Here is a 55,207-nt window from a genome sequence, read left to right as displayed (position 1 = left end):
ATGTCCTCGTGCCCCAGGGTGATGGGGTCGAAGGTTCCGGGGAAGACGGCAAGGCGGTGGTCGGGCACGGTGCGCTCCTGGTTGGGCCAGCGGCCATTATGCGGCCTTGGGGACGAAAACTGGGGTTGGCGCAGGCGCAGCAAGCGCCGGAAGCTCTTGTTTCAATAGCTTTCAGGTGCGCTCTGCAGCAAATGGGCATGCGCCGCGCCGGCCTTGAGGTAGCGCTGGCAGACCAGGCCCGCCGGCTGCAGCGCGGCCGCATCCCAGCGCCGGCCGGCTTCCAGGTAGATCCAGCCGCCGGGGGCAAGCGCCCGCGCCGCGCTCTTCAGGGCCGCGGGCAGCAGCGCCTGCGTGTCGAAGGGCGGGTCCAGCAGCACCAGGTCCAGGCTGGCGGGTGCGCAGCGCGCGAGCTCGCTCAGGCCGTCGCCGCGGCGCACCTGCACGGCCGCCGCCCGCAGGCGCTCGGCCAGCTGGCCGATCTGGCGCGCCAGCAGCGCGTCCTGCTCCACCAGCAGCACCTGCGCCGCCCCGCGTGACGCCGCCTCCAGCCCCAGCGCGCCGCTGCCGGCAAACACGTCCATGCAGCGCCAGCCGCCCAGGTCCTGGCCCAGCCAGTTGAACAGGGTCTCGCGCACCCGGTCGGGCGTGGGGCGCAGGCCGGGGCGGTCCAGCACCGGCAGGCGGGTGCGCTTGTACAGCCCGCCGATGATGCGCACCTCGCCCGGTGCGCGCGCGGTGCGTGCCTTCATGGCCGGTCGGCCGCTGCCGCCGTGGGCGCGTCCGCAGCAGCGGGCGCCGCGCCCAGCACCACGGTGACCATGCGAGCGGGCTGCAGCACGCGGGCCATGGCGGCCTTGACCTGTTCGGCGCTGAGCGCCTGCACGCGCTCGGTCCAGCCTTCGAGGTAGTCCAGCGGCAGGCCGTTGCGCGCGATGTTGACGACGTTGCCCAGCAGCTTGCGGTTGCTGTCGATGCGCAGCGCAAAGCCGCCCACGAGGTTGTCCTTGGCGGCCTGCAGCTCGGCTTCGGTCGGGCCGTCGCGCACGAAGTCGGCGATCACCTGCTGGGTCACCTGCAGCGCCTGTGCGGCCTGCTCGGGGCGCGTCTGCAGGCCGGCGACGAAGGCGCCCACGTTCAGTCCGGGCGAAAAATCGCTGTACACGCTGTAGGACAGGCCGCGCTTTTCGCGCACCTCCTCCATCAGCCGCGAGGCGAAGCCGCCGCCGCCCAGGATGTGGTTGCCCACCAGCAGCGCGAGGAAATCCGGGTCCCTGCGCGCGATGCCGGGCTGGCCGATCAGCACGTGCGTCTGGGCCGAGTTGAAGGGGATGTCGATACGCTGCGGCGCGGCCAGCGGCGCCACGCTGGCCACCGCCGGCAGCGGCGCGCAGGCCTGCGCATCCCCGGCGGGCAGGCGGGCGAGCAGCGCGTCGACCAGGCCCTGCGCCTGCGCCCGGTCCACCGCGCCGACGATGGCCACGCGCGCGCGGCAGCGCTGCAGGTAGCGCGCGTGGTAGGCCTGCAGGTCGGCGACGCCGATCGCCTGCAGCGTGGCGGCCGTGGTCTCGTAACCGTAGGGATTGCCGCGGTAGAGGGCCCGCGAAAAGGCCTTGCCCGCGACGGTGCCCGGGCGCGTGTCGCCCTCGGCGATGGCAGCGCTCCAGCGCGCACGCTCGCGCTGCCAGACCGCCGCGGGGTAGCTGGGCTCGCCGATCTGGCGCGCGGCCAGTTCTGCGGCGCGCCCGAGCAGTTCGGGGCGGGTCAGCGAGCGCAGCGAAAAGCTCAGCGCATCGCGCCCGGCGTCCGCGCCCAGGCTCGCGCCCAGGTCGGCCCAGGCCTCGCCGAGCTGGTTCTCGTCCAGCGCCGGCCGGCCCTCGGCCGCGCGCACGCCCTTGGCGCTCATCAAGGCCGCGGCGCTGGCCAGGCCGGCCTGGGCGGCGGGGTCGCGGCGGCTGCCGGCGTCGAACTCGAGCTGCACGTCCACCATGGCAATGGCCGGGCTTTGCACCAGCCAGACCTGCGCGCCGTCGGGCCGCGTCCAGTGTTCTATCGGCAGGAGGGCAAACGCACTTTGTGTATAAAAAAGGCCTGTAACGCCCACCAGCATTGCGCAAGAAGCTATCTTTTTGATGGTTTTGATCATGGTTTGCCCTCCTCAGCGCATCACGCCGTCGTCGGCCCCGGCGGCGGGCGCCCTGGCCTTGGCGCCCTCGGGCAGGGCCTGGGGCAGCAGCGTGCCCACGGTCAGCTGGTCGTCGCCAAAGTAGCGCCGGGCCACGGCCTGCACGTCGGCCGGCGCCACGTCCTGCAGCAGCGCCAGCAGCCGGTCGTCGGCGTCCAGCGGCAGGCCTTGCACCCAGTTGCTGCCCAGGTCCATCGCCTGGCCCATGAGCGAGTCGCGCGCGTAGATGGTGGAGGCCGCCCACTGCGCCTTCACGCGCGCCAGCTCTTGCGCGCTCACGCCCTCGCGGGCCACGCGGGCGACGCTGGCGCGCAGCGCCTGCTCCACGTCCTCGGGGCTCTGGCCGCTGGCCGGCACGCCGGTGAGCATGAAAGTGGCCGGCCCGCGCCCGAAGATCGAGGCATGGGCCGCGGCGCTGTCGGCCACGCGCTGCGGGCCCTGGGTCAGCTCGCGGTCCAGCCGCGCACCGTCATAGCCGCTGAGCACCGCCGAGAGCACCAGCAGCGACAGCGCGTCCTTGTCCTCGGGCTGCAGCTGCGCCAGCCGCTGCATGCCGGGAATGCGAAACGCCAACGCCACATAGGCCTGCTCGGCCGGCGCCTTCAGGCTGACGCGGCGCAGGCCGCGCTGCTCGGGCTCGGTCTGCGGCTTGCGCTCGGGCAGGGCGGCCGAGGGCAGCTTGCCGTAGATCTCCTCGGCCCAGGCCAGCACCTGCTGCGGCTGTACGTCGCCCGCCACCACCAGCGCGGCATTGCCCGGCACGTACCACTGGCGGTAGAAGGCGCGCGCGTCCTCGGGCTGCATGCTGTGCAGGTCGCTCATCCAGCCGACCACCGGGTGGTGGTAGGGCGAGGCCATGAAGGTGGCGGCGTTGAGCTGCTCCATCAGCGCGGCGCGCGGCTGGTCGTCGGTGCGCATGCGCCGCTCTTCCTTGACCACTTCCAGCTCCTTGCGAAATTCCTCGTCGGGCCACTGGTTGTGCGCGAAGCGGTCGGCCTCCAGCTGCATCACGTCCTTGAGCCGCCCGGCCGGTATCTGCTGGAAGTAGCCGGTGTAGTCACGCGTGGTGAAGGCGTTCTCGCGCCCGCCCAGCCTGGCCACCCGGCGGGAAAACTCCCCCGGCCCCAGGCTGGCCGAGCCCTTGAACATCATGTGCTCGAGCATGTGCGCGAGGCCCGTGCGGCCGTTGACCTCGTCCATGCTGCCCACGCGCACCCAGAGCATCTGGACGGCGGTGGGCGCCCGGTGGTCGGGCTGCACCACCAGCTGCATGCCGTTGGACAGCGCGAACTGCTGCGCCCCCGAGGCGGTGGTCGCCACGGGCTCGCTGGCGGCGGCGGCGGGAATGGCGCCAGTGCCGGAAGTCTGTGCCAGCGCGCCTGCGCACGCGAGCACCCCGCAAAAAAGAAGGGCGTGTTTCATAGAATGGCTGCGATTCTAGAAACCCCGCAATGTTCAGCTTCTTCAAGAAAAAAACCCCGCCCCCTGCGGCCCCCGCCGCGCCGGCACCACCCGAGGCTCCGCCCGCCGGTGGCCAGCCCTCCCCGCCCCCGGCCGCAGCGCCCGCGCCGGTGCCGGCACCCGAGCCAGCCGCTCCCGCCGTCCCCGCCGCGGCACAGCCCCCCGCCGACACGCCGGCCGACGCGCCCGCTCCGTCTCCCGTCACCGCCGAGCCAGCGCGCCGGAGCTGGATGGCACGCCTGTCGGCCGGCCTGCGCAAGACCGGCAGCGGCATCACCACCGTGTTCGTCGGCACGCGCATCGACGAAGCCTTGTACGAGGAACTCGAAGACGCGCTGCTCATGGCCGACACCGGCGTGAAAGCCACCACGCAGCTGCTGCAGACGCTCAGGCGCAAGGTCAAGGAACACAAGGCGGCCGACCCGGCCGCCGTCAAGGCGCTGCTGGCCGACGCGCTGACCGAGCTGCTGCAGCCGCTGGAAAAACCGCTGGTCATCGGCGCGCACCAGCCCACGGTGATCATGGTCGCGGGCGTCAACGGCGCGGGCAAGACCACCTCCATCGGCAAGCTCACCCGGCACCTGGCGGACCACGGCCAGAGCGTGCTGCTGGCCGCGGCCGACACCTTCCGCGCCGCGGCGCGCGAGCAGCTGGGCGTCTGGGCCACGCGCAACACCGTGGACATCATCAGCCAGCAGGGGGGCGACCCGGCCGCCGTGAGCTTCGACGCGGTGAGCGCGGGCCGCGCGCGTGGCAAGGACGTGGTGCTGGTGGACACCGCCGGGCGCCTGCCCACGCAGCTGCACCTGATGCAGGAGCTGACCAAGATCCGCCGCGTGATCACCAAGGCCTACGCCAGCGCCCCGCACGAGGTGCTGCTGGTCATCGACGGCAACACCGGCCAGAACGCCCTCGCCCAGGTCAAGGCCTTCGACGAAGCGCTGCAGCTCACCGGCCTGATCGTCACCAAACTCGACGGCACCGCCAAGGGCGGCGTGCTGGCCGCCATCGCGCAGGAGCGCCCGGTGCCGGTCTATTTCATCGGCGTGGGCGAACAGGTGCAGGACCTGCAGACCTTCAAGGCACGGGAATTCGCCGAGGCGCTGCTGGGCTGAAGCGGCGCTCTGCAAGACCCCTCACAGGTCCTTGAGCAGGCGGCGCAGCACCTTGCCCGCACCGGTCGCCGGCAGCGCATCGATGAAGCGCACGTGGCGCGGCGCCTTGTAGGTCGCCATGTTCTCGCGCGACCAGGCGATCAGCGCCTCGGCCGTCAGGCTCTGGCCTGGCTTGGTGACAATGAAGGCCTTGACCACCTCGCCCTTGGCGGCATCGGGCTCGGCAACCACTGCGGCCTGGGCCACGGCGGGGTGCTTGATGAGCAGGGTCTCCACCTCCTCGGGGAATACGCTGTAGCCCGAGACCTTGATCATCTCCTTCATGCGCCCGGTAAAGCTCAGGTAGCCCTCGGCGTCGAGCCGGCCCATGTCGCCGGTGTGCACCCAGCCGTCTCTGAGCGTGGCGGCCGTGGCCTCGGGCTTGTTCCAATAGCCCTGGAAGTTGCCGGGCGAGCGCACGGTGATCTCGCCGAGCTCGCCCCTCGGCAGCTCTGCGCCGGTCGCGGTGTCCAGAATGCGGATCGCAACGCCCGGCATGGGCTTGCCCTGCGTACCCCAGCGGATCGCGCGCACGGGCATGCCGGTGTCCATGGTGTGGGTCTCGGACAGGCCATAGGCCGCCTCATAGCTCAGGCAGGACCCGCGCGTGAAGTCCTGCCACTGGCGCGCCAGCGGCTCGGTGAACATGATGCCAAAGCTGGTCACCGGGTTGCGCTGCAGGCTGGTGAGGTCATGGTGCTCGGCGCCTGGCAGCTGCATGCAGGCAACGTTCATCGGCGCTATTGAATACCAGTGCGTGACGCGGTACGTGGCGATCGCCTGCAGCAGCGCCTGCGGGTCAAAGCGAAACAGCAGCACCTGCGTGGCGCCGGCGTAGATGGGCACGTTCACACCCATCAGCATGCCGGCGATGTGGTAGAGCGGCGCGACCGAAAGCACCATGCTCTGCTGCGTGAAGTCGTTGGCCTGCGCGGTCACCTCGGTCTTGAACAGCGCGTTGGCAAAGCTCAGCATCGCACCCTTGGGCAGCCCGGTGGTGCCGCTGGTATAGGTCATCAGCGCCACGTCGTCCATGCCGCGCGCCACCGGGGCCGGGCAGGCGCCCGATTGCACTGCCGCTTCAAAGTCCTCGCAGTCCGCCTGTCGTATCCGGGGTGCCGCGCGCGCCGCCTGGAGCTCGGCCGGCAGCGGCAAGTTCGGCACCTCGGGCAGCCAGTCGGCGTAATGCACGGCAAACACGTGCGCGAGCGTGCTGCCGGCTTGGCCGCGCACCTGCTCGACGATGGGCAACAGATCGCTTGCGGCAACGATCACGCGTGCCTGCAGGTCGCCTACCTGGTAGCCCAGCTCATGCGCCTTGTTCAAGGGACCGCTCGGGCAGACGATGGCGCCCATCTTCTGGATGCCGTAATGCGCGACGAAGTATTGCGGACAGTTATTCAGAAACAGCACCACCGGTTCGCCCGCGCCCACGCCCAGCGCTTGCAGGCGCGCGGCGAAGGCGTCGCTCATCGCGTCGAGCTCGGCCCAGGTGATGGCACGGCCATACCACAGCAGCGCAGCCGCGTCGGGCCGCTCGCGCGCATGGCGGCACAGGTGTTCATGCAGCGGCGCGGGGGTCGTCATCGGTTTGCCTCCGAGTCAGGGTGGCACCGAGGATAAGCGCAGGCCGCAGCTGCGCCCAGCGCCGCCCAGAACGCAGGCGACAGGCTGCGGCCGCACGCGCCGCCGCGCCTGTCAGCGCTACTCGCGCCGCTTTGGCTGGCTGCTCGGCAGCACGTGCTCGGACATGATTTCGGCGGGCGGTGCCGTATCGCCACCGTCGGCGCCCTCGCCGTCCCAGGTGCCGCCGGTGCAGCGCGTATCGCCGCGCGGGTGCAGCACCGTACCGTCATCGAAGTCCAGCGGGCCATCCTGCGGAATGTCGTCCAGCGGGTGCGCGGTCACTTCGTCCATGCCGGCAGAGACGTCCTTCTCGGCGCTCATGGTGGCATTGGCTTCGGCGCTGGTCTCGGCGCGCGAGGTGGCTTCGCTCGGCGTGTCGGCGGCCGAAGAAGCGGGGGTGCTCGGGGTTTTCATGGCTGATTTCCTCATGAGGTCGTGCTATGCACACCGGGAGCAAGCCACGTGCCGGGCTGGCCTGGCATTGGGCGCAACGCCACGTACACAAACCGCAATGAAGGTCTGCGGCAACCCTGAGGAAAGGTGCGCATCCCCGGCGATGGGGCCCGCGCAGAATCAGCGAACAATGGTGGGTCGTGCGCGACTCGAACGCGCGACCAACGGATTAAAAGTCCGCTGCTCTACCGACTGAGCTAACGACCCGGGCGAGGAAAACCGTCGATTATAGAAAGTTTTTGCGCCGCTCCGGCCGGGCCAGGGTGCGCAGTACCCAGCCTGCGGCGGTCATGCCGAAGGTAGCGGTGACGGCCACGCTGGAGCCGTAGCCGTGGCAGTTCAGGCTGCCGTCGGTCTGCTCCAGGGCGCAGGAGGGGTCGGGCGCGGCCACGGCTTCGCGGCTGAAGACGCAGGGGATGCCGATCGGCCTGTCGCCGCGCGCACCGCCGTGGTGGCGACGCAGGGCGTAGCGCAGCTTGGCCAGCAGCGGGTCGTGGCTCACCTGGGCGAGGTCGGCCACTTCCACGCGCTCGGCCTGCTGCTTGCCGCCGGCGGCGCCCACGCTGATGAAGACGCCGCTGCCTTGCAGCGCCCAGGCGGCCAGCGCGATCTTGGCGGCGAGCTGGTCGCAGGCGTCGATGACGGCGCTGGCCGGTTCGGGCAACAGCCGCGGCCAGTTCTGCGGGCCGGCAAAGTCGTCCACGCAGTGCACCGTGCAGCCGGGGTGGATGAGGGCGATGCGTTCGGCCATGGCGCGCACCTTGGCCTGACCCAGCGTGGTGTCCAGCGCATGGGCCTGGCGGTTGATGTTGGATTCGGCCACGTGGTCCAGATCGATCAGGGTCAGCCGGCCGACGCCGCTGCGCGCCAGCGCCTCGGCGGCCCAGGAACCGACGCCGCCGATGCCGACGACAGCCACGTGGCTCGCGCGAATGCGCTCGGCCCCGGCCACGCCGTACAGCCGGTCCAGCGCGCCGAAGCGGCGCTGCACGTGCGCCCCTTGCAGGGCTGCGGCGCTCACTTCAGGCGGGCCAGGCGTTCCTTGGCGGCGCTGGCCGCCTCGGACTGGGGATAGACGCGGATCAGGTCTTCCAGGGTCTTGCGCGCGGCCTTGGTGTCCTTGAGTTCGACCTGGCAGTTGGCAATCGACAGCGCCGCCTCGGGTGCACGGGCGTGTTCGGGCGCGGCGGACAGCAGCGCCTTGAAGTTGTCGATCGCGCTCTGGTAGTCGCGCGTGGCGTACTGCGCATTGCCCAGCCAGAAGCGCGCCGAAGGCAGGTAGCCGGACTTGGGATACCTGCCCATGAAGCCCTGGAAGGCGCTGGCGGCGTCGGCGAACTTGCCGGTGCGAAAGACGGCCAGGGCCGCTTCGTAGTCGGCTTTCTCGGCCGGTTCGGCCTTGAATTCGCGCCCGTCCACCTGCACGGTCTCGGGCTCGAACTTGCGCAGGCGCTCATCGACGCTCGTGGCCACGTCCTTCTGGCGCTGCTGCAGCTCGCTCAGGTCGCGGCGCAGCTTTTCGTTCTGGCCGCGCAGCTCGGCCGTTTCACCGCGCAGCGCCTCGATCTGGGACTGCAGGTCGAGCACGCTGCGGCGCAGCTGCGCCGCGTCACCGCCCGAGTTCTGCTGCATCTGGTCGATGCGCTGGCGCATCTCCAGGATCGCGCGGCGGGCCTCGTCGTCCTCGAACAACGCGGCATGGCTCACGCTGGAGCCCAGCGCCAGCAAGGCGCATGCGACGGCCAGCCACCAGCGTGAAGTCTTCGCTTGCATGCGCCGCGCCCTTTCAGTGGTAGCTCAGTTCGACGCGGCGGTTCTGCGCGTAGGCGTCTTCGGAATTGCCCGGCACGGCCGGCTTTTCCTTGCCGAAGCTCACCGCTTCCATCTGCGCCTCGGGCACGCCCAGCAGGCCCAGGGCGCGGCGCACCGCCTCGGCGCGCTTCTGGCCCAGCGCCAGGTTGTACTCGCGCCCGCCGCGCTCGTCGGTATTGCCTTCGAGGGTCACGCGGCGCGCGTTGCTGCTCTTGAGGTAGTTGGCATGCGCGTCGAGCACCGACTGGTATTCGGGCTTGACGGAGTAGCTGTCGAAGTCGAAGTAGATCACGCGGGCCACGCCGACCGGGCCTTGCATCGTGCCCTCGCTGGCGTTCAGGTCCACCGGCGCGACCGCGCTCTGGCTGCCGCCGTTGTTGCTGGTGGAGGCGGCGCCCTGGTCGGTGACCGGCACGTCGTTGAGCTTGACGCCGGAACTGCAGCCGACCACCAGGGCGGTGGCGATCAGGGCCAGGGACATGCGACTGAACTGGAGGTGTTTCACTTTGAACTTTCGTGGATGAAATGAAAAGGACAGGAAAAGAAAAGACTCACTTCTGGAAGGGGCCCCAGGCGGGCTCGCGGATGTCGCCGCCCTGCCCGGCCAGGCGCGCCTTGATCTTGCCGTCCAGGGTGGTGGTCATGAGCATTTCCTTGCCCTGGTTGCGCGTGGCGTAGACGATGAGCTTGCCGTTGGGCGCGAAGCTCGGGCGCTCGTCGCTCGTGGTGTCGGTGATGGCCGCGCTGGCGTGCGACTTCAGGTCCATCACCTGCAGCTTGAAGGCGCCGCCGGTGCGCGTGATGTAGGCGAGCATCTGCCCGTCGGGGCTGACCGAGGGAGAGATGTTGTAGTTGCCCTGGAAGGTGACGCGCTCGGCCGCGCCGCCGCCGGCGGGCACGCGGTAGATCTGCGGTGAACCGCCGCGGTCGCTCACGAAGTAGATGCGGCCGTCGCTGGCGTAGGTGGGTTCGGTGTCTATGCCCGCGCTTTGCATCAGGCGCGTGGGCTCGCCGCCGCTGGCGCTGATGGTGTAGAGCTGCGAGCCGCCGTCGCGGCTGAGCGTGACGGCCAGCGTGCGCCCGTCGGGCGACCAGGCGGGCGCGCTGTTGGAGCCGCGGAAGTTGGCGATCAGGCGCCGCCTGCCGGTGGCGATGTCGTGCACGTAAACCACGGGTTTGCGCGACTCGAAGGACACGTAGGCCAGCTGCGTGCCCGAGGGCGACCAGGCGGGCGAGATGATGGGCTCGGGGCTGGAGAGCGCGGACTGGGCGCTCTCGCCGTCGGCGTCGGCCACCCACAGGCTGTAGCGGCTGCCGACCTTGGTGATGTAGGCGATGCGCGTGGAGAAGACGCCGCGCTCGCCGGTGAGCTTTTCGTAGATGTAGTCGGAGATGCGGTGCGCCGCCAGGCGCAGGTCGGCGCGGGTGACGGCATAGCTCTGGCCGCTCAGGTCTTCGCCGCGCACCACGTCCCAGAGGCGAAAGCGGGTGTCGAAGCGCCCGTCGGCCAGCGCCGTGATGCTGCCCACGCTGAGCGCGTCGGCCTTGCGTTCGCGCCACAGCGACAGGTCGGGGCGCGAGGCCTCGTCGAGCGCCGCGCCCGAGGCGTCGACGCCGACGAAGCGGCCGCTGCGCTCCAGGTCGGCCAGCACGATGCGCGAGATCTTCTGCGGCGCCGCCTCCTCGCCGCGCAGCGGGGCGATCGCGATGGGCAGCTGCGTGAGGCCGACGCCGGTGATTTCGACGCGAAACTGCGCCAGCGCGGGCAGGCTCCCCAGCGCAAGGCCGGCGGCGATCAGGTCGCGCCGCGACGGCCGCGGCGACAGGGGGTGGTCAAGCATCATGCCTAAGTTCGACTCGAAAAAAGCCTGGAGACAAAGCCCCGGATGTTACACATGGCGCAGCAAACCATGTGACAAACTGTGCCGCCCCTGAACCACCCCAACGTAGAATTTGCCCGCAATGCAAAGCGACAATTCTACGGCCGGCACCCCGGCCGCACCGGTGCCGACGCTGCGCGCACGCCTGCGGCGGCTGCAGCCCTACTTCGGCGACCAGCGCCTGGAATGGACGGTGGCGCTGCTCACCACCATCGTCGCCGCCGCTACCGAGCCCCTGATTCCGGCGCTGCTCAAGCCGCTGCTCGACGAAGGCTTCACCGAGGGATCACTGCCGCTGTGGTTGGTTCCCGCGGCCATCATCGGCGTGTTCCTGGTGCGCGGGCTGGCACAGTTCACCGGCAAGTACGCGCTGGCGCGCATCGCCAACGAGGGCATGGTGCGCCTGCGCGCGGTGCTGTTTCAGCGCCTGCTGGTGGCGCGCATGCGGGTGTTTGGCGAGCAGTCGGCCAGCGCGCTGTCCAACACCGTGGTCTATGAGGTGCAGAACGGCTTCACCGTGCTGGTGCAGGCGCTGCTGGGCGCCTCGCGCGACGGCTTCACGGTGCTGGCGCTGCTGGCTTACCTGCTGTATCTGAACTGGCAGCTCACGCTGATCGTGGCCGTCATGGTGCCGGCGGTGGCCTGGGTGATGACCACGTTGTCGCGGCGGCTGTACCGCATCACCAAGAGCAGCCAGAGCGCCACCGACGACCTCGCCTACGTGGTGGAAGAAAACGTGCTGGCCCACCGCATGGTGCGCCTGCACGGCGCGCAGGCGCAGGAGGCCGAGCGCTTCGCCACGCTCAGCCAGCGCCTGCGCCACCTGGCAATGAAGTCCACCGTCGCCTCGGGCGCGATGACGCCGGCCATCCAGCTGCTGGCCGCCGCCGCGCTGTCCACGGTGATCTGCATCGCGCTATGGCAGGGGCGCAGCAGCGGCGGCCAGGCGGTGAGCGTGGGCGGCTTTGCCGCCTTCATCGCGGCGATGCTGATGCTGATCTCGCCGATCAAGCGCCTGGCCGACATCGCCAACCCCATCACCCGCGGCGCGGCGGCGCTGGAGCGCGGCCTGCGCCTGCTCGAAGACACCGAGCCCGAGACCGAAGGCGGCCACGAGGCGGCGCGCGCGCGCGGCGCGATCGCGCTGCACGCGGTGCGCGTGCACTACGGCGCGCGCCAGACGCCGGCGCTCGACGGCGTGAGCCTGCAGGTGGCGCCCGGCGAGGTGGTGGCGCTGGTCGGGCCTTCGGGCTCGGGCAAGAGCACGCTGGTGAATCTGCTGCCGCGCTTCATCGAACCGGACGGCGGGCAGATCACGCTCGACGGCGTCGCGCTGGCCGACTGGCGGCTGGCGGCGCTGCGCCGGCAGTTCGCGCTGGTCGGGCAGGAGGTGGTGATGTTCAACGCCAGCATCGCCGCCAACGTGGCGCTGGGCGAGCCGGTGGACGAGGCGCGCGTGCAGCAGTGCCTGCAGGCGGCCAACCTGGCCGAGCACGTGGCCAGCCTGCCGCGCGGCATACACACCGAGGTGGGGCACAACGCCACGCAGCTGTCGGGCGGACAGCGCCAGCGTCTGGCGATTGCGCGCGCGCTGTACAAGGACGCGCCGGTGCTGCTGCTGGACGAGGCCACTTCGGCGCTGGACACGCACTCCGAGCGCCTGGTGCAGGATGCGCTGCAGCGCCTGATGCGCGGGCGCACCACGCTCATCGTCGCGCACCGCCTGTCGACCATCGAACACGCCGACCGCGTGGTGGTGATGGAGCAGGGCCACATCGTCGAGCAAGGCACGCATGCCGAGCTGGTGGCCGCCGGCGGGCTGTATGCGCGCCTGCAGTCCTCAAGAAAAGCATAGCTGCCAGCGCAAGACCCAAGCCGGTTTCAAACAAGTTTCACATTAAAACCATTGTTAGCACTACGCTACCAGCTCTTTTTTGCGTAGCGCTACCACTGGCCCTTGTTCGGGCGCTGGCGCTGCATGGCGCGCACGATGTCCTGCACCAGGCCTTCGCGCTCGGCCTTGCGCGCAAAGTCCAGCGCGCCCAGGCCCTGCTGGTTCCTGAGGGTGGGGTCCGCCCCTTCGGCCAGCAGCAGGCGCGCCACGTCGATCTGGCCGTACTGCGCCGCCATCATCAGCGGCGTGGTGCCGTTGGGCGAGCCGGCGTCGATGTAGGCGGCGTGCTCCAGCAGCAGGCGCACCATGGCCAGCGCGCCCTCGGCGCTGCTGCTGGCGGCGTAGTGCAGCGGCGTCCAGCCGGTCTTGTTGACGTCCGCGTCGCGCGCGATCAGGGTGCGCGCGGCCTGCAGGTTGCCGCGCATCGCCGCCATCATCAGCGGGCTTTCGTCCTTGGCGTTGCGCGCCTCCACGTCGAGCTTGCGGCTGGCAAGCAGCACGGCCGCGACCTTGCGCGAATCCTTGAACAGCGCCACGGTGATCGCGGGCTGGCGGCGCGCGTCGCGCGCGTTGGGGTCGAACCCGCGGCGCAGCAGGCTGGCGACGGTGCGCTCGTCATCGAGCTCTATGGCCTGAAAGAAGTCTTCCCAGGCGCCGGCGCGCGCCTGCGCACCCGCCAGCGCCGTGGCAGCCAGCAGCAGGGCGCGGCGGCGCATCACGCGGCCTGCCCCGCGAGGAAGAGGCGCTCGAAATTGCGGCTGGTGGCCTCGGCGATCAGGCCCACCTCCACGCCGCGCACCTGCGCGATCTGCTGGGCGACGTAGGGCACATACGAAGGGTTATTGACCTTGCCGCGCATCGGCACCGGGGCCAGATACGGGCTGTCGGTCTCGATCAGCATGCGCTCCAGCGGCACGAAGGCCGCCACCTCGCGCAGCTCCTGCGCCTTCTTGAAGGTGAGGATGCCGGAAAACGAGATGTAGAAACCCAGATCCAGCACGGCGCGCGCCACTTCCAGGGTTTCGGTGAAGCAGTGGAACACGCCACCCGCGCTGGCAGCGCTGGCGTCTTCGCCCTCCTCACGCAGGATGGCCAGGGTGTCGGCGCTGGCGCTGCGCGTGTGGATGACCAGCGGGCGGCGCGCCGCGCGCGCCGCGCGGATGTGGGTGCGAAAGCGCTCGCGCTGCCAGGCAAGGTCGGCCACGGCGCGCCCGCCCTTGCGCTCGTCCATCTGGTAGTAGTCCAGCCCGGTCTCGCCCACGGCCACCACGCGCGGCAGCCGCGCCAGGCGCGTGAGCTCGTCCACCGTGGGCTCGGCCATGCCTTCGGTTTCGGGGTGCACGCCCACCGAGGCCCAGAAGTTGTCGTGCGTGAGCGCCAGCTGGTGCACCTCGGGGAATTCTTCCATGGTGGTGCAGATGCACAGCGCGCGGTCCACCTGCGCGGCCTGCATGGCGGCGCGGATGTCGGCCAGCTGCGATCGCAGCTGCGGGTCGTTCAGATGGCAATGGGAATCTACAAACATGCGGCAGGAGCGGCCGGCCGCGCGGGCCGGCCAGCGGCAAGAGAGCTCAGAGTGTCTGGGTCTGGCGGTCGGCCCCCAGGGCGCTGCCCAGCAGCTCTTCAATCTTGGCCTTGAGCTGGTGGGATTTTTCATCGTCGGGGAAGCGCACGCCCACGCCCTGCACGCGCCCGCCGCCCACGCGCGCCGGGTTGATCCACGCCACCTTGCCCGCCACCGGGTAGCGCTGGGCCTGCTCGGGCAGCGACAGCAGCACGTAGACATCGTCGCCCAGGCGGTATTCGCGCGTGGTCGGCACGAAGATGCCGCCCTCCTTGAACAGGCGGATGTAGGACATGAACAGCTGCGTCTTGTCCTTGATGTTGAGCTGCATCACGCTGGGGCGCGGTGCATTGGCGGGTGTGGCCATGGCGGGTGGGCTTCAGCGGCGTTGGGGGTGCGGCAAGTTTAGCGCCAGGGCCTCGCGCGCCTGCGCCACCAGCGCCTGCAGCATCAGGCCGGCGTTGTAGGGGTGCTCGGCGCTGCGCGCCTCCTGGCGCAGCAGCGCACCCCAGCGCGTGAGCACCGCCAGCGAGGGCAGCTGCGCGGGCGCCGGCAGGTCGGCCGCGGCGAAGTAGCGCGGCGCGCCGCCCACGCCCAGCACCAGCAGGTCGTGGCAGAGCTTTTGCAGCACCGTGACGAGCTGGGGCGGCGTCAGCTCCGCCAGCGCGGCATGGTCGCCCTCGGCGAGCGCGCGCGGGATGCGCGCCCAGGCTTCGGGATTGCGCCCGCTGCGCGCCAGCGCCAGCGCGTCGTCCGGGCGCCCTCCGGCGGCGCGCAGCCAGACTTCGGCGGCGCCGGCGGCCACGCCCTGCTGGTGCAGCCAGGCCAGCGCCTCCTGCGGCGCGGGCCAGTGCAGCGCATGCGCCTGGCAGCGGCTGCGGATGGTAGGCAGCAACTGGTGCGCGGCCTCGCTCGCGAGCACGAAGCGCACCTCGCCCGGCGGCTCTTCCAGGGTCTTGAGCAGCGCGTTGGCGCTGACCGCATTCATCTGCTCGGCCGGGTAGATCAGCACCACCTTGCCGCGTCCGCGCGCGCTGGTGCGCTGGGCGAATTCCACCGCGTCGCGCAGCGCGTCGACGCGGATCTCGCGGCTCGGTTTGCGCTTTTTCTCGTCCAGCTCGGCCTGGGCCTTCTCGGGCAGCGGCCAGGCCAGCTGCTGCATCTGCACCTCGGGCATGAGCACGCGCAGGTCCGCATGGGTGCGCACCGCAATGCCGTGGCAGCTGGCGCAGTGGCCGCAGGCGCCCGCGGGCGTGGGCGACTCGCACAGCCAGGCGCGCGCCAGCTCCAGCGCCAGCGTGTACTGGCCCAGGCCCGAGGGGCCGTGCAGCAGCCAGGCGTGGCCGCGCTGCGCCAGCAGCTGGCTGCGCTGGCGCTCCAGCCAGGGCGCAGGCGCCGCGGCTTCGTCAGCCACCGCGCGCGCCCTCCAGCCAGCCGCGCGCGGCCACCGCGGCCAGCATCTGCGCGGCCACCTGCTCGCGCTGCTGCGCCGCGTCGATGCGCACCATGCGCCCCCCGGACTGCGCCGCGCGCTCGGCATAGCCGCGCGCGACGCGGGCGAAGAAGGCCTGGGGCTCGGTCTCGAAGCGGTCGGGCGCGCGCACGCCGGCCAGGCGCTCGGCGGCCAACTCGGCCGGCAGGTCGAACCACAGCGTCAAATCGGGTTGCAGCATCGAATCAGGCTCTGGCGCGATGCCAGTCTGCGCAAGCAGCTCCAGTTTTGATAGCTCCTCGCGGTCAAAGCCGCGCCCCGCCCCCTGGTAGGCGAAGCTGGCGTCGGTGAAGCGGTCGCACAGCACCACGTCGCCACGCGCCAGCGCCGGTGCGATCACCTGCACGATGTGGTCGCGCCGCGCGGCAAAGACCAGCAGCACCTCGGTCAGCACGTCCATGCGCTCGTGCAGCAGCAGCTGGCGCAGCTTTTCCGCCAGCGGCGTGCCGCCGGGCTCGCGCGTGAGCAGCACGCTGCGCCCGGCCGCGCGCAGCGCATCGGCCAGCGCCGCCAGGTGCGAGGACTTGCCCGCGCCGTCTATGCCTTCAAGGCTGATGAATGGCCCGCGCATCATTTGCTCCCGCCGCGCTGGTAGCGGTTGACGGCGCGGTTGTGCTCGTCCAGCGACGCGCTGAAATGGCTGCTGCCGTCGCCGCGCGCGACGAAGTACAGCGCCTTCGTCGGTTCGGGCTGCACCGCCGCCAGCAGCGCGGCGCGCCCCGGCATGGCAATCGGCGTGGGCGGCAAGCCCGCCCGGGTGTAGGTGTTCCAGGGGGTGTCGGTCTGCAAGTCGCGCTTCCTCAGGTTGCCGTCGAATTTTTCACCCATGCCGTAGATCACGCTCGGGTCGGTCTGCAACAGCATGCCCAGGCGCAGTCGGTTGATGAAGACGCCGGCGATCTGCGCGCGGTCCTGCGCGCGCCCGGTCTCCTTTTCGACCAGGCTGGCCAGCACCAGCGCCTGTTCGGGGCTCTTGAGCGGCAGGTCGGACGCGCGCGCCGCCCAGGCGGCCTCCAGGCGCCGGTCCATCTGGCGCAATGCGCGGGCCAGCACCGCCAGGTCGCTGCTGCCCCGCACGTAGGCATAGGTGTCGGGGAAGAAGCGCCCCTCGGGCGCGACGCCCGGGCGCCCGAGCCGGGCCATCAGCGCGGCGTCGTCCATGCCCGCGCTGTCCGCCTTGAGCCCGTCGGCGTGCGCCAGGGCCGCGCGCACCTGGCGGAAGGTCCAGCCCTCGATCAGCGTGAGGCTGCGCATGCTGGCGTCGCCGCGCACCAGCTTTTGCAGCAGCGTCAGGGGCGTGGTGCCCGGTGGAATCTCGTAGTTGCCAGCCTTGATCTGGCGGTCCTTGCCCGAGAGGCGAAACCACAGCCACAGCAGGCGCGGCGGTACCTGCACGCCGGCGCCTGCGGCCGCATGCGCCACACCCAGCGGCGTGGTGCCAGGCTCGATCTCCAGCTCCAGCGCCTGACTCTGGGCCAGCGGCAGTGGCGCGTTCAGCCACCACGCGGCCGCACCCACCAGGGCAGCGGCAAGCAACAGCAGAGTAATGAACAGTCTGCGCATCCGGCAGCAGGCTCCAGGGTCAGGGAGCCGGCTATGGTAATTCAGGCGCCGCGGCAGGCGCGCGTCTACCGTACCGTCAGCGCCAGATCGGCCGTGTCCGTGCCCCGCGCATTGCGGGCATGCAGCAGCACCGCATAGGTGCCCGGCGCATGCGCCGTGCCTTCGAGCACGCCGCTGTGCTCGTTCAGACGCAGGCCTTGCGGCAGCCCGTCGGCCCAAAAGCGGCTGGCCCGGGTGGCCGTGGGCACGCGCCAGTGCACCGGCTCGCCACGCGCCACGGCGAGCGCCGCCGTCGGCCCGATGAGCGGCGCTTGCACGTCGTCACGCTGGCGCAAAAAAGCGTTCAGGCGCAGTCGCGCGTTCTCGCGGATGTCCACCCAGAACAGGCTGATGTCGAACACGTGGGCGTTCTCGCCGCCGAACAGGCCGCCATCATCGAACAACGTCCTGGGCAGCAGCGGCGAGACGAAGGCATAGCCGCGTTCGTCGCTCACGCTCACCATGCCCGCCACGGGGTTGGTGAAGAACGTCGTCTGCGTCTTGCCAAACGGCGTGCCGCCACGATGCGCCGCCGCCGGGGTGCGCGGGTGGCGCTTGCTCCAGCTCACCGGGTTGATGTTCTCCATCTCGGCGCCGCGCCGCGACATCCAGCGCCCGCTCGCGGCGTCCCAGTGCACCACGTCCGACCATTCCAGCAGATCGTCGCCCCCGCCCAGGCCAAAGGTGCCCCAGACGGCGGCGCAGCCGATCTGCGCGGGCTGGTGGCACGGCGGTATCTGGCGCAGGTCATCGCGAAACACCGAGCGCGGCAGCGGGATGCCGGGAATGTAGGCCGCCACCAGACGCTCTTGAATCGGATGGCCCTGGATCACCTCGCCGAGCAGGCGCTGCGCATGGTTGGCGCCCTGGCTGTGCCCCACCAGAAAGAAGGGGCGGCCGTGGCTGTGGTTGCGGACATAGAACTCGAACGCTGCCTTCACGTCGGCATAGGCCCGGTTGTTCGGTGCCTGCTGCTCCTCCTCGGAGAGATAGTAGACATGCAGCGCCGTCTGACGGTAGCGCGGCGCATAGACGCGCGCGACGCCGTTGAACGGCGTGGCCTGGGTCATCAGCATGATCGCGTCCATCTTGACGACCTCGGGATCGTCGATCGGCGCATTCAGCACGTCCTTGCGGCTGACCGAGGTGGTCGGGTGGATGTAGAACACGTCGGCCCGCGCCAGGCCTTGCAGATCGCTGAAGCCGCTGCCCGCGGGCACGCGGCTGGCGACCGAGGCTTTGCCGGGCAGGGCCAGCCAGGCGTCGTCGCGCGCGTAATCCAGCGGCGCCAGGTCTTGCGCGTGCAGCGCCACGCCAGAGCAGAGCGCGAAGGCCAGGCCGATGGCGGCGCAGCGGAAATTGACCCAAGTCAAGGCAGCCATGGTTTTGCCTTTACCCGAACAAAGAAACAAACCATCATAAAAATTCCGCTTGGCAATTCCTTGCGTCACATCAAGGTTTGGAAAGGCGCCCCCGTGTCAAGAATCACCCCGCCCTGGCCACCACGGCGTGACGTCCTGCGCGCGCTGGCCACCAGCTTGCTCGCGCCCGCCTTGTCGTGGGCGACACCACCCACCCCCACCTCGGAGCCCCCCATGGAAACGAAACTGGAGCGCAGTCGCACCCGGGTCGTCGGTTTTGCCGACGCGGAAATGGACTACCAACTCATGCGCCAGCTGGGCGCCGTGCGCTATGGCGGTGCCTCGGTCGGCGAATGCCTGGCGCTGGCACGGCGCATCAAGAACGCCGACCCGGCCAGTTGGGTCAACGAATTCGCCGCCGCCGGCCAGCGCCAGCAAGCCGACGCGGCGGCCCGCCTGGCGCGCCAGCACCCGCTGAGCGCCGCCGATCAGTACCTGGTGGCCAGCAACAACTACCGCGCGGCCGAGTACTACTGCGCGGTCAACGATCCTCGCCATGCCCGGCTCGGGATCCAGAGCCGCGAGTGCTTTCTGGCGGCGATGCGCGCGCGGGGCGTGGCCTACGAGGCGTTCTCGCTGCCGCTCGATGATCTGGCACTGCCCGCCTACTACTTTCCCTCACCAAACGCTGGCAGCGGCAAGAACAAGACGCTGATGATCATCAGCGGCTACGATGGCACGCTGGAAGAGACGTGGCTTGCCTATGGGTACGCGGCGCTCGAACGCGGCTACCACCTGATGCTTTTCACCGGCCCGGGGCAGATGGACACGCTGCGCTTTTACCCCATGGTGCATTTCATCCCCGAGTTCGAGCGCATCGGCCGCGTCGCGCTCGATCACGTGCTGGCACGCCCGCAGACCGACCCGGACCGCCTGGCGCTGATGGGCATCAGTTTCGGCGGTTATTTCGCGACCCGCATCGCCGCGCACGATGACCGGGTGCGCGCGCTCATCCCCAACTCCCCCATCATCGATCTGCACCGCTACATGGCCTCGTTCGTCGGCTTCGACCCGGCCGAGCTGCCCGACAGCGAGGACGTGCGCCTGCAAGACATCGAGCACCTGCCCGATGCGGCCGTCCCGCCGCAAACGCGCACCATGATGCGCAACCTGATGCTGCGCCTGGGCCGGGACAGCTTCAAGGCCGCCTACCAGCGCCTGCGTGAATTCCGCGTGCCTGACGAAGCACTGGGGCGCATGCGCTGCCCGTCTCTCGCCCTGGTGGGCGAAGGCGAAGGCGCGGACCCGTTGGCGCAAAGCGAGCATTTTTGCCAGCACGTCGGCGGCCCGGTGCACCAGCACGTCTTCACCGCCGACGAAGGCGCGGACGCGCACTGCCAGAACACCAACCTGGCGTATTCGGCGGCGGTATCGATGGACTGGCTGGACGAGACCTTCGCCTGAACTCAGCGCAGCGCCTTGCGCATCGCCACATGCGCGATGCCCGCTTCCTCGAACACCCCACCCTCGGGCACGAACCCGGCGCGCTCGTAAAAGCCGCGGGCGTGGCATTGGGCGTGCAGCAGCACGCTGGCGTCGCCACGCTCGCGTGCGGCCCGCACCAGCGCGTCCAGCAGCAGGCGGCCCCAGCGCTGGCCGCGCAGCGCGCGCTCCACCGCCATGCGGCCGATGTGCGCTTCGCCCGCCTCGGTGGGCAGCAGCCGCCCGGTGGCCACCGCGTGGCCCAGCCGGTTGGTGGCGACGGCATGCACCGCCTGCGCATCCAGCGCGTCCATCTCGATCTCGGGCGGCACGCCCTGCTCCTGCACGAACACCGCGGTGCGCAGCGGCGCGGCGGCCTCGCGCAGTTCGGCCCAGCTGCCCACGCGCAGCTCGACCATCTCGCCGCCGGCCTCGTAGTGCTCGAACAGCGCGCGCAGCGCCGGCGGCACCGGCCGCTTGGTCTGCGTGGCCGGGTCGGCGAAGACGTAGACCAGCTCGATCGAGGCCAGCAGCGCATCGGCGCGGAAGATGCCGCAGTCGAACACCATGGAGCTGGTGCCCACGCGCGCGCAGCGTATGCCCGCGTCCAGCACGTCGTCGAGCTGGGCCGAGGCGCGGTATTCGACGCTGGCCTTCTTCAGATAGACCTCGCCGCCGAGCGCCCGCATCGTCGGCCCGTAAGGCAGCGCCAGCGCGCGCCAGTATTCGGTGATGGCGCAATCGGCGTAAGTCAGGTAGTGCGCGTTGAAGACGATGTTCTGCGCATCGATTTCCGACCAGCGCACGCGCAGGCGCAGGTGGCAGCGGTAGTCACGGGGGGGGTTCATGGGTTTCAGTCCGGTGCGAAGGCGGTGCGCAGGGCCTGCGCGGCGTCGCGGTGGGCGCGCCGCGCCTCGGGCAATGCGCGGCCCATCTTGATGAATTCGTGGGTCACGCCGCGGTAGATCTCCAGATCGACCGGCACGCCCGCCATGCGCAGGCGGTCGGCCCAGGCGATGCCTTCGTCCACCAGCGGATCGAACTCGGCCAGGCCTATCCAGGCGGGCGCCAGGGCGTCGAGCTCGGGCGCGAGCAGCGGGGCGAAGCGCCAGTCCTCGCGCTGGTCCTCGTCGATGTAGTTGGCAAAGAACCAGTCGATCGCAGCCTTGCCGAGGATGGGGCCATCGGCAAAGCGCGCATGCGAGGGCGTGTCCTGGTGCGCGGTGGTGCCGGGGTAGAAGAGCAGCTGCAGCGCCAGCTTCAGGCCGGCGTCGCGCGCCATGATGGCCGCGGTTGCGGCCAGCGTGCCGCCCGCGCTGTCGCCGCCCACCGCCAGGCGCGTGGTGTCCAGCCCGAGCGAGGCGCCATGGTCGGCCAGCCAGCTGAGCGCGTCCCAGGTGTCGTTGCTGGCCACGGGGAAGCGGTGCTCGGGCGCGAGCCGGTAGTCCAGCGATACCACCGCCGCGCCGCTCAGCCGCGCCAGCTCGCGGCACAGCACGTCGTGCGTCTGCACGCTGCCTATGGTGAAGCCGCCGCCGTGCAGATACAGCAGCAGCGGCAGCGCCCGGCCGGCATCGGGCGCGTACAGGCGCGCATGCAGGCGGGCGCCGTCGCGCGCGCTCAGCTGCAGCTCCTGCACGCGGGGCAGCTCGGCGGGGTCGATCTCCAGTACGCCGGCGCCGGCCGCGTAGGCGGCGCGTGCGGCTTCGGGCTCCAGGGTGTGCAGCGGCGGGCGCGCGGCGCGCGCCATGCCCTTGAGCACCGCGCGCATCTGCGGCGTGAGCGCCAGCGCGGCGAAGGCGGCGTCGGCTGCGGACGGGGCGCTCAATGCGCCTCCTCGGGCGCGTGCAGCACGCGCGTGGGGGTGACCAGGCGCACCTGCAGACCCTCGAGCAGCGCCAGGATGCCGAGCGTGATGTGCTGCTGCACGTCGCGGTGCTGCACGAACTGCGGGCTGAGCACGTAGTAGATGAATTCATAGTTCAGCGCGGCGTCGCCAAAGCCGATCAGGTGGCCGCGGTCGAAGCGCACGCCCTCGATGGAAGCGATGAGCGCGCGCACTTCCTGCACGATGGCCTCGGCCTTTTCGCGCGGGGTGTCGACGGCGATGGACAGCGCATAGGCCACGCGCCGCTCTTGCATGCGGCTGTAGTTGTGCACCAGCTTGCCCAGGATCTGGGCGTTGGAGATGGCCAGCTCCTCGCCCGAGAGCGAGGCGATGCGCGTGCTCTTGATGCCCACGTGGCTCACCGTGCCCGAGACCTTGTCGAACTCGATGTATTCCCCCACCTCGAAGGGCTTGTCCAGGCCGATGCTGATCGAGGCCAGCAGGTCGCCGAGCACGCTTTGCGCGGCCAGCGCCACCGCCACGCCGCCTATGCCCAGGCTGGCGATGAAGGCATTGACGTTGACCCCGGCGTTGGAGAGCACCGCCAGCAGCAGCACCACCCAGACGATGAGCTGGGTGCTCCACTTGATGATGCCCAGCATGACCGGGTTGCGCGGCGCGCCGTCCTGGTGCGCCAGGTGCTCGAGCGAGCGCACCAGCAGGCGCGACAGCCACAGCGCCAGCTGCACGCCCACCAGCACGTAGATGAGCTGGCTGAGCACGTCGGGCAGCGGCCGCGACAGATGCAGCGTGCGCAGCGCCACCGCCAGGCTCAGCAGCAGCAGCAGCCAGCCGCGCGTGGCCTTGACCACCGCCTCGGCAATGGTGAGCGCGCTGCCCGGGCGCTGGCGCGCGAGTTTTTCCAGCCGCCGCGCCAGCAACACCGCCAGCGCGTGCACCAGCATGTAGGCCAGCAGGGCCGCGCCCAGCGCCACCGCCCAGGCAAGCGCGGTTTCACCCAGCCACAGCGGCTCCTTCCACCAATCCTGCACGTCCATCAAACCCCTTCTCCCCGTGGTGCAGCGGCGCTCTTCTGGAACACGCGCTGCATGACAAAGTCCGCCTTCACCTCTTCACCGCACATCAGCATGGCGGCCAGTTCGCCGCCGAGGATCTGCGGCGCGATCACCACGTCGGGCTGCACCAGCTTCACGCGCGCCAGGTGCGCCGCGTCGTTGACCGCGGCCACGGTGCGCGCCGGCCCGCCGAGCTCGCGCACCGCCAGCACGACGAAGGCGTTCTCCGAATCGTCGTCCATCATGGCCATCACCGCGGTGGCCTGGTGGGCGCCGGCCTCGCGCAGCACCTCCACGCTGCCGGGGTCGCCCACCACCAGGTCCGCCTCGCCCGGCGCTTCGGCCGGTGCCTGGCGCAGCAAGCGGGTGACGCTCTGGCCGCGGCGCGCCAGCTCGTGCCAGGTGTTGACCGCCAGCGGCGTATTGCCGATGACGACGAAATGGTGTTCCCGCTTCATGCGCCCTCCCTTGCGATTGACGATGCGCTGCAGGCTGTGGCTGACCATGGGCGCGATCACCGCGGTCAGCGAGGTGGCGAACACCGCCACGCCCAGCACGATGACCGACACGGTGAACAGCTTGGCCTCGCTGGTGTGCGGCGCGATGTCGCCGTAGCCTACGGTGGTCATGGTGACCATGGCGAAGTACAGCGCGCTCACCAGGTCGGTGATCGGCGGCTTGAACTCCGCGCCCAGGTAGTAGTTGCCGAAGGTGGCATAGAGCACCAGCATGACCACCGAGGTGAGCGCGAACAGCGTGCTCGCCGTGACGCTGGCGTGGTCGAACTGGCGCCAGGCGGCCGACAGCAGCGCCAGCAGCAGCAAGAAGTAGCCCAGCAGCAGGTGGCCGTTGCTGTGCGTGCCAAACAGCATGCTCACTGCCGCCGTGGCGGCCAGCAGCAGCGCCATCACCCAGGCCACGCGCGAGCGCAGCAGCAGGCCCAGCGCCATGGTGAGCATGCCGCTGCCGATGAGCAGCGGCGGCAGCAGGCTGGGCGTGATCTGCGGGTGACCGGCCAGCAACCCCCGCACGAAGGGCTGCCAGCGGGTGCCCAGGTCCACCTGCAGCAGCCACAGTCCCCCCAGGCCCAGCGCCAGCGCCAGCGGCACGTGCGGGAACCACAAGGGCCCGCGCACCAGGCGGTGCAGGCGCTGGGCGGCGATGCGCAGACGCTGCACGCCGCTCAGAAGCACCAGGCGCTGCTGCCAGCCGGCCGTCAGGGGCATGCGTGGCGCCTCAGCGGAAGTTGACCTTCACCGGCTGGGCGCCGCTCAGGCCTTCGTAGCTCACCGTGACCGACAGTCCGGGCTTGGGCGGCATCAGCGCGGAAAACGAGCCCAGGCTGATCAGGTCACCGGGCTTGAGGCGGATGCGCTCCTTGTGCAGCGCCTGGGCGATCCAGACCACGGCGTTGAGCGGGTGCTCCAGGATGTCGCTGCCCTTGCCCTGCCCGATCTGCTCGCCCTGGCCGTTGGTCACCTTGATATTCATGTTGGCCAGCTGCGCCAGCATGACGAAGCGGTCCATGCGGTCGCTTGGCACCGCGATCGGCGTGCCCGCCACGCCCAGGCGCGCGCCGACGTTGATCGCGTTCACGCCCGCGCCGTCGAGCTTCGGAGGCGCCTGCACGATGAGGTCGGGCAGCTCGATGAAGGGAATCACCTGGTCGATGTGCTCGATCACTTCCTCGGGCGTCCTGGCCTGGTTCACGCCCGCGTCTTTCACGCGCACCAGCATGTCGGCTTCGAACAGCGGGCGGGCACCGAAGTTGGGTACGGTGGTGAAGCCGTTGGGCTGGATCATGCCCTCGTAGAGCACGCCCCAGGTCGGCTGGTTGGTGTTGAACTTCTTTTGCGTCGCGGGGTTGGTGAGGCCCGCCTTGTAGCCCACCACCTTGCCGTAGTGCGCGGCCAGCAGCTTGTTGAAGCGCCCACGCGTGCAGGCGGCGTCCTTGTCGTTTTGCTTGTCGAAGTTGGGCGCGGGCGTCTTGGCAAAGTAGTGCTCGGCCATCTGCTGCACCTGGGCATTGCTCAGGCAGGCGGCCTGCGCGCCGAGCGCCAGTGTCAGGCCGGCTGCGGCCGCGGTGAGGGTCTTGATGAATGCCATGGCGGTGTCTCCTTCTTCCTGTGTTGAAAACGGCAATGCTAAGGCAGGGCCGGGCCCGCCCGGACGACGCACCGCGAGCGTACGCCACGGCCCGGAGGGGCGGCGCCCGAGGGCCGCGCATGAGCTCAGACCTCGATTGCCTGCACGCCGCCAAAGGCAATGGAGGCCGCGGGCCATTCATCCGCCCGCTGCAGGCTGCGTTGCCCCCCGGCGATGAGCAGCGCGGCGCGGATCACGCCGGCATGCGTGACCCAGACGGCGTCGCGCCCGCCAGCGCGCCAGTCGTCGAAGGCGGCGGCCACGCGCTGCATCAGCGCGGCCACGCTCTCGCCGTGGCCGCCGGGGCGGGCGTGGGCGAAGTCGGCCAGCCAGGCATCGATGGCCTGCCGGCCGATGTCGCTCCAGGCTTGGCCTTCCCAGGCGCCAAAATCCAGCTCGCGCAGCCGCGGATCCGGTTTGAGCATGAAACCTGGCTCAAACGCTTGCAGGGCATGCGCCAGCAGCTCGCATCGCGATAGCGGAGAATACCAGATTGTCAGTCCTGCGGGCCATTGCCGCACCAGCTGCGCCGCTGCCAGCCGGCTGGCGCCGGGCTGCACCGGCACGTCGCTTGCGCCGTAGCACCGGCCTTCGGGCAAAGCCACCTGTGCATGGCGCACCAGCCACAGCTTCATGGCGCCACGGCCCAGGCCAGGCCCAGGTAGAGCGCCAGTTCACACAGCTGCTGCACGGCGCCCAGGGTGTCGCCGGTAAAACCCTGCAGGCGCCGGCGCAGCAGCCGCAGCAGAGCCGCCAGCATGGCCAGCCACAGCAGCAGCGCCGCCGCCAGCGCGCCGCCGCCTTGCGCCAGCGCCATCAGCGCCGCCGCCGGGAGCGCCCAGCAAACGCCCACGCCCAGGGTGGCGGCGCAAACCGTACTGGCCAGTGGCTTGGACTTGGCGCCGGCGTCTTCGCTCACATACGGCAGGCGGCGCATCACCCACAGCGGCGCCAGGCGCGAGAGCACCTGAGCGGCCAGCAGTGCCAGCGCCGCGCGCACCGGGCCCTGCTGCACCAGCACGGCCAGCAGGCAGACCTTGAGCAGCAAGACCAAGACCAGCGCAATGCTGCCGTAGCTGCCCAAGCGCGAGTCCTTCATGATGGCCAGCGCGCGCTCGCGCCCCACGCTGCCGCTCAGGCCGTCGGCGGTGTCGGCCAGGCCGTCTTCATGAAATGCCCCCGTGAGCCAGACCGTGGCCGCGGTGCACAGCAGCGCAGCCAGCAACGCACCTGGCGCCGATGCGCCAAAACGCGCACCCGCCGCACCGAGCACCAGCGCACCCAGCGCACCCACCACCCAGCCCACGCCGGGAAAGTGCCCGCTGGCACGGTTGAGCATGGCCGGGCTGTAACCCACCCAGGCCGCCAGCCGCCCGGTGACCGGGATGCGCGTGAAGAACTGCAGCGCCAGCAGAAAGTGGCGCAGACCCTGGCTCACGGCCGCCCCGTGCGCGCGCCGGCCGGGCGGGCGGCGGCGCTAGAGGAGGCGGGCATGCGGGCGGCGCCTGTCGGGCGCGCGGGCGCAGTCACTTCCGCAGCTTCCGCCACCCTCCCCCGCCCCACCCCTGCAGACGCCCCTGCGGCCCGCCCCGTTGCCAAAGCGCCTGGCGAGAGCCGACCTTGATCCACCTCAATGTTGTTGCAAACAAGAATTGTTATCATTTGCGTTGAATCGTTTCTCCAGCCCCTTCAAGTATCCGCCATGCCTGCTGCCTCCCCCGCCGCCCTGCCCGGCCCGCTTGTACCCCCTACCCTGTCTGCTCTGCGTTTCGACGCCGCTGCCACGCCGCTGGAATGCGTCTGCACCGGCCTGCGCCCGCGGCGCGGCGCGGTGGCACTGGCGGTGCTGCTGGCCTGCCTCTGGGCCGCGCAGGCGCTGGCCCAGGACGCCGCCGCCAGCGCCGCGCTGCCAGTGGTCAGCGTCACCGCCAAGGGCTATGCGGCCAGCGACGCCGAATCCCCCGTGGCCACCACGGTGCTGACCGAGGAAGACCTGGCGCGCAAGCAGGCACAGAACCTGGGCGAGGCGCTCAAGGGCGAGCCGGGCCTGGCCACCGCGTCGGACAGCGCCCAGGGCCAGAACCCGGTGATCCGCGGCCTGCAGAAAGACAGCGTGGTGTTGATGGTGGACGGCATGCGGCTCAATTCCGCCCAGCCGGCCGGCTCGATCGCCTCCTCCATGGGCCTGGCGCTGGCCGAGCGCGTGGAAGTGGTCAAGGGCCCGGCCTCGGTGCTCTACGGCACCGGGGCGCTGGGCGGGGCCATCAACGTGCTGCTGCCGCAGGCGCGCTTTGAACCCGGCGTGAGCCTGAAGGCGCAACTGGGCTACGACAGCGCCAGCAGGGGCAAAAGCGGGGCCGCAGTGCTCAACGCCAGCCAGGGCGACCATGCCTTGATGCTGGGCGCCGCCCTGGCCGACTACGACGACTACCGCGCACCGGGCGGGCGCCAGGCGCTGACGGGCTACGCGGCGGGCAGCTTCATTGGCCAGTACCGCTACCGCATCGACGGCCAGCAGCAGCTGCGCGTGTCGCTGCAGCAGCAGACCGACCGCGACATCTGGTACGTGGGCTCGACCAAGCCGCACCCACTGCCCACCGTGGGCCAGCTCACCACCCATTCGCCCAGGCAGACGCGGCGCCTGGCCGAGGTCGGCTACAACCGCCAGGGCAATGGCGATCAGCCCTTGAACCTGGACGTGCGCCTGTACCGCCAGGAGATGCAGCGCAGCATCAACGCCCGGGCCAGCCTGCTGGGGCGCGACATCGTGACCAACGACGTGGGCTTCGTCACCCACGGCCTGGACGTGCGCGCCGACTGGCTGGTGCACCCGCAGCACGTGCTCTCCATCGGCCTGAATACTTGGCGCATGGCGGCCAACCCCGACAGCCAGAGCGCCGCGCCGCCGCAATTCACCCAGTTCACGCCCTCCAAGCCCTTCACCGACGGCAGCCTGCAGGCCACCGGCCTGTATGCGCAGGACGACATGAAGTTCGGCGCGCTCAGCGTGCTCGCCGGGCTGCGCTACGACAGCGTGCGCGGCAACGCCGTCGACATGGCCAACCACACGGTGAGCACGGGCCTGGCGCGCAGCGACGGCGCGCTCTCCGGCAGCCTGGGCGCGGTGTACGAAGTGACGCCGCTGCTGCGCCCCTTTGCCAACCTCTCGCGCGGTTTTCGCGCACCCGATCTGCGCGAGCGCTACCAGTCCGGCGCGCGCAACGACGGCTATTTCTGGGCTGGCAGCCCGCAGCTCAAACCCGAGCACGCGACGCAGTTCGAGCTGGGCCTGAAGGGCGCGGACGCCACGCTGGACTACAGCGTCTCGGCCTGGCGCATGCGCGTGAGCGACTACATCACCGGCATGCAACTGAGCAGCGCCGCCGCCCAGGCCGCCTGTGGCGCGGGGCCCAACGCCACCTGGTGCAAACAGAGCGTGAACCTGGGCCACGCCAGCCTGAACGGCGTCGAAGCCTCGCTGCGCTGGCGCTTCACGCCCGGCCAGACGCTGTGGGCCGCCTATACCCGCATCCGCGGCACCAACGGCGACCTAGACGAGCCGCTCTTCATGATGCCCGCCGACAGCCTCACACTGGGCTGGGAGGGGCGCGTGGCCCCCGCCTGGACGCTGGACGCCGCCGCCCGCCTGGTGCGCCGCCAAAGCCGCGTGGCCACCCGCTTCACCCACGGCACCGAAGACGCCACGCCCGGCTACGGCGTGCTGGACGTGGGCGCCACCTGGCGCTACGCCAAAGACCAATCCCTGCGCCTGGCGATCAAAAACCTGGCCGACAAGCGCTACCACGACCACCTGGCCGAAGGCCTGCCGGGCATGGAAGCGCTCGCCCCGGGGCGCAGCCTGGCGGTGAGCTGGCAGGGGCGCTTCTGAGCTTCAGGCCGGCGTTGAAAAGCCCGGGCTTTTGTCGGAAACGCCGGCCGACTCGAAGCTCGCCATCTCATCGAGGATCAGGCAGGCGGACTGCAGCAGCGGCCAGGCCAGCGCCGCGCCGCTGCCCTCGCCCAGGCGCAGCCCCAGGTCCAGCAGCGGCTGTACGCCCAGCCACTGCAGCAGGCGGGCGTGGCCGCGCTCGTCCGAGCGGTGGGCGAACACGCAGCGCTGCAACGCGGCCGGCGCCAGCTGCGTGGCCACCAGCACCGCGCTGCCGGCGATGAAGCCGTCGACCACGATCACCCGCCGCTCGCTGGCCGCCTGCAGTACCGCGCCCACCATGGTGGCGATCTCGAAGCCGCCAAAGGCCGCCAGCGCCTGCAAGGGCTCCGCCGCGCGCACATTGGCCGCCAGCGCCTCGCGCAGCACCGCCGCCTTGTGCAGCAAGCCCTGGGCGTCCAGTCCGGTGCCCGCGCCGACCACGTCCACCATCTTGATGCCCGTCAGCTGGGCCACCAGCAGCGTGGCCGCGCTGGTGTTGCCTATGCCCATCTCGCCCAGCAGCAGCGCATTGCCGGGCAGGGCGCGCACGATCTGCATGCCGTTGACCAGGGCCCGCTCGCACTGCCCGGCGTCCATGGCCGGGCCCAGCGAGCTGTCGGCCGTGCCGTGCGCGATCTTGCGGATCAGCAGGCCTTCGGCCGGCGCAAAGTCGCGGCGCACGCCGCAATCGACCACGGTCTGGGTGATGCCGTGCTGGCGCGCGAGCACGCTCACCGCCGCACCGCCGGCCAGGAAGTTGCCCACCATCTGCCAGGTCACATCGCTCGGGTAGGCCGAGACGCCGCGCGCCGCGATGCCGTGGTCCGCGGCGAACACCAGCAGCTGAGGCTCGCGCAGCCGCGGCTGCAGGCTGCCCAGGATCTGGCCGATCTGGCGCGCCAGCAGCGCCAGCGCGCCCAGCGCGCCCAGCGGCGCGGTCTTGCGGTCCAGCTTGTGCTGCAGCTGCGCCAACAGCGCGGCGTCGTCGATGGAGGGGATGTCGGGCAGGGTGAAACGCATCACGGGGTGTCTCGGGCAGGGGCAGCGAGCATAGCAAGCGCGCCCGGCGCAAACGCCTGCCCGAGCTGGGCTGCCAGGCCGTCGAACACCGCGTCCAGCGACGGTGCCCCGCGCCCGAACAGCGCCTGCAGCACCGCGGCATCTTCAAACAGCCCGTGCAGGTACACGCCCAGCACGTTGCCCGCCGGGTTCTGCCAGGCCAGGGCGTCGATCGGCACGCGCGCCACCTCGCCCCTGGCCGCCATCCCCGGGTGCTGCAGCGTCTGGCCGCTGTGGATCTCATAGCCCGCAAAGGCCACGCCCGAGAGCGCCGCCCAGGGCCCGGCCACGCTGCCAAAGCGCCAGCGGCCGCGGCGCACCGTCTTGGCGCGCGCAAAGCGCGTGACCAGCGGCAGCAGGCCCAGGCCCGGGCCGCTGGCCGCGGGCTCCACGCCGTGCGGGTCGATCAGCGCTTCGCCCAGCGCCTGCAGGCCGCCGCAGATGCCGAGCACCCGCCCGCCCGCCGCCGCATGCCGGGCGATGGCGCCCGCCAGCCCCTGCGCGCGCAGCCAGGCCAGATCGGCGGCGGTGGCCTTGCTGCCGGGCAGGACGATCCAGTCCGCGTCCGCCAGTTCGGCGCTGGTGCGCACCCAGCGCAGCCGCACGCCGGGCAGGTTTTTCAGCGGCTGGAATTCATCCAGGTTGCTGATGTGCGGCCAGGCGACGATGGCGATGCGGGTCACCTGGCCGCCTGCGCCGACGGGCGAAGCTGCCCCCGCCGGGCGGTCGTCAAACACCCCGTCTTCTTCCGGCAGGCCGTGGCCGTAGCGCATGGGCACGACGGCGAGCGTGGGCACGCCGGTGAGCTGGCGCAGCTGCTCGGGCGCGGGCGCGAGCAGACTGGCGTCGCCGCGGAACTTGTTCAGCACGAAGCCGCGGATGCGCGCGCGGTCCGCCTCGTCCAGAAGCGCCCAGGTGCCATACAGGTGCGCGAAGGCCCCGCCGCGGTCGATGTCGGCCACCAGCAGGCAGCGCGCATTGGCGTGGCGCGCCACGCGCAGGTTCACCACGTCGCTGGCCATGAGGTTGATCTCGGCGGGCGAGCCCGCGCCCTCGATCACCACCAGGTCGTTCTCGGCGCGCAGCGCATCGAGCGCACCGGCGATCGTCGGCCACACCCGCGCGCTGCGCCCGCGCCAAGGCAGGCGCGAGAGCTCTTCGCTGACCTGCCCCATCAGCACCACCTGGCTGCGCGTGTCGGCCTCGGGCTTGAGCAAGAGCGGGTTCATGCGCACCTCGGGCTCGGCGCGCGCGGCCAGCGCCTGGAAGTACTGCGCACTGCCGATCTCGCCCTGCACCCCGCCCGGTGCGGCCACCACGCGCGCGTTGTTGCTCATGTTCTGCGCCTTGAACGGCGCGACCTTCAGGCCCTGGTCGGCGTAGTGGCGGCACAGCGCGGTGGCCAGCCAGCTCTTGCCCGCGCCCGAACTGGTGCCCAGCACCATGATGCAGCGCGCGCTCATGCCGATGCGCGCAGCGCGGGCAGTGCGCGCACCATGCGATCCATCACCCGCTGCAATGCCTCATCGCCATCCAGGCACAGGCCGGTATGCACCGGCGAAGTCTGGATGATGGCGCTGCGCCGCGCCGTGAGCCAATGAAAGCGCGCGCGCCGTGCCAGCCGCGCGATCGGGCCCGCGTCGGGCGCGCCGTCGCAGATCGCGACGATGGCGCCCAGGTGGCGGCGCACCGTCTCCACGTCGGCATGCGGGTCCAGCGCCCGCAGGCGCGCCACGTCCAGTTCCACCGCCGCGCGCAGGAAGCCGCTGCGCTGGCACGAGAGGATCACGCCCGCGTTGATGAATTCCTCGCGTTCGACACGCGGCACCACGCGCACCACCGCGTAGTCGTAGAGTTCAGCCGCGTGCATCGATGGCCTCTTGCAGCCAGGGCCGCGGCTCGGTCAGGCGGGCCAGAAAATAGTTCACGTAGTCCTCGCCCGTCACGCCGGCCTCGGCCAGAAAAGCCGCGGGCACCGCCTGCACGACGGATCGCAGCACGGCGGGCGTGAGCAACCCGGCCAGCGGCGCATCCACCTGTTGCAGCGCATCTGCCCGCGCCAGCAGGACGTGATCGGCGATCGGCGCGAAGGGTTTGCCCGGGTCGTCCACGCTGCCGTCCCAGGCATGGTGAAAGCTCAGGCTGGCCCCATGGTCGATGAGCCAGGGGCGGCGGTGCCACATCAGCAGATTGGTGTTGCGCGCGCTGCGGTCGACGTTGCTCACCAGCGCGTCCAGCCAGACCAGGCGGGCGGCGAAGTCCGGCGTCACCTCATCCACGCCGGGGTCGAAATTGACCGCGCCCGAAAGGTAGTCCAGCGCCACGTTCAGGCCGCCGCTGGCACGTATCAGGTCCTGGATTTCCGGGTCGGGCTCGGTGCGCGCCAGCTCCGGATCCAGTATCGCGAGCACGATCTCGGGCACCGGCAAGCCGATGGCCCGGGCCACGCCGCCCGAGATGATCTCGGCGATCAGCGCGCGCACGCCCTGACCCGCGCCGCGAAACTTGAGCACGTACAGGCCCAGGTCGTCGGCCTCGACCACGGCGGGCATCGAGCCGCCTTCACGCAACGGCGTGACGTAGCGCACCACGGTGACGCTGCGCAGCGGTGAAATTTCGTCAGACATGCCAAATGGTAGCCGCCCGCGCCGCCGCAGCAGCCGTCCGGACGATACCGTTGCTGACGTTGATGTCATGGCGCGGGCACCGCTCACGCGGCGGCCCGTCGCTCTGTAATGAACCCAGCTCGCAGCAGCCCCGACGGGCTGCCACGTTGGATTGGGGCGAAACGCACCAGCGCCTGCTCGCATCCAATGTGGCAACTCGCCTCGATTGCCGCAAAGGGTGCCAGGCACCCCGTGAAAACGAGTTGCCGCGCTGAACGAGTCACGCGGCGTCATCAACGATTTGGAGAATCCACCATGAAGATGAAGATGCAAACACTGGCCATCGCCTGCGCCGCCCTGCTCGGCCTCGGGTTCAGCGTCGCCACCCCGGCCATCGCGCAGGGGCATGCGCATGCCGCCACCACGCAGGCGGCACCTGCCGCGCCCAACCTGCACAAGGCCATGCGCAGCCTCTGGCACGGGCACGTGGTGACCACGCGCGACTACGCGCTGGCGGTGTTCGCGAACGACCAGGCCGGCGCGCAAAAGGCCGGCGACGCGGTGGTCGCCAACGCCAAGGACATCAGCGCCGCCGTCGCCGGCTTCTACGGCCAGCCCGCGGGCGACGCCCTGCTCAAGCTGCTGGCGGGCCACTGGGGCGCGGTCAAGGCGCTGACCGACGCGGCCCACGCGGGCAACACCGCGGGCGAGGAGAAGGCCTTGAACGACGCCGTGGCCAACGCTGGCGAGATCTCCAGCTTCCTTGCCGGCGCCAACCCCAACTGGAAGGCAGAAGAGCTGAACAGCGGCCTGGTGGCCCACTTCGGCCACCACAAGTCGCAGGTGGACCTGATGGCGCAAAAGGCGCCCAAGGACAAGCAGGAGGCCGAATGGCAGGCCATGCAGCAGCACATGGACGCGATCGCCGACGTGCTGGCCGACGGCATCGCCAGGCAGTTCCCCGACAAGGCGAACTGAGCAAGGCGCCGCACCGGGGCCGCAATGGCCGCGCCGCGGCGTTTTGCTATGCGCGCTGCAACGCCGCCAGCAGCGCGTCCTGCACCGGCGGCGCCACCACGGCCATGCGCACGCGGCCGGGCAGGCCGAAGCTCTCGGCATCGCGCAGCTTGATGCCGCGCTGGCGCAGCGACGCCAGCATGGTTTTTACATCAAAAGTGCCTGAAACGCTTGCTGGGAAAGCGCTGGAAGCTATGAAAAAATTGGTTTCACTGGCCTGCACGCACCAGCCCCGGGCCTGCAGCGCCGCCACCTGGCGCGCCTTCCAAGCGCGCAGGGTTTCGTGGCAGCCCTGCAGCCAGTCGCGGCAGGCGGGCGTGGCCCAGGTCTGCAGCAGCGCCACGCCGTGCGCGCCCAGCGGCCAGGACGGCGTGAGCGCACGCACCCGCGCCAGCAGGCGCTCGTCCACCGCTGCGGGAGCAATCGCACAGGCCGCGCGCACGCCGGTCAGCGCCAGGGCCTTGTTGGGGGTGATGAGGCGCCAGACGCGCTCCAGCCGCGCGGCGCCCAGGCTGGGCGCGCCGCTCAGGCGCAGCGGCTCGTAGGCCTGGTCCAGCACCAGGGTCTGATCGGCGCGCAGCGCATCGACGCGCCCGGCCAGCCCCGGCTCGGCCTGGCCCAGCGGGCTGCCGGGCTCGCAGGCCCACAGCAGTGCGGCCTCCCGCGCATCCCGCGTGGGCAGCAAGCCGGCGGCCTGCGCGGCGCGGGCGTAGTCGCCATAGGCAGGCTCGGGCAGCCACACGCGCGCGCCCGGCCCCGCCTGCAGCGCCAGCGCCAGGCTGATGCGCTGGATGAAGGCGCTGGCGCTCTCCGCCAGCACGATGCGCTCCGGTGCCACGCCATGCCATGCGGCCAGTTGCGCGGTGAGCGCGGTGTAGGCCGGGTCGGGGTAGTGGCGTGCGTCGCAGCCTTGCAGCGCCCGCACCGCGGCAGGAAAGGGGCCGCAGGCGTTGGCGTTGGTGGAAAGGTCGTGCAGCGGTACGCCCAGCGCGTCCGGCCCGCCGTGCAGCGGCGCTACCACGGCGCGCCCCCCGCCAGCAGCACGGCGCAGGCCAGCAAGGTGGCGGCGACGGCCACGCGCGAGCCCAGGGCGCAGGCGCGCAGCAGGTCGGCGGGCTGCGGGCTGCGCCCGGCCTTGTTCAACTGGTAGACGCCGGGCTTGCCCAGGCGCACGCCCAGCGCCAGCGCCATGGCCGCCATGGGCCAGCCGCCATTGGGCGAGGGCGTGCGCCGCGCCTGTGCGGGCAACTGGCGCCAGACGCGCAAGGCCCCAAAAGCGGCCAGCAGGACGGCGGTGACGCGCGCGGGCAGCCAGGCCAGCACGTCGTCGGCCCGCGCGGCCCAGCGGCCGGCCCAGGTCCAGTCGCGCGCCACGCCCGCCAGCGCACGCGGGCCGCGGTAGCCCCACATCGCGTCGGCGGTATTGGCAAAGCGAAACAGCGCCGCCCCCGGCAGACCCAGCAGCACGAACCAGAACAGCGGCGCCACCAGCGAATCGTTGAGGTTCTCCGCCAGGCTCTCGATGGCGCTCTCGCGCACCTCGGCCTCGCTCAGCGCCAACACATCGCGGCTGACCAGGCGCGCCAACTGGGCACGGCCCTCGACCGGCGACCGGGTGAGTGCCCGCTCCACCGCCAGCACCTCGTCGTGCAGCAGCGCCCACGCCAGCAGCGGCTTGAGCAGCAGGGCCAGCAGCAGCACGCAGGCCCAGTCGGGCAAGTGCACAACGCCCACCTGCAGCCCCCAGGCCAGCGCCGCCACCGGTAGCGCGCCCAGGCACCACGCGGCCGCGCCGCGCCAGAACACCAGCGCCTGCCCCGCCACGGGCGCGCCCGCCAATGGCGCCACGCGCGCACCCATCCAGGCAAGGTAGTGCCCCATCCAGACGACGGGGTGCCAGCGCGCGGGCGGCTCGCCGAGCGTTCGGTCCACGGCCAGCGCCAGCGCGGGCACCATGGCCAGCCACGCCAGCGCCGCAGGCGAAGCAGACAGGAAAAAAATCAATGCAGCACGGGCAGATCGCGCTCGCCACGCTCCAGCGCCAGCAGCCAGTGCTTGCGCGGCACGCCGCCGCCGTAGCCGGTGAGGCTGCCGTCCGAGCCGATCACCCGGTGGCAGGGCACGACGATGCTGATCTTGTTGGCCCCGTTGGCCGCCGCCACCGCGCGCATGGCCGTGGGGCGGCCCACCTGGTGCGCCTGCTCGGCGTAGCTGCGCGTGTGCCCGTAGGCGATGGTGAGCAGCGCGCGCCACACGTCCTGCTGAAACGGCGTGCCCACCAGGTCCAGCGGCACCTCGAAGCCCTGGCGCCGGCCGGCAAAGTAGTCGGTCAGCTCCTGGCCCAGCTGGCGCGTGAGCGCGCTCTCGCCCGGCTCGGCCGGGCCACCGCGCGCCGCCTGCACCTGGCTGATTTCGCGCGCCAGGCCGCGGGTGTTTTCGGAAAACTCCAGCAGGCACAGGCCGCGCTCGGAAATGAGCGCGGTCATCTCGCCCAGCGGCGTCGGGTAGGTGTGGGAAAGCAGGCTCATGGGTTACATCCTAGTGTAGTGTTGCGCGCCAGCAGGCACTTGCGACGTACCGCCAGGGGAACGGTCAAAAATGCCCGCAGCGGCGTTGCAGCTCTTGACGAGGGCACCACCATTGCCTGCGAGCCGCGCCTTGCCGTGGACATTCTTGACCATTTCACAAGCACCTGCTGGCGCGCAACTCCACACCAGCGCCATCGCAGCGTTCAGTCCTCGATGCCGCGCTGCGCCGGCACGCCCGCCTTGAAGGCATGCTTGACCAGCGTCATTTCGGTCACCGTGTCGGCCAGTTCGATGATCTCGGGCGGGCAGCGCCGCCCGGTCAGGCACACGTGCACGTCGCGCGGCCGCTCGCGCAGGGTCTGCAGCACGGGATCCAGGGGCAGCCAGCCGTAGATCAGCGGGTAGGTGATTTCGTCGAGCACGACGAGGAAGTGCTCGCCGTCCATGATGGCGGCACGCGCGCGCTCCCAGCCGTCGCGCGCGAGCTGGGCGGAGTGCTCCAGGTCGCGGCTCTTCCAGGAAAAGCCGTCGCCCAGGCCGTGGATGGGCAGGCCGATGCTCTCGAACATGCGGTGCTCGCCAAAGCGCGCCGTGGGCACCTTCATGAACTGGAAGATCTCCACCTGCTTGCCGTGCACGTGCTGGCGCCCGAAGGCGCGCAGCGCCAGGCCGAAGGCGGCGGTGCTCTTGCCCTTGCCGTCGCCGGTGTTGACGATGATGAGGCCGCGGCGCTCGCCCTCGGGGCGTTCGTAGCGTTTTTCGGTGGGTGGGGTTTCAATCTGCATGGGCAGCCTCCTGTGGCAGTGCAATCCATTGCCCGCGCACGGGGTGTATGGAGATGCGGTGGTCAAACGCGGCCTGCAGCGCGCGGTGGGTGGCCTCGTCGCGGCTGGGCCCGAAGTGCAGCAGCCGCCCGGCCTTGACGACGAGGATGTGGTCGGCCTGCAGCGCCATGTTCAGCTCGTGCAGCACGCTCACCACGGTGGTGCCGCCCGCCACCAGCGCGCGCACGGTGGCGAGCCAGTCGGCCTGGTGCGGCGGGTCCAGGTGCGCCAGCGGCTCGTCCATCAGCACCACGCGCGCCTGCACCGCCAGCAGGCGGGCCAGCAGCACGCGCTGGCGCTCGCCGCCCGAGAGCTCGCCCAGGCGCCGGTGGCGCAAATCCAGGCAGGCCATGGTGCGCAGCGCCTGGCTCACCACGTCCAGATCGGTGCGCGTGGGCGCGGCCAGCCAGGGGCGGTGCGGCAGGCGGCCGAGCATCACCACGTCCTGCACCTGCAGGTCTTCGCCGCCGCCCTCCTGCTGGCCCAGCCAGGCGAGCTGGCGCGCGCGCTCGCGCGTGGGCAGTCCGGCCAGCGGGCGGCCCAGCAGCTGCACTTCGCCCTCGCAGGGCAGCAGGCCGGCGAGCACGCGCAGCAGCGTGGACTTGCCCGCGCCATTGGGGCCGACGATGGCGCTCCAGCCGCCCGCGGGCAAGGCAAGGTGCAGATCATGCAAGATGGCGCGCTGGCCCACGCGTGCGCTGGCCACCCGCGCCTGCAGCGCGATGGAAGGCGACGGCGCCGCGGGCCTCACTGCACGGCCCCCACACCCGCGCGCCGGTGCATCAGCCACAGCAGGTAGGCACCGCCCAGCACGGCGGTGAGCACGCCCACCGGCAGCTCCTGCGGCGCAATCACCAGGCGCGAGGCCACGTCCGCCAGCGTGAGCAGCAGCCCGCCCACCAGCGTGGACAGCAGCAGCAGCGGCCCGTGGGTGCAGCGCGCCATGGACCGCGCCAGGTGCGGCGCCACCAGCCCGACGAAGCCGATCAGCCCGGTCTGCGCCACCGCCGCGCCCGTGGCCAGCGCCAGCACGCCCACCAGCAGCGCGCGCATGGGCGCGAGCGGCAGGCCCAGGCTGATGGCCGTGGACTCGCCCAGGCTGAGCGCGTCCAGCACCCGGGCCAGCGACAGCGACAGCAGCAGCAGCGGCGCCAGCACCACCAGCATCACCGCGCAGCCGCTCCAGCCGACGAAACCCGTGACGCCCAGCGTGAAGCCCTGCATGGCCTGCAGCACGTCGGGCTGGGCCAGTTGCACCAGGTCGCGCACCGCGCCCAGCACGAAACCCACCACCACGCCGGCCAGCAGCAGGCGCAGGGTTTGCTGCACGCCGCGCGCCAGCACCAGCGCCAGCAGCACCCCGGCCAGCGCCCCCAGAAAAGCCGCACCGGTAAAGCCCAGCCGCCCCATCCAGGGCGAGGCCGCCTGCAGCAGCGCCACGCTGCCGCCACCGGCCACCATGCCGCCCACGCCCAGCGCGGCGTAGGCCAGCGCCACGCCCAGCGCCGCGCCCGAGGCGCTGCCCAGCAGAAAGGGGTCGGCCAGCGGGTTGCGAAACAGCCCCTGCGCCACCGCCCCGGCCAGCGCCAGCAGCGCCCCGGCCAGCCACGCGCCCAGGGTGCGCGGCAGGCGGATGTCCATCACGATCTGCCAGGCCGCCGGGTCGTCGCGCATGCGCAGCAGGCTGTCAAAACCGGTGCTGCCCGCGCTCGCGCCCCAGGCCAGCGCCAGCAGCGAGGCCAGCACCAGCGCCAGGGCCAGCCAGAGCACGCGCGGACCTGCCCTGCGGGGCAGTTCCAGGGTGCGGCTGGCCAAGGTGTTCATGGTCAAGAAATATGTATCAAATCGGGCTCAAACGCTTGCCTGGCAAGCGCTGACAGCTCATTTTTCAGAAGAAATTCCACGCGCCGCGCAATCCGCCATCAGCCGTGCCGCCTCGGGCATGCGCGGGCCGGGGCGCACCAGGATGTTGCGCTCGTCGGCATTGAATTCGCACACCTTGCCACGGCGCAGCGCGCGCAGCCGCGCCCAGCCGGGGCGGCGCGCCAGTTCGGCCGCGCCCTGCTGGCTGACCATGATGAGGTCGGGGTCCAGGCGCACCACCAGCTCGGGGTTGATCTTGGGATAGGGGCCGAGCGCCGGGTCCATGATGTTCACCAGGCCCAGGGCCTCGATCAGCTCGTCGATGAAGGTGCCGCGCCCGGCCGCGTGCGGCGCGGGCGTGATCTCGTAGTACACCCGCTGGCCACGCGCGCCTGGCGGCACGCTGGCGGCCGCGGCCTGCACCCCGGCGTCGATGCGCGCGAGCAGGGCCAGCGCCCCGCCGACCTGCAGCAGCTCGCCCAGCAATTCGGTGGTGTGGCGCATGGCCGCGCGGGTCTTGGGCTCCAGCGCCAGCACCTTCAGGCCCAGCGCGCGCAGGCGCACGCTGGCGCGCGACGAGGTGCCGATCAGCACCACGTCGGGCTTGAGCGCCACGACGGCCTCGATGTTCGGGTCCAGCCCGCCGCCCACATTGGGCAGGCGCTGCACCGACTCCGGCCAGTTGGAATAGCGGTCCACCCCCACCAGTCGGTCGCAGGCGCCCAGGGCGCAGACGGTTTCGGTCAGCGAAGGCAGCAGGCTGACGATGCGCGCGGGAGCCGCGTCGAAGCGCTGGCGCTGGCCCGCGTCGTCGGTGATCTCGTACGCCTGGGCGGCTGCAAGCAGGCACAGGGCCAGGCAGGCCCCCACCCCGGCCCTCCCCCAGCGGGGGAGGGAGTGGAACACACCAGGCCAGTTCACGGCCGCCCCTTCACCGTCAATGGCAGGCCCGCCACCATCAGCGTCACGCGCTCGCAGGCCGCGGCCGCACGCTGGTTCAGCAGGCCCAGCGCATCGACGAACTGGCGCACCTCGCGCCCCAATGGAATCACCCCCAGACCGATCTCGTTGCCCACCAGGACGACCGGCCCGGGGGGGTGCTCCAAAAACTCGAAAAACAGAGCTTGCTGCGCTTGCCAGTCTTGCGTTTGAGGCTGTTTTTGTTCTTCTTTTTCAGCCCAAGGCATGCGCTGGTTGGTCAGCCACAGCGTGAGGCAATCCACCACCACCAGGGTCTGCGCCGCACTGCACTGCCGCAGCGCAGCGGCCAAGTCCAGCGGCGCGTCCACCGTCTGCAGACGGGGCGCGCGCTCGCGCCGGTCAGCCTGGTGGCGGGCAATGCGCGCGCGCATCTCGGCGTCGTGCGCCTGGCCGGTGGCCAGCAGCACCGCCTGGTGCGCGGCATCGCGCGCCAGCCAGTCGGCCGCCAGGGCCTCGGCGCGGCGCGACTTGCCGCTCTTCTGGCCGCCCAGGATGAGTTCGCTGCGCACGATGTTCATGGTCTTGCCCCCGGCTCCCGGGCCTCGGTGAACAAAGCCACCGTAGCCACCGGGTCGGACGCGAACCAGGGGTGAAAGAAACTGCCCCGCACCGCGGGCCAGCCCGGTGCCGCGTGAATCGCCTCCCCTTGCTCGCGCACGCTGCCAGGAGCGGGCCGGGTTTGCGCCAGCGGCACCAGCGCGGTCTGCAAGCGGGCAAAGTGAAACGCATGGCCGCGCAGGCCGCTGCCCGCCCGCGCCCCTTCCCAGGTCTGCATGCCCAGCCCCGACAGGCGCGGCTGCATCTGGGCCCGCACGGGCAGCAGGCCCCACATCGGCCAGGCTTGCCCATCGCGCGTCACCAGCGCCTCGCCCAGGGCCAGCAGCCCGCCGCCCTCGGCCCAGATCGGCTTGCCCGCATTCGCGTGCTCGCGCAGTTGCCCGGCCAGGTCGGTGCGCGCCGCCAGCGCCGGGGCATGCAGTTCAGGATAGCCGCCGGGCAGCCACAGCGCATCGCAGGCGGGCAATGCCTCACCCGCCAGCGGCGAGAAGAACACCAGGCGCGCGCCCAGCGCCTTCAGTGCCTGCACGTTGGCCGGGTAGATGAAGGAAAACGCCGCGTCACGCGCCACCGCCACGGTGCGACCGGCCAGCAGCGGCTGCGGCGCAGGCGGCGCGTCCACGGGCAAGGCAAAGTCCACCTGCCAGCGCGCGCGCCAGTCCTGCGGCGACAAGCGCCCCAGCGGCGTTTCGGCCAGTGCGTCGGCCGCCGCATCCAGCCGCGCCAGCGCGGCATCACGCCCCAGCTCGCGCGCCGCCACCAGGCCCAGGTGGCGCTCGGGCAGCTGCATGGCCTCGCTGCGCGGCAAGGCGCCCAGCCAGGTGTCCCCGGGCGCGAGCGCCTCGCGCAGCAGCCGGGCATGGCCTTCGCTGGCCACGCCATTGGCCAGCACCCCGGCCCAGGGCAGCGGGCCCAGCTCGGCCTCGCGGTAGTGGCGCAGGCCATGGGCGACGGCGCCCAGGGTCTGTGCCATCGCACCCGCCTGCACCACGGCCAGCACCGGCAGGCCGCAGCGGCGCGCCAGATCGGCACTGCTCGGGCTGCCGTCGTGCAGGCCCATCACGCCTTCGACCAGCAGCACCTGCGCCTGCCGCGCCGCCGCGTGCAGGCGCAGGCGCACGTCGGCCTCTCCTCCCATCCATCCATCGAGGTTGTCCACCGGCTGGCCGCTGGCCAGCTCGTGCCAGAACGGGTCGAGAAAGTCCGGCCCGCTCTTGAACACCCGCACCGCCAACCCCCGGCGCGCGAGCAGCCGCGCGAGCGCCGCCACCACGGTAGTCTTGCCCTGGCCAGAGGCCGGGGCCGCCACCAGCAGCGCGGCGCAGGTCGCCACCATCCGCCCCTCAGCGGCCCGTCCAGCGCAGGACGACGAAGAAGCTGCGCGGCGGCGTGGCGTAGCCCTTGGCCAGCTGGTAGCCCTTGTCCGTCAGGTTGTCGATGCGCGCCAGCACGTCCCACTGGCGAGCAATGGTGGTGCTGGCATACAGGTTCACCAGCCCGTAGCCGCCCAGGCGCGTGGTGTTGGCGGCGTTGTCCCAGCGGTGGCTCACCAGCTGCCATTCGCCGCCCACGGTCCACTGCGCCACGCGCGTGTTGGCGGCGAGCTTGAGCAGGCGCTGCGCACGCCGCGCCAGCAGCTTGCCGGTGTCGGCGTTCTTGGGCTGCTGCAGGTCCAGCGAGGCGCTCAGGTTCACCCCGCCCAGGCGGTGCGCGGCCGACAGGGTCACGCCCTGCATCCGTGCATTGCCCGCGTTTTCATAGCAGCCGAAGGCACCCGCGCAAGGGCCGGGCGCGCCGAAGTTGATCAGGTTGCTGACACGGTTGCGGTAGATGGTGGCGTCCACGCGCGAGCTGCCCTGGGCCCAGTGCAGGCCCAGCTCCAGGTTGCGGCCCTTTTCGGGCTGCAGCGCCGGCTGCCCGTACTGCGAGAAGCGCTGGTAGAGCGTGGGCACGCGAAACGCCGTGCCGGCGGCGGCGGTGGCGCGCCAGCCGGGCGCAAACGCGTAGCCGTAGGCCAGGCCGCCCGTGGTCTGACCACCGAATTCGCTGTCGCGGTCGTGGCGCAGATTGGCCTGCAGCGTGTGCGCCCCGGCCACGTAGCCCCAGCCCAGCGCCAGCGCGTTCTGGTTGCGGCCGCGGTCGATGGGGTCGTTCACCAGGTGGTCTTCGCGCCGCTCCAGCGCCGCGCTCAGGGTGTGCGCGCCGTCCTTCCATTCGTTTTGCAGCAGGTAGTTGCGCAGCCGCGTCCTGGACAGGTAGGGCGAGGGCTGCGTCTCGTAGCGCTGCGCCGACTCGCTCACCGACAGGCGCGTGCGGTAGCGCTCGCTCCATTGGGCCGACCAGCTCGCGCCCAGGGTCGCCAGGCGATTGAGGCCGTGGTCGTCGAGCCCGGACGGGGTGGTGGATGCGTCGTACTGCGCGTCCATGTCACCCCAGGTGCCGCTCAGGTCCACGCGGTGCGCGGCATTGAGCTGCATGCCCAGGCGCGCGCTGGCCGCGCTCTGGCGGTAACCGTCGCGGTCGGGGGTGGAGCCCGGACGCGCGTCGTAGCCGCGACTGACGTCGCGCTGCAGGCCCAGCGAATAATCGACCGCGCCCTGTGTGCCCGAAAAGCCCGCTTCCAGCCGGCCGGTGCGGCGGTTGCCCGCGCCCACGCCCACGTAGGGCGTGAACGGGCCATCGCCCTGGCGCGTGAAGATCTGGATCACGCCCGCCACCGCGTCCGAGCCATACACGGCCGCGGCCGGGCCGCGCACGATCTCGATGCGCTCGACCTGGCCGAGCGCGATCGCTTCCCAGGGCGCGCCGCCGGTGGACTGCGAGTCCACGCGCACGCCGTCGATGTAGACGGCGGTGAAGCGCGTCTCCGCGCCGCGCAGGAACATGCTGCTGGACGTACCCGGGCCGCCGTTGCGCGACAGCTCCATGCCGGGCTGGCGCACGAGCAGGTCGGTGATCGTCACCGCGCCGCTCTGCTCGATCTGCTCGCGATCGATGAGGGTGACGTCGGCCAGCACGTCCGACAGCGGCTGCGCGGTGCGCGTGGCCGTGACCACGAGCTGCGACAGCTGCGGCGCCTGGGCCACCAGCAGCGACGGGGTATCGGCGCTCTGCGCCAGGGCCTGGGCGCTCGCGCACGCCAGCAGGGACAGGAACAGGCCCGCGCGCGCAGGGTTCGAACGATTCATCATGGGAAACACGCATCCACAAAGCGCCCGTACCAGCTTCCCCGCCGGCAGTAGGCCACACGGCTGCGCCGCGGGCGCGGCACAGCCACCTCGTTGGCCGGTATCCGGGCTGGCGGAGCGCCCCTGCAGCGCCTTCCCAGGCGCTTGTTCAAGGCACCCAGTGGCTGTGTTGCTGCAAAGGTGAATCGAAGCCGATTCGTCCGCTGACCGTTGCGGGGGCAGCGCAGGCACGGCAGCCGCTTCGTGGTGAAGGGCGCCTCCCTGCTTCCCGTTGAACTGCGGCGTGTGAACCACGGCCGCGAGCACCAACAGCGCGCGATTCTACCGGCGCCGTGGCAGGCTCTCTACAATCGCGATCCCATGACCCAAGCGCCCACTCTGGAGCAGTTCGCCGAGCGCGTGGAGCGGCTGCTGCTGCGCCACGCCGAGATCCAGCGCGCCAACGCGCTGCTGAGCGCGCAGCTGAGTGAGCTCACGCAGGAGCGCGACTCGCTGCGCTCGCGCCTGCAGGCCGCGCGCGCGCGCATCGACGCGCTCATCGACCGTCTGCCCGCCGCCAGCGACCCCGAGGACACGCCATGAGCACCAAGCAGCTGGAAGTGCAGATCATGCAGCAGACCTACCTGCTGGCCTGCCCCGAGGGTCAGGAACCGCGCCTGCTCGACGCGGTCGAGCGCGTGGACACCGCGATGACGCGCATCCGCGACGCCGGCAAGGTGCGCGCGCGCGAGCGCATCGCGGTGCTGGCCGCGCTCAACCTCGCTTTCGAGCTGGCCGACCAGCAGGAGCGGCTGGCCGAAGCCGGCCCGCGCCCCGCCGCACCCCAGGGCGAGACCCAACCCGCCGACGCCCGCCAGCTGCTGCTGTCGCTGGTGCAGCGCCTGGACGACGCGCTGGGCAGCGACGGGCAGTTGATCTAGTGCGCTGTCCCGCAAACAGCTGCGCAAAATGACCTTGGGCGCGAAAACGCGATTTCACAGACGTTTATTTGCGGGACAGCGCACCGAACAAGCTGTCACAGCTGGCGGCGCAGAGGCGCTGGACATCGCCGGCAGTGTCCCTACAATGAACTTGTCTGCGGTGCCGTCGGGCTTTAATTGCCTTGAACCAATGCTCGTAGAGCACGGACTAGGTACATCACCCGGCGGGCGTGATCATCTCGCGTCAGATGAACCCAACGCCTGGTTGCCCTGGCCCACCTGAACTCCGGTTCAGGATGACGGTCCGGCGGCGCGCCGCAGACACCATCGCTGCCCGACCCCCCAACCGATTTCACCCCGCCCTGCCGGCATGCGCCTTCTTCGCCGGGCGCGGCATGCGCGCGAAAAAGTAGCACATCTGCTGGGCGGGCATGAAGAACTCCAGCGCTTCGTCCGACAGCGCATCGAACTTCACGCTGCGGCGTATGCCGCCGTGCTCGCTCTGGCCCAGGTCGGTCACGCGCGCCTCCTGCTGCGTCACGCCCGAGGCAAACGCCAGCACGCTGGGGCGCAGCGGCGAGAGCGAGTTGCTCGACACCACGCGCGCAAAACGCCCGTCGTCCAGCTGCACGATGGAGCCAGGCGGATAAACGCCCAGCAGCCGGATGAAGGCCGCGAGCACCGAAGTCGCGTCAAAGCGCTTGCGCTCCTGCGCAAACAGCCGTGCCAGCGCCTCGTGCGGGGTATGCGCCCGCTCGCCATGCAGCGGATTGCACAGCCGGTCATAGCGATTCACCAGCGCCAGAATCTGCCCGTGCAGGCTGATCTGCGCCCCCTGCAGCCGCGCCGGAAAGCCGCTGCCGTCGACCATCTCGTGGTGCTCGCCGATGGCGCGCACCACGCAGGGCTGCAGCCCCATGCGCTGCGCCAGATCGACGGAGCGCTGCACGTGCTCTTCGTAGAGCTGGCGCTCGGGGCCGCTCAGCGCCGCCGCCGGCTCGGCGATGTGCGCGGGCAGCTCCAGCTTGCCGATGTCGTGCAGCAGCCCCGCCGTGGCCAGGTGGCACAGCTGCGCCGCGCCCAGCCCGAGCGAGCGGCCCAGCAGCATGGACAGCACCATCACGTTCACGCTGTGCTTGACCTGGCGGCGCCCGCCCATTTGCGCCAGCAAGTGCACCGCGTAGTTCTCCGCCGCCATCAGCTCGGCCACCTCGCCGCGCACCAGCGCCCGCACCCGCTCACCCGAGGCCGCGGGCTCTGCCCGCACGTTGGCGAGCACTTGTGCGTACAGCTCGGCCGCCGCCTGGAAACGGGCGCGCGCATGCGCCTGCGGCGGCTCATCGTCTTGCGCCTCGGCCGGCGCCGGGGTGTCCGCCGGACCGCCAATCTGCCAAGTGGATGGGCCAACCGAAGGGGGGCCGTCCGTGGCTGCAGCGTGCTCGGGCGCCGGATCGCCTTGTGCTTGCACCGGCTCTGCCGCCGGCTCTGACGGCTGCGGCGGTTCTGCCGATGCCGGTGTCTGCGGCGGCTGCCGCGCCCCGGCGTCTGGCGCCTCCAGCGCCTCCAGCGCCTGCGGGTCGCTGCGGGACGGCACGTAACGCACCTGCTTCAGGCCCAGCTCGCGCAGCACCTGGATCTGCGCCGGCGAGGACAAGCGAAAGCTGCTGGTCGCGAACGGATGGTTCATCCAGCCGACATCCAGCTGGACATACATGCCCACGCGGAGCATCTCGATGTTGATCAGAACGGACTCGGGCACAGTGGCGGCAGTTTACAGGCGCACGCGCCTTCGGCGGGCCAATATTCGCGCTCCACGCCACAGTCCGACGGGCTGCCGACCGTGACCTGGACCGATGGGCCGATCTCAATGAAGTGAAGTGCAACACCTGCCAGCCGGTACGCGTTCGGCGTGAAGGTCAGCCTTGCCACCACACTGAAGGAAGGCTTGGTGGCGGGCATGCGCTCCATGCCGGGCAACCCCTGCGGCGTTCCTGCACTTGTACGGGCGTTGCCAAGCCGGTCGCGAATCTGCTTGCAAAAAGGCGGGTTGCCACAAGGTGTATGAATTCACCGATCAAGAAATTTCATGGACCTCTTCCGGGCCGCATTGCGCGGACCGAAAAATTCGAAAAACGCCCGGGATTTGCCCTGGAATTTTCTACGGTTGAAGCCCGCGCACCGCCGCGCAGATTTTCGTTGTCCATTTTTGAAAGGTTCCGCCATGCATTCCCTGAACCATGACTACCCCGAGCTGCTGTTGAAGCCCGCGCAGGCGCCCTGTCTGTCGCTGTACCAGCCCACCCACCGCCAGCACCCCGACAACGTGCAAGATCCGATCCGGTTTCGCAACCTGGTCAAGCAGCTCGAAGAGTCGCTGCGCCAGAAGTACCCCCAACGTGAGGTGGCGCCGCTGCTCGCCCCCTTCGAGGCTCTGTCGGGCGAGGACGCCTTCTGGAACCACACCTGCGATGGCCTGGCGGTGCTGGGTGCACCGGGGCTGTTTCGCGTCTATCGCCTGCCGCGTCCGGTGGCTGAGCTGGCCGTGGTGGCCGACAGCTTCCACACCAAACCGCTGGTGCGCATCACCCAGTCGGCCGACCGGTTCCAGGTGCTGGGTCTGAGCCGCGACCGCTTCACGCTCTACGAAGGCAACCGCGACGGTCTGGTGGAGGTGCAGGCGCTGGATGGAGCGGCGCAAACGGCCGCCGACATGCTGAGCCTGGAGGCCGACAGCCGCGAAGGCGCGCATCGCACCTACGGGCCGCAGGGCGACGCCGCCTGGCAGGGCACCGACGTCAAGCAGGACGCGGCCGACCGGGACACCGAGCATTTCTTCCGCGCCGTGGACCAGGTGCTGATCGAGCGCAATGGCAAGGCGGGCGGCATGCCGCTGATCCTGGCGGCGCTGCCCGAGCATCACCACCTGTTTCGCACCGTGAGCAAGAACGCCCAGCTGCTGGCGCAGGCGATTGACGTGAACCCCGAGGCGCTGCCCGTCGATGCGCTGCGCGAGCGCGCCTGGGCGCTGCTGCAGCCGTATTACCTGGAGCGCCTGTCCGGCCTGGTCGATCGCTACGGCGCTGCGTCGGCCCAGGGGCAGGGCTCCAATCTGCTGGACGATATCGCCCAGGCGGCCGCGCAAGGCCGCGTGGCCGCGCTGCTGGTCGAAGCCGACCGGCTGGTGCCGGGGCGCTTCGACGCGCAGAGCGGCAAGCTCACCCGGGGCCAGCTCGACGACCCGCAAACGGACGACCTGCTGGACGACCTGGCCGAGCAGGTGCTGCGCACCGGTGGCGAGGTGGTGATGGTGCCCGCCGACCGCATGCCCACCGAAACCGGCGCGGCGGCGGTGTTCCGCTTCTGAGCCAGGCGCGCTGACGGCGGGGCGCCCGGCCGGGTCGAGCGCCACGGGCAGGCCGTTGCATGGGAGGTGCGCCCCATGCGCCCGGCGCGTTGAGCGGGTGCGCGCCGCCACCATTGCCAAGGCCGTGCCGGGCCGGGTGGATGTGCGGCAATAACTATGAAAGCAATAGCTATTGGCGCATGTTGGGCGGGCGCTGGAGGCTGATTTGGCTCATATTTTCCGGCTTCATGCCTCGTCCCGCAGCCAGTTTTCCAGCGCCAGCCCCGGCACCCGGCGAAACTCGCCTTCGTTGTCGGTCACCAGCGTGGCTTGAGCCGCCAGCGGCAGGCGCTCGGTCAGCTCGTTCAGGCGCTGACGGTTGCGTGCGGCCCAGGCGCTTTTCTCGGCGCCAAACTCCAGCTCGCCCAGCACCACGGTGGACAGCAGCAGCGCATTCAGGGACGCCTTCCGCAACGCCGTCAACCGGGCGATCAGGGCCATCGGAAAGTACGACCAGCCGCTGGCAGAACACCTGAAGGCCAGCATCAAGCACGGCAACGAGGTGGTCCATCGCCCCGAACCCCCGTCACCTGGGACGTCAGGCCCATCGTGAACGAGTAGCCCGTTGCGGGGTCGGGTCGCCAGCGCGAAGGCGGTTTCCCTGACGAACAAGGAGGCGGAAACCCGCGTCCATGTTGGGGCGGGTGCGGCGGCGTCCTTCGCGGAAACAGAGAACGGGCGGGAACAGAGAGCGCAAAAACGCCTGAAACCGGGCCACCCGGGGTGCTGGCGTCCGTCGCAGGCAGGCCCGAATCCGCGCCGGCACTGGAGATTCCGGGCGAAAAAAACCAACCGAGAACGGTTGGTCTTTTGAATGTTGGTGGAGCTGGCGGGAATTGAACCCGCGTCCGCAAGCCTTCTTCGGGCAGATCTACATGTTTAGCGTTCTGTTTTGTGTCTCACTCTGCACGCCGCGCAGACGCACGCTGCATGCAAGGCCAGCACCCTTCGATCTCGCCTTGCATCAAGGTGCCCGATGCAAGGCCAGCTGACGTGAATTCCCTTGCAGCCTGGAGGTATTGCTACCCCCTTGCCCAGCCCGTCAGCGTGCTGTTGCAAGGCTCACCGGTTTTAGGCGGCGAGTGCGAAACGTTCGTCGTTTGCAGTTACTTTTGTGAATGGAGATTTACGAGCGTCACTCAAGCTCGACATGCACCGCGCCGCTTCCGAACCCACGTCGAAACCGGTACAGCCCCAGAGCCGCCTATTTTAGGCTGCTCCGGGCGATTTCAAGTGTGCCGCCTCAACCCACCCAGCGGCGGGCGTTGCGCCACAGGCGCATCCAGGGGCTGAAGGCGGCCGGGTCGCCCGGCGTCCAGCTCATCTGCAGGTTGCGAAACACCCGCTCGGGGTGGGGCATCATGGCGGTGAAGCGCCCGTCCGCGGTGGTGACGGCCGTCAGGCCCTCGGGGCTGCCGTTGGGGTTGGCGGGGTAGGCATCGCTCACCTGGCCGTGGTTGTCCACGAAGCGCAGCGCGCGCACCACGCTGGCGGCGTCGCCGCGCACGCCGAAGTTGGCGTAGCCCTCGCCGTGCGAGACGGCGATCGGCAAGCGGCTGCCGGCCATGCCGGTGAAGAAGATGCTGGGCGATTCGAGCACCTCCACCATGGACAGACGCGCCTCGAAGCGGTGGCTCTGGTTGGTGGTAAAGCGCGGCCAGGCCTTGGCGCCGGGGATGATGGGCGAGAGTTCGGCGAACATCTGGCAGCCGTTGCACACGCCGAGCGCGAAGGTGTCCGTGCGGCCGAAGAATTGCTGGAATTGCTCGGCCAGGCGCGCGTTGAAGGTGATGGAGCGCGCCCAGCCCACGCCCGCGCCCAGCGTATCGCCGTAGCTGAAGCCGCCGCAGGCGACGATGCCCTGCATGTCCCGCAGGCTCACGCGGCCGGCCTGCAGGTCGCTCATGTGCACGTCCACGGGGTCAAAACCGGCCACGCCGAAGGCATAGGCCATCTCGACGTGGGAGTTCACGCCCTGCTCGCGCAGCACGGCCACGCGGGGCCGGGCCAGGTTCAGGAAGGGCGCGGCGACGTCTTCCTGCGCGTCGAAGGTCACATGCTGGTGCAGACCGGGGTTGGCGGGGTCGCCCGCGGCGGCGTGCTCGGCGTCGGCGCAGGCGGGGTTGTCGCGGCCCTGGGCGATCTTCCAGCTCACGGCGTCCCAGACCTGGTGCAGATCGACGAGCGGCGCGCCAAAGACCTTTTTCGCGTCGCGCCAGACCTGCAGTTCACCCTTGCCCGCCTTCATCGGCGAGGCTTCGGGCCGGGTCTTGCCGATGAGGTGGCTGCACTGGATGAGGCCATGCTCGCGCAGCACCTGCATGACGGCGGAGCGCTCGGCGGTGGCGATCTGCAGCACCGCGCCGAGTTCTTCGTTGAACAGCGCACGCAGCGTGAGCACGTCGCGCCGGCCGCTGATCTGCTTGGTCCATTCCTTGGCCTCGAAGCTGTCCATGCGGCCGTCCCGGATGCCGTCACCCTCGCTCACCAGCATGTCCACGTTCAGCGCCACGCCCACCTGGCCGGCAAACGCCATCTCGGCCACGGTGGCGATCAGGCCGCCGTCGCTGCGGTCGTGGTAGGCGAGGACCAGGCCCCGCTGGCGCAGCGCATTGATGGCGGCCACCAGGCGTTTGAGGTCTTCGGGGTCGTCCAGGTCGGGCGCCTCGGTGCCGCTTGCGCCCAGCACTTCGCCGAGGATGGAGCCGCCCATGCGCATCTTGCCGTGGCCCAGGTCGATCAGCACGATGGAGCTGTCCTCCACGCTGGCATCGAGCTGCGGCGTGAGCGTGCCGCGCACATCATCCAGCGTGGCAAACGCGCTGACGATGAGGCTCACGGGCGAGACGACCTTCTTGGGCGTGCCGCCGTCGCTCCACTGCGTGCGCATCGAGAGGCTGTCCTTGCCCACCGGGATGGAGATGCCGAGCTGCGGGCACAGCTCCAGGCCGACGGCGCGCACAGTGTCGTAGAGCGCGGCGTCTTCGCCCGGCTCGCCACAGGCGGCCATCCAGTTGGCGCTGAGCTTGACGCGCTCCAGCTCGATGGGCGCAGCCAGCAGGTTGGTGATGGCTTCAGCCACCGCCATGCGTCCGGAGGCCGGGGCGTTCAGGCTGGCGATGGGCGTGCGTTCGCCCACGGCCATGGCTTCACCGGAAAAACCGCTGTAGTCGGCCAGCGTGACGGCGACGTCAGCGACGGGAAGCTGCCAGGGGCCGACCATCTGGTCGCGGTGGGTGAGGCCGCCGACGCTGCGGTCGCCGATGGTGACGAGAAAACGCTTGCTGGCGACCGTGGGATGGGCGAGCACCTCGATGACGGCCTTTTCCACGGCCAGGTCGTCCAGCGGCAGTTCCGTGCCCTGGCGAGCGACGCGGGTCACGTCGCGCTGCATTTTGGGCGGTTTGCCCAGCAGCACGTCCATCGGCATGTCCACGGCCATCGCGCTCCCTCCCCCGCTGGGGGAGGGCTGGGGTGGGGGCTGGTGCGTTGCCCCGTCATCATGCTGGCCCCCCTCCCGGCCTTCCCCCAGCGGGGGAAGGGGCAGATCCAGGTCGCCGACGACGAGCTGGCGCGCTTCGGTGGCCACACCGACGACGGCGAACGGGCAGCGCTCGCGTTCGCAAAGGGCCTGAAACTGCGCCAGCGACTCGGGCGCGATGGCCAGCACGTAGCGCTCCTGGCTCTCGTTGCTCCAGATTTCCCTGGGCGAAAGGCCGCTTTCTTCCAGCGGCACGGCGCGCAGGTCAAAACGCGCACCGCGCCCGGCGTCGTTGACCAGTTCAGGGAAGGCGTTGGACAGGCCGCCCGCGCCCACGTCATGGATCGCCAGGATGGGATTGGCCTCGCCCAGGGCCGCGCACTGGTTGATGACTTCTTGCGCGCGGCGCTCGATCTCGGGGTTGCCGCGCTGCACGGAGTCGAAGTCCAGCGCGGCCGCGTTGGCGCCGCTGGCCATGGAGCTGGCCGCACCGCCGCCCATGCCGATGCGCATGCCGGGGCCGCCCAATTGCACCAGCAGCGTGCCGGCGGGGAAGGGGATTTTCTTCGTCAGGCGCGCGTCGATGCTGCCCAGGCCACCGGCCAGCATGATGGGCTTGTGGTAGCCGCGCTGCACGCCATCGACCAGTTGTTCGTATTCACGGAAGTAGCCCGCCAGATTGGGGCGGCCGAACTCGTTGTTGAAGGCCGCGCCGCCCAGCGGGCCTTCGGTCATGATCTGCAGTGGGCTGGCGATGTGCTCGGGCTTGCCCAGCGCGCTGCCCCAGAGTCTGGAGACCGTGAAGCCCGTCAGCCCCGCCTTGGGGCGCGAGCCGCGGCCGGTGGCGCCTTCGTCGCGGATCTCGCCGCCCGCGCCGGTGGAGGCGCCGGGGAAGGGGGAGATCGCCGTGGGGTGGTTGTGTGTTTCCACCTTCATCAGCACGTGGCGCAGCATCTTTTGTTTTTGATAGCTGCCGGCGCCCGCCTCGCCTGCGTTTGAGGCCGATTTGGCCATGAATTCTTCTACCTCGGCGCCCTCCATCACGGAGGCGTTGTCGGCATAGGCGACGATGGTGTGCTGCGGCGAGGTGGCCTCGGTGTGGCGGATCATGCCGAACAGCGTGTGCGCCTGCGCCACGCCGTCGATGGTGAATTGCGCATTGAAGATCTTGTGGCGGCAATGCTCGCTGTTGGCCTGGGCGAACATCATCAGCTCCACGTCCGTGGGGTTGCGCCCGAGCTGGGTGAAGGCCGCCACCAGGTAGTCGATCTCGTCATCGGCCAGCGCCAGGCCCCAGGCGGTGTTGGCCGTCTCCAGCGCGGCGCGGCCCCGGGCGAGCACGTCCACGCTCGCCATGGGCTCGGCCTGCAGTTCGGTGAAGAGCCGCTCGGCCTCGCCCCGCGTGGCGACGACCGACTCGGTCATGCGGTCGTGCAAGAGCGCGGCAATCTGGTCGCGCTGCGCGAGCGTGAGTTCGGCCTTGCCGCCCAGCAGGCCGCCCTTGAGCGCGAAGCGGTACTCGGTCACCCGCTCGATGCGCTGCACCGCAAGTCCACAGTTGCGCGCGATGTCGGTGGCCTTGGAGGCCCAGGGCGAGATCGTGCCCAGGCGCGGCGTGACGATCAGCGCCTCGCCCTCGTCGGCGGCTCCCAAGGGTTCTCCGTAGTCCAGCAGCGCGGCCAGGCGATCGCGCATGGCCGCGTCCAGCGGCCCGGGCGTGGCCACCAGATGCAGATGGCGGGCCTGCACGCCGACCACCCTGGGGTGCACGGCCTGCAGGCTGGCGAGCAGCCGCTGCGCGCGAAACGATCCGATGGCGTTGCCGCCGGCAAACAGGGTGAGATGCAAGGACACGTGGGGGCCTGAAAACGCAAGCCGCGGCTGTGGCTTGCCACGGCCGCTGACTGGGACAGCGGCAAGCCGGACGCGAGGGAGGGTTGGCGAAAGGGCAATTTTAGTGAAGCGGCATGCACCTGTTGCGAATGGGATAATTTCGCAATGACCATAGAAATCAAGGATGCGGCCGGCATTGCCGGCATGCGCGAAGCCTGCCGTCTGGCGTCCGAAGTGCTCGACTACCTCACTCCGCACATCGTGCCGGGCCTGCCCACCATCGAGATCGATCGGCTCGGCGCCGAATGCATGAAGCAGCAGGGCACGGTGTCGGCCACCATAGGCTACCAGCCGCCCGGCTACCCGCCCTACCCCGGCCATCTGTGCACCTCGGTCAACCACGTGGTGTGTCACGGCATACCGAACGACAAGGCGCTCAAGAAGGGCGACATCGTCAACGTGGACGTGACGGTGATCACCAAGGATGGCTGGTTCGGCGACACCAGCCGCACCTTCCTCGTGGGCGAATGCTCGATCGCGGCCAGGCGCCTGGTCAAGCTCACCTACGAATCGATGTGGCTGGGCATCCAGCAGGTGCGGCCCGGCGCGCACCTGGGCGACATCGGCCACGCCATCCAGACCTTTGCCGAAGGCCACGGCCTGTCGGTGGTGCGCGAGTTCTGCGGCCACGGCATAGGCAGGAAGTTCCACGACGAGCCGCAGGTGCTGCACTACGGGCGCCCCGGCACGGGCGTGGAGCTCAAGCCCGGCATGACCTTCACCATCGAGCCCATGCTCAACCTGGGCAAGCGCGACATCAAGGAGCTGGGCAAGGACGGCTGGACCATCATCACCAAGGACCACAGCCTCTCGGCGCAGTGGGAGCACACCATCCTGGTGACCGAAACCGGCTTCGACGTGCTCACGCTCTCGGCAGGCTACCCGCCGCTGCCCGACTTCGTCACCGCCACGGCGACCTGACTGCGCCCGCGCCCTTCCCCCCGCGAGGCCGCCCCCATGGCTTGCACCGGCGCCGAACTGACCGCACTGCAGGCCGAACACCGCCAGCGCCGCGCCGCGCTGCTGGCGGCGCTGATGCAGCCTGACCTGCGCCCGCAAGGTGTACGCCGCATCCTGCGCGCGCTCTCGGACGCCAGCGACACGCTGCTGCGTGCGCTCTGGGGGCGTGCGCACATCGGCAGGCAGGCCGCACTCGTGGCCACCGGCGGTTACGGGCGGCGCCAGCTGTTCCCGCATTCCGACGTGGACGTGCTGGTGCTGGTGGGCACGGGCGCGGCGACGGCGGCGATCGAGACCTTCATCGCCTGCTGCTGGGACGCTGGCCTGAGGATCAGCTCCAGCGTGCGCACGCTGCCCGAATGCCTGCAGGCCAGCGGCGCCGATCTCACCTTGCAGACCGCGCTGCTGGAGGCGCGGCGCCTGGCGGGCAGCACGCGCCTGTTTGCCGAGCTGCGGACCGCCCACGCGCGCGCGCTGGACGTGCGCGCCTTCATGCAGGCCAAGCTGCTGGAGCTGCACCAGCGCCACACGCGCCACGAACACACGCCCTATGCGCTGGAGCCCGACTGCAAGGAGTCGCCCGGCGGCCTGCGCGACCTGCACCTGGTGCTGTGGCTGGCGCGCGCCGCACGGCTGGGCACGAGCTGGCGCGAGCTGGCCGAGCGCGGCCTGGCCACGCCCTACGAGCTGCGCCAGCTGCAGCGCAATGAAGCCATGCTCTGGCTGGTACGCGCGCGCCTGCACGTGGTGGCCGCGCGCCATGAAGACCGCCTCGTCTTCGACCTGCAGGCCGCGGTGGCGCAGGCCTTCGGCCTCACGGATACGCAGGGCAGCGGCGGGCGGCTGCTGCGCGCAAGCGAGCAGCTCATGCGCCGCTACTACTGGGCGGCCAAGGCCGTCTCGCAGCTCACGCAGATCCTGCTGCTGGAGATCGAGGAGCGCGTGCAACCCGCGTCCGAGCCGCTGATCCTGATCGATGCGGA

Annotated in this window: 52 protein-coding genes, 1 tRNA gene, 1 other RNA gene and 1 riboswitch (2 of these 55 running past the window's edge); of the genes, 10 read left to right on the top strand and 44 right to left on the bottom strand. The window is 70.6% G+C overall.

All coding sequences use genetic code 11. The features are described 5' to 3' along the window. From coaD to FOZ74_RS11705, 4 genes are all read right to left on the bottom strand, one after another. Positions 1-68: the start of a pantetheine-phosphate adenylyltransferase gene (gene coaD, locus FOZ74_RS11720; RefSeq protein WP_146913230.1), read on the bottom strand. It extends 427 nt beyond the left edge of the window; the window shows 68 of its 495 coding nt (coding positions 1-68); the start codon lies at positions 66-68; its stop codon lies beyond the left edge, outside the window. A 93-nt stretch (positions 69-161) separates the two neighbouring features. Next, positions 162-749, bottom strand: a complete 588-nt coding sequence (gene rsmD / locus FOZ74_RS11715; RefSeq protein ID WP_146913229.1) for a 16S rRNA (guanine(966)-N(2))-methyltransferase RsmD — start codon at positions 747-749, stop codon at positions 162-164. Next, positions 746-2,143, bottom strand: coding sequence for a M16 family metallopeptidase (locus tag FOZ74_RS11710; RefSeq protein ID WP_146913228.1), 1,398 nt, complete (start codon positions 2,141-2,143; stop codon positions 746-748). The genes rsmD and FOZ74_RS11710 overlap by 4 nt, the downstream gene beginning before the upstream one ends. Positions 2,144-2,155: 12 nt before the next feature. Next, positions 2,156-3,604: a M16 family metallopeptidase gene (locus FOZ74_RS11705; protein WP_146913227.1), complete on the bottom strand. Its 1,449-nt coding sequence runs from the start codon at positions 3,602-3,604 to the stop codon at positions 2,156-2,158. A gap of 29 nt (positions 3,605-3,633) precedes the next feature. Here FOZ74_RS11705 and ftsY point away from each other — a divergent pair, with 29 nt between their 5' ends. After that, entirely contained in the window at positions 3,634-4,758 is a 1,125-nt protein-coding gene (ftsY, locus tag FOZ74_RS11700; protein WP_146913226.1) for a signal recognition particle-docking protein FtsY, read from the top strand. A 21-nt stretch (positions 4,759-4,779) separates the two neighbouring features. Here ftsY and FOZ74_RS11695 read toward each other — a convergent pair whose 3' ends face one another. The 7 genes from FOZ74_RS11695 to tolB form a co-directional block, all read right to left on the bottom strand. Beyond that, on the bottom strand, positions 4,780-6,384 hold the full coding sequence (locus FOZ74_RS11695) for an AMP-binding protein (protein WP_146913225.1): 1,605 nt from the start codon (positions 6,382-6,384) through the stop codon (positions 4,780-4,782). Positions 6,385-6,501: 117 nt separating this feature from the next. Beyond that, a complete protein-coding gene (locus tag FOZ74_RS11690; protein ID WP_146913224.1) occupies positions 6,502-6,837 on the bottom strand; it encodes a serine/threonine protein kinase in 336 nt (111 codons plus the stop codon). Between the two features lie 170 nt (positions 6,838-7,007). Further along, positions 7,008-7,083: transfer RNA gene (locus FOZ74_RS11685), tRNA-Lys, on the bottom strand. Between the two features lie 19 nt (positions 7,084-7,102). Continuing rightward, positions 7,103-7,897, bottom strand: coding sequence for a tRNA threonylcarbamoyladenosine dehydratase (locus tag FOZ74_RS11680; RefSeq protein ID WP_146913223.1), 795 nt, complete (start codon positions 7,895-7,897; stop codon positions 7,103-7,105). Continuing rightward, entirely contained in the window at positions 7,894-8,649 is a 756-nt protein-coding gene (gene ybgF / locus FOZ74_RS11675; protein ID WP_146913222.1) for a tol-pal system protein YbgF, read from the bottom strand. Before ybgF ends, FOZ74_RS11680 begins: the two co-directional genes overlap by 4 nt. Before the next feature lie 13 nt (positions 8,650-8,662). Further along, positions 8,663-9,169: a peptidoglycan-associated lipoprotein Pal gene (gene pal, locus FOZ74_RS11670; RefSeq protein ID WP_146913221.1), complete on the bottom strand. Its 507-nt coding sequence runs from the start codon at positions 9,167-9,169 to the stop codon at positions 8,663-8,665. Between the two features lie 70 nt (positions 9,170-9,239). Then, positions 9,240-10,532, bottom strand: a complete 1,293-nt coding sequence (gene tolB / locus FOZ74_RS11665) for a Tol-Pal system beta propeller repeat protein TolB (RefSeq protein WP_255437587.1) — start codon at positions 10,530-10,532, stop codon at positions 9,240-9,242. A 118-nt stretch (positions 10,533-10,650) separates the two neighbouring features. Here tolB and msbA point away from each other — a divergent pair, with 118 nt between their 5' ends. Next, positions 10,651-12,423 carry a lipid A export permease/ATP-binding protein MsbA gene (gene msbA, locus FOZ74_RS11660; RefSeq protein WP_146913220.1) on the top strand — a complete coding sequence of 591 codons (1,773 nt, stop codon included), beginning with the start codon at positions 10,651-10,653 and terminating at the stop codon, positions 12,421-12,423. 89 nt (positions 12,424-12,512) lie between these two features. Here msbA and FOZ74_RS11655 read toward each other — a convergent pair whose 3' ends face one another. From FOZ74_RS11655 to FOZ74_RS11625, 7 genes are all read right to left on the bottom strand, one after another. Further along, positions 12,513-13,178: an ankyrin repeat domain-containing protein gene (locus tag FOZ74_RS11655; protein ID WP_146913219.1), complete on the bottom strand. Its 666-nt coding sequence runs from the start codon at positions 13,176-13,178 to the stop codon at positions 12,513-12,515. Then, positions 13,178-13,987 carry a TatD family hydrolase gene (locus FOZ74_RS11650; RefSeq protein WP_146913218.1) on the bottom strand — a complete coding sequence of 270 codons (810 nt, stop codon included), beginning with the start codon at positions 13,985-13,987 and terminating at the stop codon, positions 13,178-13,180. The genes FOZ74_RS11655 and FOZ74_RS11650 overlap by 1 nt, the downstream gene beginning before the upstream one ends. A 46-nt stretch (positions 13,988-14,033) precedes the next feature. Further along, positions 14,034-14,393: a PilZ domain-containing protein gene (locus FOZ74_RS11645; protein WP_146913217.1), complete on the bottom strand. Its 360-nt coding sequence runs from the start codon at positions 14,391-14,393 to the stop codon at positions 14,034-14,036. A 12-nt stretch (positions 14,394-14,405) separates the two neighbouring features. Next, positions 14,406-15,440 (bottom strand): DNA polymerase III subunit delta', encoded by a 1,035-nt coding sequence (holB, locus tag FOZ74_RS11640; RefSeq protein ID WP_146913216.1) that lies wholly within the window; start codon positions 15,438-15,440, stop codon positions 14,406-14,408. Then, the gene (gene tmk / locus FOZ74_RS11635; protein ID WP_146913215.1) at positions 15,433-16,092 is read right to left on the bottom strand and encodes a dTMP kinase; all 660 of its coding nucleotides are present in this window, start codon (positions 16,090-16,092) and stop codon (positions 15,433-15,435) included. Before tmk ends, holB begins: the two co-directional genes overlap by 8 nt. Then, positions 16,089-17,081 (bottom strand): endolytic transglycosylase MltG, encoded by a 993-nt coding sequence (gene mltG, locus FOZ74_RS11630; RefSeq protein ID WP_146913214.1) that lies wholly within the window; start codon positions 17,079-17,081, stop codon positions 16,089-16,091. Before mltG ends, tmk begins: the two co-directional genes overlap by 4 nt. A 65-nt stretch (positions 17,082-17,146) precedes the next feature. Continuing rightward, a complete protein-coding gene (locus FOZ74_RS11625) occupies positions 17,147-18,502 on the bottom strand; it encodes a DUF3089 domain-containing protein (protein ID WP_146913213.1) in 1,356 nt (451 codons plus the stop codon). Between the two features lie 213 nt (positions 18,503-18,715). On the opposite strand from FOZ74_RS11625, the gene FOZ74_RS11620 reads away from it, so the two are divergent. Next, the gene (locus FOZ74_RS11620) at positions 18,716-19,945 is read left to right on the top strand and encodes an alpha/beta hydrolase family protein (RefSeq protein WP_255437586.1); all 1,230 of its coding nucleotides are present in this window, start codon (positions 18,716-18,718) and stop codon (positions 19,943-19,945) included. Positions 19,946-19,947: 2 nt separating this feature from the next. On the opposite strand, the gene FOZ74_RS11615 is transcribed toward FOZ74_RS11620, so the two are convergent. The 7 genes from FOZ74_RS11615 to FOZ74_RS11585 form a co-directional block, all read right to left on the bottom strand. After that, a complete protein-coding gene (locus tag FOZ74_RS11615) occupies positions 19,948-20,811 on the bottom strand; it encodes a YbgC/FadM family acyl-CoA thioesterase (RefSeq protein ID WP_146913212.1) in 864 nt (287 codons plus the stop codon). Between the two features lie 5 nt (positions 20,812-20,816). Continuing rightward, a complete protein-coding gene (locus FOZ74_RS11610; protein WP_146914190.1) occupies positions 20,817-21,734 on the bottom strand; it encodes an alpha/beta hydrolase in 918 nt (305 codons plus the stop codon). A gap of 53 nt (positions 21,735-21,787) precedes the next feature. Further along, positions 21,788-22,849: a mechanosensitive ion channel family protein gene (locus FOZ74_RS11605; protein WP_146913211.1), complete on the bottom strand. Its 1,062-nt coding sequence runs from the start codon at positions 22,847-22,849 to the stop codon at positions 21,788-21,790. Continuing rightward, the gene (locus FOZ74_RS11600) at positions 22,849-24,093 is read right to left on the bottom strand and encodes an ion channel (protein ID WP_146913210.1); all 1,245 of its coding nucleotides are present in this window, start codon (positions 24,091-24,093) and stop codon (positions 22,849-22,851) included. The genes FOZ74_RS11605 and FOZ74_RS11600 overlap by 1 nt, the downstream gene beginning before the upstream one ends. A 10-nt stretch (positions 24,094-24,103) precedes the next feature. Continuing rightward, complete coding sequence (locus FOZ74_RS11595) at positions 24,104-24,973, bottom strand: 2-keto-4-pentenoate hydratase (RefSeq protein WP_146913209.1); 870 nt, start codon at positions 24,971-24,973, stop codon at positions 24,104-24,106. Between the two features lie 125 nt (positions 24,974-25,098). After that, complete coding sequence (locus tag FOZ74_RS11590; protein WP_146913208.1) at positions 25,099-25,647, bottom strand: histidine phosphatase family protein; 549 nt, start codon at positions 25,645-25,647, stop codon at positions 25,099-25,101. Then, positions 25,644-26,450 (bottom strand): adenosylcobinamide-GDP ribazoletransferase, encoded by an 807-nt coding sequence (locus tag FOZ74_RS11585; RefSeq protein ID WP_146913207.1) that lies wholly within the window; start codon positions 26,448-26,450, stop codon positions 25,644-25,646. The genes FOZ74_RS11590 and FOZ74_RS11585 overlap by 4 nt, the downstream gene beginning before the upstream one ends. Before the next feature lie 264 nt (positions 26,451-26,714). On the opposite strand from FOZ74_RS11585, the gene FOZ74_RS11580 reads away from it, so the two are divergent. Next, the gene (locus FOZ74_RS11580) at positions 26,715-28,901 is read left to right on the top strand and encodes a TonB-dependent receptor (RefSeq protein ID WP_146913206.1); all 2,187 of its coding nucleotides are present in this window, start codon (positions 26,715-26,717) and stop codon (positions 28,899-28,901) included. A gap of 3 nt (positions 28,902-28,904) precedes the next feature. Here the strand turns inward: FOZ74_RS11580 and cobT are convergent, their stop codons facing one another. Genes cobT through FOZ74_RS11560 form a run of 4 tightly spaced genes read right to left on the bottom strand, consistent with a single transcriptional unit; the run spans position 28,905 to position 32,608 of the window. Then, a complete protein-coding gene (gene cobT / locus FOZ74_RS11575) occupies positions 28,905-29,963 on the bottom strand; it encodes a nicotinate-nucleotide--dimethylbenzimidazole phosphoribosyltransferase (protein WP_146914189.1) in 1,059 nt (352 codons plus the stop codon). After that, positions 29,963-31,465: a cobyric acid synthase gene (locus FOZ74_RS11570; protein ID WP_146913205.1), complete on the bottom strand. Its 1,503-nt coding sequence runs from the start codon at positions 31,463-31,465 to the stop codon at positions 29,963-29,965. The genes cobT and FOZ74_RS11570 overlap by 1 nt, the downstream gene beginning before the upstream one ends. After that, positions 31,462-31,872, bottom strand: a complete 411-nt coding sequence (locus FOZ74_RS11565) for a DUF3037 domain-containing protein (protein WP_146913204.1) — start codon at positions 31,870-31,872, stop codon at positions 31,462-31,464. Before FOZ74_RS11565 ends, FOZ74_RS11570 begins: the two co-directional genes overlap by 4 nt. Continuing rightward, positions 31,859-32,608 carry a HipA family kinase gene (locus FOZ74_RS11560; protein ID WP_146914188.1) on the bottom strand — a complete coding sequence of 250 codons (750 nt, stop codon included), beginning with the start codon at positions 32,606-32,608 and terminating at the stop codon, positions 31,859-31,861. The genes FOZ74_RS11565 and FOZ74_RS11560 overlap by 14 nt, the downstream gene beginning before the upstream one ends. Positions 32,609-32,923: 315 nt before the next feature. Between FOZ74_RS11560 and FOZ74_RS11555 the strand changes: the two genes are divergently transcribed. Continuing rightward, positions 32,924-33,586 carry a hypothetical protein gene (locus FOZ74_RS11555; protein WP_146913203.1) on the top strand — a complete coding sequence of 221 codons (663 nt, stop codon included), beginning with the start codon at positions 32,924-32,926 and terminating at the stop codon, positions 33,584-33,586. Between the two features lie 46 nt (positions 33,587-33,632). On the opposite strand, the gene FOZ74_RS11550 is transcribed toward FOZ74_RS11555, so the two are convergent. The 10 genes from FOZ74_RS11550 to FOZ74_RS11505 form a co-directional block, all read right to left on the bottom strand. Then, a complete protein-coding gene (locus FOZ74_RS11550) occupies positions 33,633-34,646 on the bottom strand; it encodes an aminotransferase class I/II-fold pyridoxal phosphate-dependent enzyme (protein ID WP_146913202.1) in 1,014 nt (337 codons plus the stop codon). Further along, a complete protein-coding gene (cbiB, locus tag FOZ74_RS11545) occupies positions 34,640-35,581 on the bottom strand; it encodes an adenosylcobinamide-phosphate synthase CbiB (protein ID WP_146914187.1) in 942 nt (313 codons plus the stop codon). Before cbiB ends, FOZ74_RS11550 begins: the two co-directional genes overlap by 7 nt. A gap of 44 nt (positions 35,582-35,625) precedes the next feature. Then, the gene (locus FOZ74_RS11540) at positions 35,626-36,153 is read right to left on the bottom strand and encodes a methylated-DNA--[protein]-cysteine S-methyltransferase (RefSeq protein WP_146913201.1); all 528 of its coding nucleotides are present in this window, start codon (positions 36,151-36,153) and stop codon (positions 35,626-35,628) included. A 203-nt stretch (positions 36,154-36,356) separates the two neighbouring features. Further along, positions 36,357-36,938: a cob(I)yrinic acid a,c-diamide adenosyltransferase gene (gene cobO / locus FOZ74_RS11535; protein WP_146913200.1), complete on the bottom strand. Its 582-nt coding sequence runs from the start codon at positions 36,936-36,938 to the stop codon at positions 36,357-36,359. Next, positions 36,928-37,683, bottom strand: coding sequence for an ABC transporter ATP-binding protein (locus FOZ74_RS11530; RefSeq protein WP_255437585.1), 756 nt, complete (start codon positions 37,681-37,683; stop codon positions 36,928-36,930). Before FOZ74_RS11530 ends, cobO begins: the two co-directional genes overlap by 11 nt. 41 nt (positions 37,684-37,724) lie before the next feature. Further along, positions 37,725-38,801: a FecCD family ABC transporter permease gene (locus tag FOZ74_RS11525; protein WP_146913198.1), complete on the bottom strand. Its 1,077-nt coding sequence runs from the start codon at positions 38,799-38,801 to the stop codon at positions 37,725-37,727. 57 nt (positions 38,802-38,858) lie between these two features. Then, positions 38,859-39,710 carry an ABC transporter substrate-binding protein gene (locus FOZ74_RS11520; protein WP_255437584.1) on the bottom strand — a complete coding sequence of 284 codons (852 nt, stop codon included), beginning with the start codon at positions 39,708-39,710 and terminating at the stop codon, positions 38,859-38,861. A 47-nt stretch (positions 39,711-39,757) separates the two neighbouring features. Beyond that, the gene (locus tag FOZ74_RS11515) at positions 39,758-40,339 is read right to left on the bottom strand and encodes a bifunctional adenosylcobinamide kinase/adenosylcobinamide-phosphate guanylyltransferase (protein WP_186764588.1); all 582 of its coding nucleotides are present in this window, start codon (positions 40,337-40,339) and stop codon (positions 39,758-39,760) included. Continuing rightward, positions 40,336-41,715, bottom strand: coding sequence for a cobyrinic acid a,c-diamide synthase CobB (locus tag FOZ74_RS11510; RefSeq protein WP_146913197.1), 1,380 nt, complete (start codon positions 41,713-41,715; stop codon positions 40,336-40,338). Before FOZ74_RS11510 ends, FOZ74_RS11515 begins: the two co-directional genes overlap by 4 nt. 7 nt (positions 41,716-41,722) lie before the next feature. After that, positions 41,723-43,570: a TonB-dependent receptor domain-containing protein gene (locus tag FOZ74_RS11505; RefSeq protein ID WP_255437582.1), complete on the bottom strand. Its 1,848-nt coding sequence runs from the start codon at positions 43,568-43,570 to the stop codon at positions 41,723-41,725. A 75-nt stretch (positions 43,571-43,645) separates the two neighbouring features. Next, positions 43,646-43,892: riboswitch (cobalamin riboswitch) on the bottom strand. Between the two features lie 35 nt (positions 43,893-43,927). Between FOZ74_RS11505 and FOZ74_RS11500 the strand changes: the two genes are divergently transcribed. Both FOZ74_RS11500 and FOZ74_RS11495 read left to right on the top strand, forming a co-directional pair. Beyond that, positions 43,928-44,149 (top strand): DUF904 domain-containing protein, encoded by a 222-nt coding sequence (locus tag FOZ74_RS11500; RefSeq protein ID WP_146913196.1) that lies wholly within the window; start codon positions 43,928-43,930, stop codon positions 44,147-44,149. Continuing rightward, positions 44,146-44,487: a cell division protein ZapA gene (locus FOZ74_RS11495; protein ID WP_146913195.1), complete on the top strand. Its 342-nt coding sequence runs from the start codon at positions 44,146-44,148 to the stop codon at positions 44,485-44,487. Before FOZ74_RS11500 ends, FOZ74_RS11495 begins: the two co-directional genes overlap by 4 nt. Positions 44,488-44,839: 352 nt before the next feature. Here FOZ74_RS11495 and FOZ74_RS11490 read toward each other — a convergent pair whose 3' ends face one another. Next, entirely contained in the window at positions 44,840-46,246 is a 1,407-nt protein-coding gene (locus FOZ74_RS11490; RefSeq protein WP_255437581.1) for a cyclic di-GMP phosphodiesterase, read from the bottom strand. After that, positions 46,228-46,446: a hypothetical protein gene (locus FOZ74_RS11485; protein ID WP_146913194.1), complete on the bottom strand. Its 219-nt coding sequence runs from the start codon at positions 46,444-46,446 to the stop codon at positions 46,228-46,230. Before FOZ74_RS11485 ends, FOZ74_RS11490 begins: the two co-directional genes overlap by 19 nt. A 262-nt stretch (positions 46,447-46,708) precedes the next feature. Here FOZ74_RS11485 and FOZ74_RS11480 point away from each other — a divergent pair, with 262 nt between their 5' ends. Further along, on the top strand, positions 46,709-47,851 hold the full coding sequence (locus tag FOZ74_RS11480) for a baeRF3 domain-containing protein (protein ID WP_146913193.1): 1,143 nt from the start codon (positions 46,709-46,711) through the stop codon (positions 47,849-47,851). Between the two features lie 225 nt (positions 47,852-48,076). Here the strand turns inward: FOZ74_RS11480 and FOZ74_RS16370 are convergent, their stop codons facing one another. The 3 genes from FOZ74_RS16370 to purL form a co-directional block, all read right to left on the bottom strand. After that, on the bottom strand, positions 48,077-48,331 hold the full coding sequence (locus FOZ74_RS16370) for a PIN domain-containing protein (RefSeq protein ID WP_146913192.1): 255 nt from the start codon (positions 48,329-48,331) through the stop codon (positions 48,077-48,079). A 377-nt stretch (positions 48,332-48,708) separates the two neighbouring features. After that, positions 48,709-49,086, bottom strand: a transfer-messenger RNA (tmRNA) gene (gene ssrA / locus FOZ74_RS11470). A 47-nt stretch (positions 49,087-49,133) separates the two neighbouring features. Beyond that, positions 49,134-53,225 carry a phosphoribosylformylglycinamidine synthase gene (gene purL / locus FOZ74_RS11465; protein WP_146913191.1) on the bottom strand — a complete coding sequence of 1,364 codons (4,092 nt, stop codon included), beginning with the start codon at positions 53,223-53,225 and terminating at the stop codon, positions 49,134-49,136. 144 nt (positions 53,226-53,369) lie between these two features. Here purL and map point away from each other — a divergent pair, with 144 nt between their 5' ends. Together map and FOZ74_RS11455 are read left to right on the top strand one after the other, a co-directional pair. Further along, on the top strand, positions 53,370-54,185 hold the full coding sequence (gene map, locus FOZ74_RS11460; RefSeq protein WP_146913190.1) for a type I methionyl aminopeptidase: 816 nt from the start codon (positions 53,370-53,372) through the stop codon (positions 54,183-54,185). Between the two features lie 36 nt (positions 54,186-54,221). Continuing rightward, positions 54,222-55,207 carry the 5' portion of a [protein-PII] uridylyltransferase gene (locus FOZ74_RS11455; protein WP_146913189.1) on the top strand. It continues 1,606 nt past the right edge of the window, so the window shows 986 of its 2,592 coding nt (coding positions 1-986); its start codon is at positions 54,222-54,224; its stop codon lies off the right edge, out of view.

Origin of the sequence: Comamonas flocculans, assembly GCF_007954405.1 — a bacterium.
Classification (GTDB): Bacteria; Pseudomonadota; Gammaproteobacteria; order Burkholderiales; family Burkholderiaceae_C; genus Comamonas_C; species Comamonas_C flocculans.
The sequence above is the reverse complement of the archived record's forward strand: the minus strand, read 5'-3'. Positions and strand labels throughout refer to the sequence as shown.

Bases quoted from the DNA above. Each gene is read 5' to 3' on its own strand.
- FOZ74_RS11705 (WP_146913227.1), bottom strand. From the start codon at position 3,604: ATGAAACACGCCCTTCTTTTTTGCGGGGTGCTCGCGTGCGCAGGCGCG.
- tmk (WP_146913215.1), bottom strand. From the start codon at position 16,092: ATGATGCGCGGGCCATTCATCAGCCTTGAAGGCATAGACGGCGCGGGC.
- FOZ74_RS11540 (WP_146913201.1), bottom strand. From the start codon at position 36,153: ATGAGCCTGCTTTCCCACACCTACCCGACGCCGCTGGGCGAGATGACC.
- cobT (WP_146914189.1), bottom strand. From the start codon at position 29,963: ATGCGTTTCACCCTGCCCGACATCCCCTCCATCGACGACGCCGCGCTG.
- FOZ74_RS11555 (WP_146913203.1), top strand. From the start codon at position 32,924: ATGAAGATGAAGATGCAAACACTGGCCATCGCCTGCGCCGCCCTGCTC.
- FOZ74_RS11570 (WP_146913205.1), bottom strand. From the start codon at position 31,465: ATGAGCGCGCGCTGCATCATGGTGCTGGGCACCAGTTCGGGCGCGGGC.
- FOZ74_RS11525 (WP_146913198.1), bottom strand. From the start codon at position 38,801: ATGAACACCTTGGCCAGCCGCACCCTGGAACTGCCCCGCAGGGCAGGT.
- FOZ74_RS11500 (WP_146913196.1), top strand. From the start codon at position 43,928: ATGACCCAAGCGCCCACTCTGGAGCAGTTCGCCGAGCGCGTGGAGCGG.
- FOZ74_RS11650 (WP_146913218.1), bottom strand. From the start codon at position 13,987: ATGTTTGTAGATTCCCATTGCCATCTGAACGACCCGCAGCTGCGATCG.
- FOZ74_RS11695 (WP_146913225.1), bottom strand. From the start codon at position 6,384: ATGACGACCCCCGCGCCGCTGCATGAACACCTGTGCCGCCATGCGCGC.
- FOZ74_RS11580 (WP_146913206.1), top strand. From the start codon at position 26,715: ATGCCTGCTGCCTCCCCCGCCGCCCTGCCCGGCCCGCTTGTACCCCCT.
- FOZ74_RS11655 (WP_146913219.1), bottom strand. From the start codon at position 13,178: ATGCGCCGCCGCGCCCTGCTGCTGGCTGCCACGGCGCTGGCGGGTGCG.
- FOZ74_RS11615 (WP_146913212.1), bottom strand. From the start codon at position 20,811: ATGAACCCCCCCCGTGACTACCGCTGCCACCTGCGCCTGCGCGTGCGC.
- pal (WP_146913221.1), bottom strand. From the start codon at position 9,169: ATGTCCCTGGCCCTGATCGCCACCGCCCTGGTGGTCGGCTGCAGTTCC.
- FOZ74_RS11595 (WP_146913209.1), bottom strand. From the start codon at position 24,973: ATGGCATTCATCAAGACCCTCACCGCGGCCGCAGCCGGCCTGACACTG.
- FOZ74_RS11620 (WP_255437586.1), top strand. From the start codon at position 18,716: ATGGAAACGAAACTGGAGCGCAGTCGCACCCGGGTCGTCGGTTTTGCC.
- FOZ74_RS11485 (WP_146913194.1), bottom strand. From the start codon at position 46,446: ATGCCCGCCACCAAGCCTTCCTTCAGTGTGGTGGCAAGGCTGACCTTC.
- FOZ74_RS11625 (WP_146913213.1), bottom strand. From the start codon at position 18,502: ATGGCTGCCTTGACTTGGGTCAATTTCCGCTGCGCCGCCATCGGCCTG.
- ybgF (WP_146913222.1), bottom strand. From the start codon at position 8,649: ATGCAAGCGAAGACTTCACGCTGGTGGCTGGCCGTCGCATGCGCCTTG.
- FOZ74_RS11565 (WP_146913204.1), bottom strand. From the start codon at position 31,872: ATGCACGCGGCTGAACTCTACGACTACGCGGTGGTGCGCGTGGTGCCG.
- FOZ74_RS11610 (WP_146914190.1), bottom strand. From the start codon at position 21,734: ATGCGCGCGGTGCTCAAGGGCATGGCGCGCGCCGCGCGCCCGCCGCTG.
- FOZ74_RS11690 (WP_146913224.1), bottom strand. From the start codon at position 6,837: ATGAAAACCCCGAGCACCCCCGCTTCTTCGGCCGCCGACACGCCGAGC.
- FOZ74_RS11590 (WP_146913208.1), bottom strand. From the start codon at position 25,647: ATGAAGCTGTGGCTGGTGCGCCATGCACAGGTGGCTTTGCCCGAAGGC.
- mltG (WP_146913214.1), bottom strand. From the start codon at position 17,081: ATGCGCAGACTGTTCATTACTCTGCTGTTGCTTGCCGCTGCCCTGGTG.
- cobO (WP_146913200.1), bottom strand. From the start codon at position 36,938: ATGCAGATTGAAACCCCACCCACCGAAAAACGCTACGAACGCCCCGAG.
- FOZ74_RS11645 (WP_146913217.1), bottom strand. From the start codon at position 14,393: ATGGCCACACCCGCCAATGCACCGCGCCCCAGCGTGATGCAGCTCAAC.
- FOZ74_RS11515 (WP_186764588.1), bottom strand. From the start codon at position 40,339: ATGAACATCGTGCGCAGCGAACTCATCCTGGGCGGCCAGAAGAGCGGC.
- FOZ74_RS11510 (WP_146913197.1), bottom strand. From the start codon at position 41,715: ATGGTGGCGACCTGCGCCGCGCTGCTGGTGGCGGCCCCGGCCTCTGGC.
- map (WP_146913190.1), top strand. From the start codon at position 53,370: ATGACCATAGAAATCAAGGATGCGGCCGGCATTGCCGGCATGCGCGAA.
- FOZ74_RS11600 (WP_146913210.1), bottom strand. From the start codon at position 24,093: ATGCCCCTGACGGCCGGCTGGCAGCAGCGCCTGGTGCTTCTGAGCGGC.
- FOZ74_RS11480 (WP_146913193.1), top strand. From the start codon at position 46,709: ATGCATTCCCTGAACCATGACTACCCCGAGCTGCTGTTGAAGCCCGCG.
- msbA (WP_146913220.1), top strand. From the start codon at position 10,651: ATGCAAAGCGACAATTCTACGGCCGGCACCCCGGCCGCACCGGTGCCG.
- FOZ74_RS11495 (WP_146913195.1), top strand. From the start codon at position 44,146: ATGAGCACCAAGCAGCTGGAAGTGCAGATCATGCAGCAGACCTACCTG.
- rsmD (WP_146913229.1), bottom strand. From the start codon at position 749: ATGAAGGCACGCACCGCGCGCGCACCGGGCGAGGTGCGCATCATCGGC.
- tolB (WP_255437587.1), bottom strand. From the start codon at position 10,532: ATGATGCTTGACCACCCCCTGTCGCCGCGGCCGTCGCGGCGCGACCTG.
- cbiB (WP_146914187.1), bottom strand. From the start codon at position 35,581: ATGGTGCCCGCGCTGGCGCTGGCCGTGGACCGAACGCTCGGCGAGCCG.
- FOZ74_RS16370 (WP_146913192.1), bottom strand. From the start codon at position 48,331: ATGGCCCTGATCGCCCGGTTGACGGCGTTGCGGAAGGCGTCCCTGAAT.
- ftsY (WP_146913226.1), top strand. From the start codon at position 3,634: ATGTTCAGCTTCTTCAAGAAAAAAACCCCGCCCCCTGCGGCCCCCGCC.
- FOZ74_RS11605 (WP_146913211.1), bottom strand. From the start codon at position 22,849: ATGGACGTGCAGGATTGGTGGAAGGAGCCGCTGTGGCTGGGTGAAACC.
- FOZ74_RS11505 (WP_255437582.1), bottom strand. From the start codon at position 43,570: ATGATGAATCGTTCGAACCCTGCGCGCGCGGGCCTGTTCCTGTCCCTG.
- FOZ74_RS11710 (WP_146913228.1), bottom strand. From the start codon at position 2,143: ATGATCAAAACCATCAAAAAGATAGCTTCTTGCGCAATGCTGGTGGGC.